Raw genomic sequence first — 55760 nt, forward strand, 5'->3', positions numbered from 1 at the left:
AGAGCCGACCGACACAACCTCGACCGCCAGCAGGACATCCTCGGGATTCCAGCGCGGAAGATTCTCATCGATCCCAGCAGCGGACACTGCGATGACGTCCGGCACCCGAACTGTGCTCGGTGGGCCCGGCTCGATTACCACCTCGGTCTCCGTCAACACGCCGTAACCGATTGGTATTTGAGGCTCCAGCTGTGCGGCGAGCCGCCAGATCGCACGCTGATGCTTCGACATCGGCCTCGGTGACCCGACGAGTACCCCCTCGACAAGCTCAAAGCTATGGCTGTTGTCCTCGGGCAGCGCGATCCAATCATCCAGCGTCAGAAGATGATCCGGAAAGTGCACAGTAGTCACCCTTACCTCCTCCCACCCGGATAGAGACCGGCCTCCAGTCTCCCATAGGTCAGTGCCCGCCTGCTGGAGCCTACGCCGATGGGGAGCCACACGAACATACTTTCGATAGTTCGCTTGCAGTCGTCGACTAACGTCCGGCGAGTTCGGCGACGACCGGAGCGAACCTGTCGGTGAAGTCGGCGCCGAAGACGAAGTAGGAGAAGCCGATCTCCTCCCGTCGCCGCTGGATTTCCTCGGTGGCGGCCGCCAACGCTCGGGCCTTCGGACCGAGTACGGCCATCGCCACGGGCGTGTGACGATCCGGGGCCGTCGAAATCCCGCAGCGCCGCGACGGTCTCACGTACCTGTGCCAGCCGCTTGCACGGCGGCGGTACGACGGGCACTCCCTTGTCACGGAACTCGTCCTCGATTCCCGGTCTGCCGGTGCCGATGCCCATCTCGAAACGCCCCTCGGTCAGTAGCGACAGCGCGTGCGCTTCCCACGCCGTCAGCCAGGCCGGGCATAGCGGAGAGGCGTACACCCAGGTGCCCACGTGCAGGTCGGTCAAGGCCGGTGGCCAGCATGGGACCGGGCGCCGGTTGCGTGAGCGGGAAGTCGGGCACCAGCAGCGTCGAGTAGCCGCTGTCGGCGATGCGGCGCACGCGATCTCGCCACGTCGTACGGCTGGATCGCCAGGTTGCCGCCTTCTTTCGCGGGTTTTGTCAACGCAGGTGCGCTAAGCCGATGAGGCATCCGGCGGTTGGGCGGCCCATTCGGTCACCGCGGTGGAGAACCGGGTCATCAGTTCGACCGATACTAGTCTCGCTGGGCCAGCTGGAATGTGACCTGAGGCACCCGGAATGCGTTGCGGTAAAGGGCTATTCGTATCGACTGTGGTCGCTTCGGATTCGGCGTTCCTGCGGATGAGCCACTGGTCGAGGCGATCCAAACTCCCGCTGCACACGATCGCGCCGGAACTGTCGAGAAGGTTCCAGCCGAATGGCGGGTTCGGCTCGCGCTCGACGCGATGGCCAGCTCCAGCGGCATTCTCGATGGCGCGCAACCACTCTCGTATCGAGGGCAGTTCATTCGCGTGCCGCTCGTCCGGCGGCATTTCCGGGGTCACTGCGGGTACCGGGCCGTGATCGGGGGCCGACACCTGGGGATCAGCTCCGCCCACAATTCGTGGCGGACGGCATCCCACAGCTGCGCCAGCTTCGGCCACTGGTGCCGCGCTTGGACCAGATCCGGATACGAGCCGGGATTGAATGTGATGATCGGTAGAGCCTCAGAAGTGTTGTGTACGTTCATGATTTCGACCTGTCGTAGATGATTCAGTCGCCAGGTGGCCTGTAAGCCGTCGATCTCGGTCCGATGGATCTCATGCATCTCGCCCTCCCACTTCGGGCCGATCGAGCTATCGGTTGACCCTTGCCTTCGCCGTGCCGTAATCAGATGCCTTCGCCGCCAACGTGTTTCGACCTAGCTGCGTGATCTCGTACCGTCCGCGCCGGGCTCCGGCAACGATCAGGTTCCGGCTGGCGAGGTTCGCCACGGTTTGCCGGGTCGTCCACGCGGTGAGACTCGCGGAAATCTTGATTTGCCGTTCGGTGAGCATCCCGCCGCAGCTCAGCGCCCGTAAGACGCGCGCTTGCGGTACGGAGAGGCTTCCTTCTTGCTGGGCCATGCCGATATGGTGGCGCAGGTCGGGCTGGGTACGGAGTCTCTGAACGAGAGTCTCTGCAAGGGGCGAGAACGCCCAGCATCATTCTTGGAAGTCACCTACGCTGATTCTCAGCTCGAGAATCAGCAGGTGCGCCGGTTGAGAAAGCAGGGGGCACAACTATGCCGAGGCAGGCAGACCTCAGCGGCACAACGCTTCAGCGACGCCAATTGGGTCGAGCACTACGGGACGCACGCCAGGCGCAGGGCTTGACGCTCGACCAGGTGGCTGCCGCAACGAAGATCAGCCGGGCTACGCTGAGCCGGATCGAGCTTGGGCAGTACGAGAAAGTCAGGGACATGGAGGTCGATTACCTGTCCCGGTACTACTGCCTGCCGGACGCCCGAATCGAGTATCTGAAATCTCTTGTCAGCCAAGCCAATGCCAAAGTCTGGTACCAGGACTATCGCCATCTGATCGTGCCAGGATTCGGCACGTACCTCGAGCTGGAATCATTCGCGTCGGACTTCTGGTTCTATCAGCCGATCGTCATACCTGGTCTGCTTCAAACGCCGGACTATGCCAGAACATTGGAACGACTTCACCGCCCGGAAGACTCACTGGACGAGATCAATACCCGAGTAGATCTCCGAATTCAACGGACAAGGATCCTCACGCGGCAGCACATGCCGGTTCGCGCAGAGTTCTTGTTGCAGGAGAACGTTCTTTATGCACTTGTTGGATCGGGCCAGATCATGGGTCCTCAGTTGCGGCACATAGCCGATCTGAGTACCCGCGACAACGTGACGATCCGGGTGTTGCCGTTCACGGCTGGCCTCCCGACCGGGAGCGTAATACCGCCACATATCATTCTCGACTTTCCGGACAATGAGCCGTCTGTCGTCTACACCGAAGCGGCCATTGGTTCAATGACTTTCGATGGCACCGAAGACGTGAAGCGCTTTCGCGCACTCCACAAAATCCTCCAACAAGCCACGCTGGAGGAACAGCCATCTCGAGATCGAATCAGAAAGATAGCAAGGAGATACGGATAGTGACCATCGACCTTTCCGGCGCACAGTGGTTCAAGTCGTCGCGTAGCGGCGGCCAGAACGAATGCGTCGAAATAGCTTGGCTCGCAGGGGGGTACGTCGGCGTCCGTGATTCCAAGAATCCCGACGGCCCGGCACTAGCCTTTACTCCCTGCGAATGGGACGCCTTCATGGCAGGCGTACAAGATGGGGAATTCAACCGGCCCGACGCCTAGACATTGACTGACATCGAGCGGCCCTGTTCCGGGACAGGGCCGCTTGCCGTATCTCTCGGCGTACCGGCGCACGGGGCTTATCCCGTGGTGCTCGATTCCTGGGGATCGGCTCGGTCTGGGTGTGCGAGAACGTCTGGGAAGCCGAACATTGCGACCAGTGCCGGATCGTGGAATGCGACCACCTGTGAGGCACCGGACGCTGTCGGCGCCAGTACGACGATGCCGTTTGCTCGGAAAGCACCGTCGGCGTCCCGGTAGATGACGGCGGCGGGTTGGCCGTTGGCTGTGGTAGCGAGCATCCGCCAGGTGCCGGGTGTGTCGAGCACGTATTCATCGAGCATGTGGATGCAGTTCTTGCGGCCTGCGTACCATTCGCGGAATGGCGTCGACTCGAGTGTGGCGTCGGTGCGCAGCACTTTTTCCAGCAGACCGGCGTCGGAGCGTTCGAAGGCTGCGATGTAGCCATCGAGTAGTGCGCGCGCTCGCGGGTCGGTCGGTTCGAGCAGTTGCTCGGGGTTCGGCTCCAGTTCGTCCAGCCGGGCACGGGCGCGTTGCAGACCGCTCTTGACCGCCGCCGTTGTGGTGTCGAGGATCTGTGCGGTTTCGGCCGCGGAGAATGCCAGCACCTCGCGCAGCATGAGGATCGCGCGCTGGCGGGCGGGCAGGTGTTGCAGGCTGGCGATGAGTGCCAGCCGTAGCGACTCGCGGGCGATCACCGCCGCGGCCGGATCGTCGGCGGACGGGGTGACCCACCCGTCCGGGAGCGGTTCCAGCCACGAAACCTCTTCCGGCGCAACGTGATTCGGCGGGCGATCGGGTCCGTCGTACGGACCTGCCAGGCCCGAGGGCAGCACCCGGATCCGGTGCGACGCCAACGCGGTCAGGCAGACATTGGTGGCGATCTTGTATAGCCAGGCCCGAATCGACGCGCGGCCCTCGAATCCGGCATAGGAACGCCACGCCCGCAGATACGTTTCCTGTACCAGGTCCTCCGCATCGTGGGCTGAGCCGATCATCCGGTAGCAGTGCGCCAGCAACTCCCGGCGGAATCGCTCGGTTTCGGCAGCGAACCGGTCCTGGTTCGCCGCCCGCAGCGCGTCCGCGGTCATGCCGCGAGTTTAGGCCGCGGCCGGGCGGCCGAACGCCCGATGGCACACCGCACCGACAGGCGGTTGTCTCGCGACGCCCACTCGTGGTCTGCCGCCGGAACCGTCAAACACCCCTGGTACGGCTCACCCCGCGCCCTGGATTGCCTGCTTCCCATGCGCTACTCCTTGTCCCTATCGGTCTCGCCGCTCGCAACCGTCGCGCATTACGACCGGGCCGCCATTGCAAAGGAATCGAAACCCAGGTCAGGGCAGCAGTGCCAGTTTGCCGATGGTGGAGCGGGATTCGAGTTCGGCGAGGACCTTCGGTCCGTCGGACAAGTCGTAGGCGGTGGGGCGGGCGGGGGTGACGACACCGTCAGCGATGAGCGTGGACAGCTCACCCATGAGCTCGCCGAAGATCTGCGGCGCGGCCTGGCTCAGCACGCCGATATTGAGGCCGATGATGTGGACCTGGTGCTTGTACACCAACTCCCAGTTGGTGATCGCGGCTTCACCGCCTGCCACGCCGTAGACGACGATCCGGCCGGTGACCCGCTTGGCCGCGGCCAGGCTGGCGTCGAATGTAGCGCCTCCCGCGGACTCGAGCACCAGATCAGCGCCGATGCCATCGGTCAGTTTCAGTACCTCGGCGCCAAGATTCTCTGTGCGCGAGTCCAGGACGTGGTCGGCGCCGAGTGCCCGCACCGTCTCGTGCTTGCCCGACGAGGCAGTGGCGATGACGGTCGCACCGTAGTGCTTGGCCATGGTCACCGCGGCCTGGCCGGTCGCGCCCGCCGCCGCGTGGATCAGCACGGTCTCCCCCGCGGCGATGCGGCCGAGCGGCTTCAGCGCGGCCAGCGCGGTGGGCCAGTTCACGACCAGGCCCAGCGCCTGCTCGGCGCTCCAGCCGACCGGCACCGGCACCGCCGCAGCCGCGGGCAGGACCGTGTACTCGGCGAAAGTCCCGTAGCCGACGCCGATTACGCGGTCCCCCGGCTGCGGGGCGCGCACTGCCTCTCCCACCGCCACGACCTCGCCGACTGCCTCGAAACCCGCCAGATACGGTGGCCGCGGACCACCGAGGAACGAGCCATAGGCCCGCGAGATATCGGCGAAGTTGACACCGGCGGCAGCGACCCGGATCAGGACCTCGCCCGGGCCGGGCACCGGTACCGGCGCATCCATGATCAAACGCATATCCTGCGGACCGTGCAGCGACGTCTGCTGCAGTGCGCGCATCGTGCTGGGAATACTCAACGCCATCAACTCACTTTCTCGGCTTGCCTCGTCGCGGTCGGCCACGTCGACGGGCCGCACCCTCGACATGTAGACCTGGGCGGCAACCGAAAGGAATCGGTAGCCGTCCCCGCGCTGTTCAGTGCATCAGCGACGGATCACACGCGGCAGCCGCTGCGAGCGGAAGGCACGGCGTTCGATCTCGTGAACGAAACGCCGAAAGAAATTCTGCGCCAAGCATTTCGAGCTGCGGACGGTCAGGATCCCGCGGCCTCGTCGGCGGTCCGCCAGTTTCCTGAGGGTCGGTCTGGTAGACGAGATACATCTCGCAGTGCAGGTGGGGACCGATGTGGCACGCTGGCCGTCTTGGCAGCAGCCCGTCACCAGTACGAAGCGCCTCGACTCGGGGCCAATTCAGGCTGGTTCGCAGTTCCGCTGGACCACATGCCACCGCCACCGCCAAAACCCCGCGACCACCCTGACCATCACCTCCACGGTCCAGCAGCTGCAACCCGGCCGGTGCATCCGCTGGCCCCGCAATCGGTGACGGTACGGGCATCGACGGCGGCACCATGTCTGGACCCTCACCCCGACGGACGACGGCGTCCTGGTCTGCACCGAGGAGAACTGGAACGGAGCCCAAGTCGAAGCAGACGTCCCGAACTCCACCCACTTCCTCGGCGCCGGTCTGGAAGCCTGGCTTGCCAACCTGCGTGCCGCCGCCGAAGATTAAGGAAAAACCCTGCCCGCCAACATGTCTCAGCATGAGCGCACAGACAACTACCCGCAGCACGGTCGGTCGGCATCGCAACCCTGCATTGCCGCCTGCGGCGGTGACAACCTAGACCCGCTGCGGCGCAGGACATCCTGCAACTACACTTCCAGCTCTCCTACTCGAGGCAACTGCGGTGTTGTTGCGATGCACCGAGGGCGGAAGGACTGCAGCGGCCGCACCGATTCGGGTACGGTTGCGTCAGATTATCGCTCGTTAGGGGGACCGCGGTTTGGCTGGGGAAGCGTCGGCAATGTCTGTCCTGCCTGATGAGGTCAAGGCGCTGGGGCGCTTGGCCTACCAGGTCGCAGAGCAGTGTCGTAGCGGATACTCAACCCTCGATACCGATGTCCGAGCGATGCTGGACAGCTGGACTGGGAACAACGCTGATGCCTTCGGCACCGGTTGGGAGGAACTTCACCAGGGCGCCGTCCAAGTGTGGGATGCGTTGTTCGCACTCGCGGAATCACTGGGGATAACCGCCGAGACCATCGGACAGACCGATCAATCGTCAGCTGGCGTCATCAGTTCCCTGGACCTGCCCTGAAAGGACGACACATGAGTGCTGAGGTGCGACAGTTCTCAGTCGACCTTGATCAGTTGGATAAGCTGGCCGACCGCATCCGCGGATTGGCCGGATTCATTACGGACCAACTGGTGGCGATCGACCAGAAAGCCAAGGAAGTCGAAGCAGTATGGTCCGGGAGCGCGGCAGCGGCATATAGCGAGGCCCACACCGAGTGGACAGCAGGCGCAACCGCCATTCAGGAAGGTCTTGCCGCACTGCATGAGGCCGCGAAACATGCTCATACAGGCTACATAGGCGCCGTCGCCGAGAATTTGCGAATTCTGGGTATATGACTGTTATTGATGTAGATCCGAAGGCCTACTATCAAGCTGCCACAAATTGCTTCGATGCGGCTGCGGCCATAGCGGACAGTTTCCTTTACGTTTTCAAGGAATTGTCTGATTGTGGTTCGATGGCTGGCGTCGACGAAGACGGCCAGAAGTGGGCGAGTTCTTACAATAGCTCCGCTGACGAAGCGGTCGCATTCTTCCAGGATGTACACAGTACGCTGACGTCCTACGGCAGCGCTCTCAATGACCTCGGTTTCAATCATGCCCAGGCTGATGCTTCATTGAAGGGTACACCGCAATCGGAAAGGCCAACCGACAAAGCCGTCCCAGTTTTTGGTCCATTTCCAATTCCAGCTTCGGCGGGCGGGCCAGGAAAAGGAATCATCGACAGTGGCATAAATATTCTCAGCGAAATCGGCATCCCAGTCCCCGATGGCGACACCGGAAAACTCGCAAAAGCGGCTGACGCCTGGGACCGATTGGCCACAATCTACCAAAACACTAACGCTCGTGACAAGATAACCATCGCCGCCAGCCTATTCGATAGCGCGAATTCTGCCGATGCTGTTCAAGTCCATGCAGACCTCAAATCTGTCGAAACCTCCATGTTTCAACTACTGGACATTTGCAAACAGATTAGCCAGTCCTGCACCGACTACAAGAACGCATTGAAAGAACTCCGAGACGAAATAAAGGGGTTCCTCGAAGATCTCGCCAAAGAACTCGCTATCGATGCCGCCGTCACGATAGGCCTCTCCTTGATCAGCTTCGGCGCTGGAGCGCTAACCGCGGTAAAGGCGCTCGACACAGCCCGTCGTTGGGCAAAGAGAATCAAAGATGGCGTTATCGCCTGGCGGGCCCGCAAAGTTGCACAAATCAAAGGCTTGGCCGATGATGCGATCGCGTCTATGGCCAGGGCTCGCCAAGCGGTGAAAGATCTTCTGGAACGACTACGTAGCAAACTCGGCGGCGGCGTGAAGAGTCCATCGAAACCGGCACTAACCCAGAATGATCTCGATGCACTGTCGGACTATACTGGACCCGGCTACTGGGATCTCAATCAGGCTCTAAGGAGTGGAACGATGGACGCATCGCAGCAGGCCAGAGTCAAGGCAATCGAAGAAGCGCTGTCGAAGCTTCCGAACTACGAGGGTAGGGTATTTCGCGGTACGGATCTTCCGCAGAGCGTCCTGGACAAGTACAAGCCTGGCCAAATTGTGACCGAGGATGCGTTCACAAGCACCTCCTCGGCGTCCTCGACCGCCTTCCCGGGTAATACACAGTTCACCATTATTTCGAAAACCGGGAAAGATGTCTCAGCGTATTCCTCGACGGAGGCAGCTGGCATTGTGGAGAATGAAGTACTATTTCCGCCCGGTGTCAATTTCCAGGTAGTGAGCAAGATTTTCGACACAAATACGGGTAAGACCTTCATACAATTGATAGAAAGGTAGCGTCTCTCGATGAGTGAGAAAATTGCTGGAAAAACTTTCCGGTCACTGGAAGAGGCGGGTCTCGAGCCGCTGAGCAAAGAGGAACTCGAACAGGCGGAGAGAATGTTTGCCGAAGCGCGTGCAGAGGTCGCTGCTGTTCCACCCGAGAAGCGGAGACCGGCATCACCAAAATTCTATGATGATACGAGCGGCACTGAATTCGAAAATCTGTGACCCGATTGTCGATCTCTATGTGAGCGCACCTGCACGAAACTGAACAAAGGCACGGCCGGTGGAGGCCGTGCCTTTGCGCGTTGCACACCCGGCATGGGCGCTCGAGAGCACCCCCGTTTCTTCGTACGGTCAGGCCGCGGCCCAGGCCGGGCGCAGTGTGTTCATCGGCGGGCGGTCGGCGAGCGAGACTTCCGTGCTGTGTGCGGTGAAGGCGTCGCCGATCAGCGGGAACTGGGTCAGGGCCGCACCGGAGTCCTGGACACCGCTGCGGCCGAGGACGGTGCCGAGGATTTGGCGGCTCATTACGCCGAGGTCGGCGAGGGGGCGGTTGCGGTGGGTGCGTACACCCAGGTTCACCTGGCCGATCGCGGATAGGCCGAGGCGGTCGTAGGTGTCGAGGAGCAGGCCGATCTCCACGCCATAGCCGGGGGCGAACGGTACCGAGGCGAGCAGTTCGCGGGTGCCCGCGTATTCGCCGCCGAGCGGCTGCAGCACCTGCGACAGTTCCGGACGCAATGCGGCGAGCAGCGGACGGGCCACCAGTTCGGTGACGCGACCGCCGCCGTGTGCGTCGACGGCACCGGCCTGCCGCAGCGGTCTGCGGTAGTAGGCCTTGACCAGATGCATACCGTCGACGAGCAGCAGCGGGCCGAGCAGCTTCGGCACGAAGGCCGGATCCGGATCGATGAGATCGGAATCGACGAAGGCGATGACATCGCCACTGGTCACCGCCAGCGACCGCCACAGCACCTCGCCCTTGCCGGGCAGCGGATCGAGTTCGGGGACGGCCTGTTCCCGACTGATCACCTCCGCGCCCGCGGCCAGCGCGCGTTCGGCGGTGGCATCGGTCGATCCGGAATCGAGCACGATCAGCTCGTCGACCAGGGTGCCGAGCAGCGGTCGAATGCTGGCCACCACATCGGCGACGGTGTTCTCTTCGTTCAGTGCGGGCAGCACCACCGAAACGGTGCGTCCGCGCTTGGCGGCGATCAGTTCCTCGACCGTCCAGCCCGGGGTGTCCCAGCTATTCGTCGTCGCCCAGAGCGGGCTGTCGTGGTGGTGGAAATTCATACCAGACCTCGCAGGGTTCGTGCGGGGGGCCGGATGCCCTGTATCGCGGCGATCATGTCCACGACGCGCCTGGTTTCGGCGACCTCGTGCACTCGGAAGACTCGGGCGCCGGCGGCCGCCGACCATGCTGTTGCTGCCAATGTGCCCTCCAACCGTTCGGATAGACCGACACCTAAAGTCTCCCCGATAAAATCCTTGTTGCTGAGCGCCATCAAGACTGGCCATCCGGTATTTACAAGAACGTCTATTCCCCGCAACAACTCGAGCCCGTGGTAGGTGTTCTTGCCGAAATCATGGGTCGGATCGATCAGAATCGAATCCTTGCGAACCCCGGCCGCGACCGCATCTTCTGCGGCACGCGACACGGTTTGCGTTACTTCTGCCACCACATCGGCATAGCGCACCCGATGCGGACGGGTGCGCGGGACGGCCCCGCCGGTATGACTGCATACGATGCCGACGCCCCGGTCGGCGGCCACATGCACCAGATCCGGATCGGCACCCGCCCAGGTGTCATTGATCAGGTCCGCGCCCGCGGACACTGCGGCATCGGCGACCTCGGCGCGCCAGGTATCGATGCTGATCAGTAGCTCCGGATACTTCTCCCGGATCGCCGCGACGAACGGGACCACCCGGCGAGCCTCTTCCGCCGCATCGACCACGGTGCCGGGACCGGCCTTCACCCCGCCGATATCGACCAGATCAGTGCCCTCGTCGACCGCGCGCGCGACCGCGTCCATGGCGGCCGCGTCGGTGAAGGTCGCGCCCTTGTCGTAGAAGGAGTCGGGGGTGCGGTTGACGATGGCCATCACCAACGCCCGATCCGTCGCCACCGGCTTGCCGCACAAGGTGGGAAGCGGCGCTGCGGTGGGGCTGAACATGCCCCGACTGTACCTAGTCCTGTAACACGGCCTCAGGGAACGGGCTGTGGACGGTGCATTCTTGGGACGCGCAACAACGGATTTCGCCAGCACCTGGGCAACTGGTCGGGTACGCCCAAAGCGTCGCCGTCCGATCGACGCTAGTTCTTGGGCGCGCGGGCTGCGGCCACGTCGGCGACGTATTCGTCGTAAGCCGGGACATAGCCGTCGGCGCGACCGGCGAGCACATACAGCTGGCTGTCGGCATCGGGTGCGTAGCCCTGCTTGCGGAGTTCGACCTTGCGGCTCTTGAAGGTCGAGGTCTGCTCGAGTTCGGCGACGACCCGGATGAACAGCGGAACCGCATAGCCGGGCAACCGGGAATAGGCCAGTTCGGCGAGCGCGCGGCCGTCGAATTCGGCGTCCGGGTGCAGCGTCACCGCAGCCATACCCGCCTTGCCGTCGGCGCCGGGGATATCCACGCCGAATACGACCGCCTGCGAGATCGCGTCGGATTCGGCGAGCGCACCCTCCACCTCGGTGGTGGCGACATTCTCACCCTTCCATCGGAAGGTATCGCCGAGCCGATCGACGAAGGCGATGTGGTGCCATCCTTGATCACGCACCAGATCGCCGGTGTCGAACCAGACGTCTCCGTCGGTGAAGCCGTCGCGAACCAGCTTCGCCTCGGACGCGGCCTTATCGGTATAGCCGTCGGCGGGCGAACGATCGGTGACCTTGGCCAGCAGCAGGCCGACCCCGCCGCCCCGCACCCGACGCAGCCGACCGTCCTTGTCGCGCTTGGGCTTTCCGGTCGCATCGTCGTATTCGACGATGGCATAGGGCAATGGCCCGAAGCCCGCCGTGCGATCCACCCCGAAGGCATTGATGAAGGCGATATTCACCTCGCTGGCGCCATAGAATTCGACGATCCGGCCGATGCCGAAGCGGCTCTTGAACTCGTCCCACAGCTCCGGCCGCAGCCCATTGCCGACGGCGAGCCGGACCCGGTGCTGCCGATCGGTCGGCTTGACCGGCTGATTGACCAGGTATCGGCAGAGTTCGCCGATGTAGATGAATGCGGTCGCCTGTTCCCTGATGATCTCGTCCCAGAACCGGGAGGCGGAGAACTGCCTGCCGAGTGCGAAGGTGCCACCCGCGGCCAGCACCGACGACAGCGCGACGGTCAGTGCGTTGTTGTGATAGAGCGGCAGGCAGCAGTACAGAGTGTCGTTGCCGTGCAGGCGAATTCCGAGTCCGCCCAGTCCGGACATGCTCTTGGTCCAACGCAGATGTGTCATCACGCTGGCCTTGGGCAGGCCGGTGGTGCCGGAGGTGAAGATCAGGAAGGCGCGTTCCTTCGCGGTGACCTGTGCGCAGCTCGGCGGATCGGCCGGGTCGGCGTCCTCGGCCGACTTGTGCAGATCCTGCGAAAACAGCACATCGGCAAGGGGTTCGGCGAGGGAATCCAGTGCGGCCTGGCATTCTTCGCCGACCACGTTGAGCACGCTGTCGAGCAGTCCGAAGCTGTGCGCGAGCACCTGATCGCGCTGGTGGTGGTTCAGCAGGCCGACCGTCGCGCCGAGTTTCACGGTGGCCAGCACCACGAAGAGGGTTTCCGGACGGTTGGTCATCAGCACGCCGACCACGTCACCGCGGCGCACGCCGCGATCGGCCAGCACCCGCGCGTACCGGTTCACCTGTGCGTTGGCCGCACCGTAGCTGAAGGTTTCGCCCTCGAATTTCAGGAACGGCCGGTCCGGATGCCGATGCGCGTTGCGTTGGAAGTACAGACCGACCGAGGATTTGTCATCCGGCCGCACCAGCATGCCGAGCGCGCCGCGCAGCATGGACGGTGCGTCCAATGCCATGAGCGGCAACCTTTTCGCGATATCGAATAGGCTGACCTTCGGTTGGGCGGCGGTGCTCATGCGTCAGTTCTCCTCGTCGAGAATGGTGCCCGGCTCCTTCGTCACCTCGGATGCCAGCACCGGCTTCAGTGCCGCGAAGGCCGCGGACAGATCGTCGACCACGGTGATCCGGGCGATGGCCGACTGGGACACGAACTTCCGATCGTAGAGTTGGTCCAGCCAGTCGAACAGCCCCTGATAGAAACCATTGTGATCGAGCACAACCACGGGCTTGTCGTGTTGGCCCAGGTAACCGCCGGTCCAGGTTTCGAAGAATTCCTCCAGTGTGCCGATGCCGCCGGGCAGGGTGAGGAAGGCGTCGGCGCGGTCCTCCATGACCTGTTTGCGCTGGCGCATGGTGTCGGTGACGATCAGTTCGTCGGCATCGACATCGGCTACTTCCTGGTGCACCAGGTGTTTCGGGATAACACCGACGGTGTGCGCACCGCCCGCACGAGCCCCGGTGGCGACCGCGCCCATCATCGAGACGTGACCGCCGCCGGAAACCAATTGCCAACCGCGCCTTGCGATCTCGGTCCCGACCCGGGCGGCGAGAGCGAGCATCGCCGGATCGGCGGTGCTGGCCGAGCAGTAGACGCAGACCGCGTATCCGCCTGCACTCACCACTGGTCCTCCGTTCCGAGCGCATCGGTGTCGGTGGCGCCGTCCGCGGTGGCCAGGATGATCTGCACGACCTCCTCGACGCTGTCGGTCACATGCAGCAGGCCCAGGTCGCCGGGTGAGATCTTGCCGGAGCCGCCTAGTGAATCGCGCAGCCAGTCGACGAGTCCGGCCCAGTACTTGCTGCCGAACAGGATGATCGGGAAGCGGGTGATCTTGTGAGTCTGCACCAGGGTGAGCGCCTCGAAAAGCTCGTCCAGGGTGCCGAATCCGCCCGGCAGGCAGATGAATGCCTGCGAGTACTTCACGAACATGGTCTTGCGCGCGAAGAAGTAGCGGAAGTTGATGCCCAGGTCGACCCATTCATTGAGGCTCTGCTCGAACGGCAACTCGATGCCGAGCCCGATCGAGTACCCGCCCGCCTCCGACGTACCCCGGTTCGCGGCCTCCATCACGCCGGGGCCGCCGCCGGTGATCACCGCGAATCCGGCCTGTGCCAGCGCGCCGCCGATGGCCATGGCGGCGTGATACTCCGGATGCCCCGCCGGGGTGCGGGCCGAGCCGAAGACGGTGACCGCGCGCGGCAATTCGGCGAGCGCGCCGAAGCCCTCGACGAATTCGGCTTGGATGCGCAGCACCCGCCACGGATCGGTATGCACCCAATCGCTTGGTCCGTGCTGGTCCAATAGGTTCTGGTCGGCGGTGCCGCCCGGTTTGCGATCGCGGCGGAACATGATCGGTCCGCGGAATTTGGGTGTCGACTTCGGCGTGCTTGCGATCTCGTTATCGGCGGCTTCGGTGGACATGGCGCCCACGCTACCGGGATGCGCCGGTGAGGTAGCCGCGCAGCACCTCGGCGACCGAGCTGATCTGGGCGACCGGGACGTGTTCATCGCGCTTATGGGCGAGATTGGGGTCTCCGGGACCGAAATTCACCGCCGGAATGCCGCGGGCGGCGAAGCGCGCGACATCGGTCCAGCCGTATTTGGCGCGCACACTGTCGGCGCCGACCACGGTGATCAGATCCTTGGCGGCGGGGGCGGACAAGCCGGGCAATGCGCCCGCGGCGGCGTCGGTGAGCTCGAAATCGAGTTCGAGTCCGTCGAATACCTCGCGCACATGTTCGGTGGCCTGCGCGACAGAGCGATCGGGGGCGAAGCGGAAGTTCACGTCGACGTCGGCCTCGTCCGGAATCACATTGCCCGCAACGCCACCCCCGATGCGGACTGCGGACAGGCCCTCCCGATAGACGCAACCATCGATTTCGACATCGCGGGCTTTGTAGTCGGCGAGGCGCTGCAGCACCGGCGCCAATCGATGAATCGCATTGTCGCCCTTCCATGATCGCGCCGAGTGGGCCCGCACGCCCTTGGTGGTGAGCCGGGCGCGCATGGTGCCCTGGCAACCCGCCTCGATGACACCGCCGGACGGTTCGCCGAGGATAGCCAGATCACCGACGAGCCAATCCGGGAGCTCGCGCTCGATGTGGTTGAGGCCGTTGTACTTCGCGGAGATCTCCTCGCAGTCGTAGAACATCAGCGTCAGATCGTGCACCGGTTCGGCGACGGTCGCGGCCAGATGCAGGAAGACCGCGTCACCGGATTTCATATCGACGGTGCCGCAGCCGTAGAGCTGGCGCTCCCCATCCTCCTCCACAAAGGTGCTCGGCACATTGTCGGCGATGGGCACGGTATCCAAATGACCGGCCAGGATGACCCGAGTCGGCCGCCCGAGATCGGTGCGCGCGAGCACTACGTTCCCGTGCCGCAGCACCTCGAATCCGGTGGTCTGCTCACGCAGTGCCCGCTCGACCAGGTCGGCGATGACCGCCTCGTCGCGGGAGACGCTGGGGATGTCGACGAGGGCTGCGGTCAGCGTGATGGGGTCGGCGCGCAAGTCGAGGGTCACGGCTGCCAGCCTACGACCGCGATATTCCGCCCCGATCGGGTCCGTCGGCATTTGCCGCGACGCGGTGGTCGATATGTACCGGCTTCCGCTGCGCCTCGACGTGCGTGCGGACATGACACTCGGACGGCCGACCGGCAACCTCGCCGAGCAGGCGAACCGGGCAGCACCACTCGACTGGGAGCGTTTGCCGGTCAAGTCTGCGGCGTCCACCACCCCAGCCGCTGACAGGGTCCGGCACCATGCCCCTCGCGAGTCCGCACCACCACCCGAGCCATTGGGAGCATTTGCCAAGCGAGTCGCGGAACAGCCACCCGAGCCGTGGAAGGCAATCGCCAGGCGGGTCTGCGGCGCCGCGTCGACGTGGCTCACCACGCGAGCGCATGGGTGGGTAACCTCTGATGACGTGAGCATTCAGGGAGCAGCAGCAGTCGGTATCGCCAATGTGACCGCGGACGGGACCGTATTGGATACCTGGTACCCGAATCCGGAATTGGGCGCGTTCGGTGACACCGGCACCAAGCGCCTGGACGAGGCGCCCGCGGCATACGCGGCGCTGCTCGGATTCGACGAGGCGCGCGGGGTCGATGTGATCGCGGTGCAGACCACGATCGCCGATCTGTCCGCCGCTCCGGTGGACGCGCACGATGTGTACCTGCGGCTGCACCTGCTCTCGCACCGGCTGGTCAAGCCGCACGAGGTGAGCCTGGAAGGACAGTTCGGGCTGCTCAGCAATGTGGTGTGGACCAACCACGGTCCGGCCGCGGTGGAGGGTTTCGAGGCGACGCGAGCCAAGCTGCGTGCGCGCGGACCGGTCACCGTGTACAGCATCGACAAGTTCCCGCGGATGGTCGATTACGTCGTGCCGTCGGGTGTGCGCATCGGTGACGCCGATCGGGTCCGCCTCGGCGCGCATCTGGCCTCCGGCACCACCGTCATGCACGAAGGCTTCGTGAACTTCAACGCGGGCACCCTCGGCGCCTCCATGGTCGAGGGCCGCATCTCCGCGGGCGTCGTGGTCGGCGACGGCTCCGATATCGGCGGCGGCGCCTCCACCATGGGCACCCTGTCCGGCGGCGGCACGACCATCATCTCCATCGGTGAGCGCTCCCTGCTCGGCGCCAACTCCGGACTCGGCATCCCGTTCGGCGACGACTGCGTCCTGGAGGCCGGGCTGTACCTCACCGCGGGCACCAAGGTCACCACCCCCGACGGCACCGTGGTCAAGGCCGCCGAGCTCAGCGGCCAGAACAACCTGCTGTTCCGCCGCAACTCCACCACCGGCGCCGTCGAGGTCGTGCACCGCAAGGGCACCGGCATCGAACTCAACGCCGACCTGCACGCCAACGACTGAGCCAGCGCCGCACCGCTGCCCGGGCTTCCGTCGAACGTAGTCGAATGGTGGCCGCCCACACCAAATTCGACCGCCATTTCACTACGCTCGGCGCGCTGCCGGAGGCAGCGAGCGGCTGGATGCGATGACTTCCGCGTAGGCCGACCGCGAGCCCGTCGACGACCAGAACGCGGACCTGGCTCGGTGGGCGCGGCCGGACTTGATTCCCATGATGGGTGATGCCGTTCGTTCTGCGACAGGCCCTACCCGTGGGTAACGCCTGCCTCCAGGCCGAAGGCGATCACCCGGGTGGGGTGGATCCGGATCATCTCTCGGGAAACACCGGAGATGTAGGGCTCCACATCGGTCAATTGTTCTGCGGTGCCGCGGATTTCGAGGCAGCGAACGCGCCAGGGCTGGACCGAGGCGACATCGTCGACGACGAAGGCGATGCGGTTGTTGCTGGCGATATTGCGGAATTTCCAGGACTTGCCCATATTCCAGCCCGCGATATCGATCGTGCCGAGTTCGGCGTTGTAGCGGAAGCCGACCGGGCTGTTCTGGGGTGAGCCGTCGGGGCGTACGGTCGCCAGTCGGCCCAGGCGCTGGGTGGCCAGGTAGTCGATCTGTTCAGGTGTCAGTACTGCGCTCATACCGGCGACCGTAGAACCTGAACTGAAGTAGAGGTCAAGTTTTTCAGCCGAGCAGCTTCTTCTGCACCTTCCCCATCGCATTGCGCGGCAGCGAATCCACCACCCGAACCTCGCGTGGGCGCTTGTGCACCGAAAGCTGTTCGGCCACATGCTCGATGAGCACCTTCTCGATGGAGTCCGACGCGGCACCCCGCAATACGACGTACGCGACGATCCGCTGCCCGAGATCGGCGTCGGGCAGACCGACTACCGCGACCTCGGCCACATCCGGATGTCCGAGCAGCACTGTCTCGACTTCCCCCGCACCGATGCGATAACCACCGGACTTGATCAGATCGACCGACTCCCGCCCCACGATGCGGTGGAAGCCGTCGGCATCGATCGCCGCGACATCGCCGGTCTTGAACCAGCCGTCCTCGGTCCAGCATTCGGCGGTCGCCTCGGCCCGGTTGCGATAACCGTCGAACAGCATCGGGCCGCGAACCTGCAGGCCACCGATGCTCTCCCCATCATGCGCGACGTCCGCGCCCGCCTCGTCCCGCAGTCTGGTCTCGACACCCGCGACGGGCGTGCCGACACATCCGGGACGGCGTTCCCCATCGAAGCGGGTGGACAGCGTGATCATCGTTTCGCTCATCCCGTACCGCTCGATCGGCGCGTGCCCGGTGAGTTCGCGCAGCCGCTCGAACACCGGCACCGGCAGCGGCGCACTACCCGAGACCAGCAGCCGGGCATTCGCCAATTTCCTTGCCGCATCAGGATCTTCGACCACGCGCGACCACACGGTCGGCACGCCGAAATACAGTGTGCCGGGCGCGTCCGCATAGGCCCGCGGTGTCGGCTTACCGGTGTGGATCAGCGGGCTGCCCACCCGCAACGGCCCGAGCACGCCGAGGATCAGCCCGTGCACGTGAAACAGCGGAAGACCGTGCACCAGAACGTCATTCGACGTCCATGCCCAAGCGTCGGCGAGTGCGTCGAGTCCGGCGGCGATGGCACCGCGATTGAGCACGACACCCTTGGGCAGACCGGTGGTCCCGGAGGTATACAGCACGAATGCCGGTGTGGCAGCGTCGGGTTCGGGATAGGTATGCCATGAGCGCGCGTGCACACGGACCGGAACCACCGGCAGATCCGACCCCTGCGGCGCCGCACCCAACCACGCCTGCGCACCCGAGTCGGCGAGGATATGCGCCAGCTCGGCGGTCCCCGAATCCGGCGGCACCGGCACCACCGTGACACCGGCGATCAGACAACCGACCACCGCGAGCACCGTCGTCACGGTGGGTCGCGCCAGTACCGCCACCCGATCGGCGCGCGCGATGCGCTCGGCCACCGACGTAGCCGCGCCGAGCAAATCACTGCGCGACAATGTCACCCCGTCGATGGTGACGGCATCCGGTATGTCCGCTCCCCCGGCAACAGCGAGCGGATTCAGCGAACGAAGCAGCAGCGGCGCACCGATTGACATTCGCTCACGCTACTTCGGCAGCACACCGCGCCAGCACGGTCCCCCTCGACGACAACGCGACGGTTGACACACCCATGAGACGGTGAGAACGTCTAAGCAATTCCTTCTCAACGATGAGAACGGGGTCGCCGATGACCAGCCCGTTTCGCAAACCCGCGTCCACACCCGCCGAGGCCACCTTCGATGTCGAGCGGTACCTCGACGGTATCGCCGCATTCTTCGGCGGTACGGCGAATGTCATCATGCAGCTCAGCACGCTGCCGGTCGGCTACGGCGTGCTGGAGAGCACCGTCGACAGCGGCAAGGTCATGGTGCATCCGATCAAGCGGCTGCGCACCACCATGACTTATCTCTCGGTCGCCCTGCTCGGCACCGACGATGAGCGCGACGCTTATCGCGATGCCGTCAACGTGTCGCATCGCCCGGTCAAATCGACCGCGACGAGTCCGGTGAAGTACAACGCCTTCGATCCCGAACTGCAGCTCTGGGTGGCCGCCTGTCTCTATTGGGGCGCTCGCGATCTCTACGAGCGCATGCACGGCCCGATGAACGACGCCGACGCGGAAGCCTTCTACCGCTACGGGTCTCGACTCGGCACCACACTGCAAATGCATCCGAAAATGTGGCCCGCCGACCGCGTCGCGTTCGATGAGTACTGGACCGAACACCTCGCGAAGACCAGCATCGATCCGCCGATCCGCGACTACTTCAACGATCTGATCGATCTGAAGATGCTTCCGCGCCCCGCGCGCTTACCGTTCGCCCGCTTCCACCGCTTCGTGGTCACCGGCCTGCTGCCCGAACATCTGCGCGACCAGATGGGCATGACGTGGAGCGAAAAAGACGAGCGGAGACTCGCCAGAATCCTGCATACCGCTGGCACGATCACCGCCCGAATACCGAAGCAGGCCAGGCTGTTTCCGATCAACGCCTACCTGTTGGATATGCGCATCCGCAGGCGGTTCGGTCTGCGGCTGGTCTGATCGGCTACAGCCGGAATGAGACGACCACATGCTCGCGCGCGAACTTGCGGATGGCGGCGTCGTCGTCGAGCGGAAGGACCGTCTGCGGAGTCAGCGCCAAGGACAGCGCCGTGCGCGCGATCATCTCGGCGACCGGTTCCGGATCGTATTCGGGCAACTTGCCCTCCCCCTGCAACCGGGTAATGAATTCGGCCAGATAGTCGCGCCCGAGTTCGAGCACCGGCGCACCCTTGACCGTGAGATATGGCAGCACGATCTCCGGCTCGGTTTTCAACAATCGCTCGAGCAGCTTATTGCCGCGCAGTCCGTTCAGGAACGCGACGAACAGCTCCACGATCTGTTCCTCGGCACCGGCATCGCGATCGACCTCCCGCTGCTGCGCCGCATCCACCTCCTCGACGAATTGCCGCGCCTGCCGCATGGCTACGGCCTGGATCAGATCGGATTTGCTCGCGAAGCGCCGATAGAGCGTGGCCAGCGACAGCCCACCCCGCCGCGCGACCTCCACCATGCTGGTTCGCTTGATACCGAAGTCCAGGAACGCCAGCAGTGCGGCGTCCAATACGCGCGTCTGGTTGCGGTCTTCCGGACCGGTGCTGCGCACCAGTGCCAGCAGTCTGGTCAGCGTCGCCATAACATCCACCCCTATTCCGCTCCGATGACACGATGACACCGCTAGCATCGCATGCCATCAGCGCGCACCGCCCACGAACGTCCCGAAAGCGCGATTGACAGCACTGCGAGGCAATGAGAAGGTTTATATAGAACCTTCTCACCAGCCGTTCGCGTCCAGAACGGCCACAGAAAGGCGAGGTCAACGATGACCGAACCACTCCGCAGTGCCGATTACCTTCCCGATCACGTCGGCCCCACCGCCGTCGACTCCATCACCCCGGAGACCGTCGAGGAGTACATCGATGGAATCGCGGCCTTCCTCGGCGGCACCGCCAATGTGATCATGCAGCTGAGCCTGCGTCCCGTTGGGCGCGGCGTGCTGGAGAGCACCGTGGACAGCGGCAAGGTCACGCTGCACCCGATCAAACGACTGCGCACCACCCTGAGCTATCTCGCGGTCGCGCTGATGGGCTCCGATGAAGAGCGCGCGCTGTATCGGGACGCGGTGAACAAGTCACATCGACCGGTCCGCTCGACCGCGGCGAGCCCGGTGAAATACAACGCCTTCGATCCCACACTGCAACTCTGGGTGGCCGCCTGCCTCTACTGGGGCATCGACGACCTGTACACCCGCATGCACGGCCCGATGAATCCCGATATGGCCGAGGACTTTTACCGCTATTGCGCTCGACTCGGCACCACCTTGCAGATGCGGCCGGAGATGTGGCCCGCCAATCGTGCCGAGTTCCAACGGTATTGGGACGAGAATCTGCCGAAGCGCGGTATCGAACCCGCCCTTCGCGACTACTTCGACGGCCTCATCGATCTGAAGATGATGCCGCGTCCCATTCGATTCGTCTTCGCCCGGCTCCAGCGCTTCGTGGTAACCGGCCTGCTGCCGGAGCATTTGCGCAATGAGATGCGAATGACCTGGTCCCAGCGCGATCAGCAACGCTTCGATCGGCTGCTGCGAATGATTTCGGCGGTGCACACCCGATTGCCGAAGCCGCTGCGAATGTTCCCGTTGAACGCCTTTATGTTCGACGTTCGCCGACGCATCCGACAGGGTAAACCGCTCGTATAAGGGGACCGTTTGACACGCTTCAGAGGTGATGAGAAGGTAAATACCAATTCTTCTCATCGCCTTTCGATTGCCAACCCCTGAAAGACGAGGCCAACGATGACCTTGCCGCTACCTGTTGAGCCGCCCGATCCCGGACCGACCTGCCGCTACGGCACCGTCGACAACTTCGCGATGGACGAATTCTGGAGCGGTGTCGCGGCCTTCCTCGGCGGGACGGCCAATGTCATCATGCAACTCAGCCTGCGGCCGGTCGCCTACGGCGTCATGGAGAGCACGGTCGAATCCGGCCGCATCGACGTGCACCCGTGGAAGCGCACGCGCACCACACTGACCTATCTCGCGGTGGCGCTGATGGGCACCGAAGAGGATCGGGCCAACTATCGCGAGGCCGTCAACGGCTCACATCAGGCGGTGCATTCCAAGCCGGGCGCCGCGGTCAAATACAACGCCTTCGACCCGAAGCTGCAACTGTGGGTCGCCGCCTGTTTGTATTGGGGCCTGGTCGATCTGGAGGAGCGGCTGCACGGGCCGATGGACGAGGACACCGCGGATGTGCTCTACCAGTACGCCGCTCGGCTCGGCACCACCTTGCAGATGCGACCGGAAATGTGGCCCCGCGACCGTAAGGCCTTCCAGGAGTACTGGAATACCACTCTCGCCACCAAGACCGTCGATGCCCGCACCCGCGCGTACTTCAACGATCTCATCGATCTGAAGATGGTCGCCTGGCCGCTGCGCATACTCGGTCCGCTGCAGCGGTTCCTGGTGACCAGTCTGCTGCCGCCGCACCTGCGCGCGGAAATGCATATGGATTGGAGCGAACGTGAGGAGCGCGTGGCGAACCGATTGCTGCGTGCGATCGGCGCGGTACACCGCATACTTCCCAAGCCCGCCAGGCTCTTTCCGATGAACCTGTGCCTGTGGGATATGCGCAGGCGGCATCGTCTCGGCAAGCCGCTCGTCTAGGACTTGCTGACCAGCGCCCTCGTCTAAGACTTGCTCACTAGCGCGCGTAGGAAGAACGTCAGGTTGGCCGGACGTTCGGCGAGGCGACGGGTCAGGTAGCCGTACCACTGGCTGCCATACGGCACATAGACCCGCATCGCATTGCCCGCGGCGGCCAGCCGCAATTGCTCGGGATCACGGATGCCGTAGAGCATCTGATGCTCGAATCGTTCTGGGCCACGGCCGGTTTCGACGGCCAGCTGTTCGGCGGCGCGGATGAGCGCCGGGTCGTGGGTCGCCACCATCGGGTAGCCGTCACCGCGCATCAGGATCTCCAGACAGCGCAGGTAGGAATCGGTTACCTCGGCGGAGCGCTGATAGGCGACGGTATGCGGTTCCCGATATGCGCCCTTGCACAAGCGGATTCGGGATCCGGGACCGGACAGCGCGCGACAGTCCGCCTCGGTGCGATGCAGATAGGCCTGCAATACCGCGCCGAGCCAAGGGAATTCGGCGCGCAACGCACGGACCGTGGCCAGCGTGGCCTCGGTGGTGGTGTGCCCCTCCGCGTCGACGGTGACCCACACACCGGCCTCGACCGCCTTGGTGCACAGAATGCGCAGGTTCTCGGTGGCGATGGCCGGGCCGTCCGCGGGCAGGGCCTGCCCGAGAGCGGACAGTTTCACCGACACCTCGGTGCGCGCCGCGGCATCTCGGAAGCCGTTCAATGCCGCCAGATCGTTGATCAGCGAGAGGTATTCGGCGACCGTGGCATCGGCCTGGGCCCGGTCGGTGGTGTTCTCCCCGAGGAAGTCGACACTGATCAGCCGACGACTCGCGAGCAGCTCCCGCACCGCCGGAACCAACTCGTCGCGGCCCTCACCGGCCACGAAGCGCCGCACGATCTCCGCGGTGACCGGCGTCCCGGTGAGGATGCGCTTCATCCGCGGTGAGGCGGAGGCCGCGAGGATGACCGGCCGCAGTGGATTCATTCCGGCCCCATGTGCGGATACCGGTGATCATCCGGCGGCACGAAGGTCTCCTTGATCGTGCGCGGCGCGACCCAGCGCAGCAGATTCAGCGGCGAGCCCGCCTTGTCATCGGTGCCCGAGGCGCGCGCACCGCCGAAGGGCTGCTGACCGACGACAGCGCCGGTCGGCTTGTCATTGATATAGAAATTGCCCGCGGCGAACCGCAGTGCCGCCGAGGCCTGCTCGACGGCCTTTCGGTCCTGGGCGAAGATCGCACCGGTCAATGCGTAGGGTGCCGCCGACTCCACCTCGGCCAATATCGCCGCGTAGGAGCCGGGTTCGGCATCGTCATAGACGTGCACCGCGAGAATCGGACCGAAATACTCGGTGGTGAAGGCATCGTCGCGCGGATCGTCCACCACCAGCACCGTGGGCCGGACGAACCAGCCCTCGCTGTCGTCGTATCGCCCGCCCGCCGGAATGGCGATGCCCGCCGACCTGGCGCGTTCGATGGCGGCCACATTCTTGTCGTAGGCGCGCCGATCGATCAGTGCCCCACCGAAATTCGTCAGATCGGCGACATCGCCGTAGCTGAGTTCGCGGGTCAGCTGTAGGAAGTCGTCACCGATCGTGCGCCAAACCGAGCGTGCGATATAGGCGCGCGAAGCCGCCGAACATTTCTGGCCCTGATATTCGTAGGCACCACGAATCAGCGCGGTACGCAACGCATCCGGATCGGCGGACGGGTGCGCGACGATGAAGTCCTTACCGCCGGTCTCGCCGACCAAGCGTGGATAGCCTCGGTAGCGGCCGATATTCGCGCCGACCTGAGACCACAGGGACTGAAATGTCTTGGTGGAACCGGTGAAATGAATACCGGCCAGCCGTGGATCGACGAGTGCGACCTCCGATAGTTCGACACCGTCGCCGGTCACCATATTGATCACGCCCGGCGGCAATCCGGCCGCCTCCAGCAGCCGCATCGTGTAGAAGGCGGCGAGCGTCTGCGTCGGTGCGGGCTTCCACACCACGGTGTTGCCCATCAACGCGGGCGCGGTCGGCAGATTGCCCGCGATGGCGGTGAAGTTGAACGGTGTGATCGCGTAGACGAACCCCTCCAGCGGGCGGTAGTCCATCTGGTTCCACACTCCGGCGCTGGACTGCGGCTGCTGCTGCAGAATCTGGTGCGCGAAGGCCACATTGAACCGCCAGAAGTCGACCAATTCGCACGGCGCATCGATTTCGGCCTGCTGGACCGTCTTGGATTGACCGAGCATGGTCGCGGCGGCGACCGTTTCCCGCCACCGCCCGGCCAACAGATCCGCCGCGCGCAGGAAGACGGCGGCCCGCTCGTCGAAGGACGTGTTGCGCCAGCCGGGCGCCGCCGCGATCGCGGCCTCGATGGCGCCATGGGCTTCCGAATGCGTGGTGTCGGTGTAGGTGCCGAGCACATGCCGATGTCGGTGCGGGGCGACGATATCGTGCCGAGCCCCGATGCCCGGCCGGTGTTTGCCACCGATGACCAGCGGAACGTCGACGGATTCGGCGGCGATCTCGGCGAGCTCGGTGATCAGCAGTTCCCGCTCAGGGCTGCCCGGCGCGTAGGAATGCACCGGCTCGTTGCTGGGGATAGGGACTACCGTGACAGCGTCCATACCCCCAAGGCTAACGCCGTTACCGGGTGATCGGGCACGACCTCGGGACGTGTCAGCTCAGGCGTTTCGCCGCGGCCTCGATGCGTTCGTCGGAGGCGGTCAGCGCGATGCGCACGTACTGCCCCGCGCCCGGTCCGTAGAAGTCGCCCGGCGCGGCGAGGATGCCGCGCTCGGCCAGCCAGTCCAGGGTGGTGCGGCACGGCTCGCCCCTGGTGGACCACAGATACAGGCCCGCCTCGGAGTGATCGATGCGGAAACCGGCGTCCTGCAAGGCCTTTCGCAGCACCTCGCGACGCGCACGGTAGCGCTCACGTTGCACTTGCTCGTGCGCGTCGTCACCGAGAGCGGCGGTCATGGCCGCCTGGATCGGGAACGGCACCATCATGCCGGAGTGCTTGCGCACCTCGAGCAGTTCGGCGACGAGTTCGGCATCGCCCGCCACGAAACCGGCGCGGTAGCTGGCCAGATTGGAGGTCTTCGACAGCGAATGCACGGCGAGCAGGCCGGTGTGGTCGCCGTCGCATACCTCGGGATCGAGGATGGAGACGGCTCGCCCCTCCCAGGCCAGACCGAGGTAGCACTCGTCGGAGGCCACGATCGCGCCGCGCTCACGCGCGAACTGCACCACCTTGCGCAGGTGCTCGACACCGAGCACCTTCCCCGTCGGGTTCGACGGGGAGTTCACATAGATAAGGGCAGGCGATTGCGGACCCAACTGAGTCAGCCCGTCCGCTCGCGCCACCTTGCTACCGGCCAGCAGCGCACCCACCTCATAGGTCGGGTAGGCGACCTCCGGGATGACGACCAGATCATCCGCACCGAGGCCGAGCAGCCGCGGCAGCCCGGCGATGAGTTCCTTGGTGCCGATCACCGGCAACACCGCGGCCGGGTCGAGTCCGGTGATCCCGTAGCGCCGCTCGAGTGCGTCGACCGCCGCGACTCGCAGTTCGGGCGTGCCGTGCGTGGTCGGATAACCCGGCACCTCGGCGACCGAACTCAATGCCGCCCGGATCAGCGGGTCCACCGGATCGACCGGGGTGCCGACCGAAAGGTCGACGATCCCGTCCGGATGCGCGGCGGCCGTGGCCTTCACCGCCGCAATGGTGTCCCAGGGAAAATCGGGCAGCAGAGCGCTGACCCGGCGACGCGGTGACACAGAACTCACTCAGTACCTATTACTTATTCGGTCGCCATCGGCGGCAGCTCTTTGATGAACGGCGGGTCGTAGTCCACCTTGCCGACCTTCGTCGCACCGCCGGGCGAGCCCAGCTCGTCGAAGAAGTCGACATTGGCGTTCACGTATCCACTCCACTGGTCCGGGGTGTCGTCTTCGTAGAAGATCGCCTCCACCGGGCACACCGGCTCACATGCACCACAGTCCACGCACTCGTCGGGATGGATGTACAGCATGCGACCACCCTCGTAGATGCAGTCCACGGGGCACTCTTCGATGCATGCCTTGTCCTTCACGTCAACGCACGGTTCAGCGATGATGTACGGCACTGCCGCTCTCCTAGTCTGTCCTCACGGGGATACTCCGCCCGGCGTCACACTATCCCGGCAACCCAGGTTACTCCCGGTCAGCCTGCCCTAACTAACTTCGTCCGATATCGACTAACTCACCGTCAGTGGCAGCGCCGCGGAGATCTTCCGTGGTGGCACCCCGTAGGTGGTGGTGCGTTCGCGCACCGGACGGCCGATGCCCTCGGCGATCTCGGCGAGTTCCGCGACGGTCTTGGCGGAACCGTGTTGCGATCCGGCCATGCGGGAGATGGTCTCCTCCATCAAGGTACCTCCCAGATCGTTGGCGCCGCCGTTGAGCATCATGCGGGTGCCCGCTGTGCCGAGTTTCACCCAGCTGGTTTGGATGTTATCGATGCGGCCGTGCAACATGATCCGCGCGAGAGCGTGCGCCGCGCGGTTGTCCCGGATCGTCGGGCCCGGTCGCGCGGCACCGGCCAGGTACAGCGGTGCGCTCTGGTGCACGAACGGCAACAGCACGAATTCGGTGAAACCGCCTGTCTCGTCCTGGATTCCGCGCAGCACCCGCAGATGTCCGACCCAGTGCTTCGGATTGTCGACGTGGCCGTACATCATCGTGGAACTGGAACGCACGCCAACCTGATGTGCGGTGGTGATCACCTCGACCCAGGCGGAGGTGGGCAGTTTGCCCTTGGTGAGCACCCAGCGCACCTCGTCGTCGAGGATTTCCGCGGCCGTACCGGGGATCGTGTCCAGCCCGGCTTCCTGCAGCGCGACCAGCCAGTCGCGGATGCTCTGGCCGCCACGCGAAGCGCCGTTGACGATCTCCATCGGGCTGAACGCGTGCACATGCATCGACGGCACCCGCTGTTTGATCGCGCGCACCAGATCGGCGTAGCCGGTGACCGGGAGATCCGGATCGATACCGCCCTGCATGCAGATTTCGGTCGCGCCGTCGACGTGCGCCTCCCAGGCGCGGCCGGCGACCTCGTCCATGCTCAGGGTGAAGGCATCGGCATCGCCCTTGCGCTGGGCGAATGCGCAGAAGCGGCAGCCGGTGTAGCAGATATTGGTGAAGTTGATATTCCGGTTCACCACATAGGTGACATCGTCGCCGTTGACGTCGCGGCGCAGTTGGTCGGCGAGTGCGGCCACCGCATCCAGTGCCGGACCGTCGGCCGTTGCCAGCGCGAGGTATTCGGCGTCGGTGAGCCCGGCAGGATCGTTTTCAGCGGCACGCAACGCGGCGAGCACATCGGAATCGAGGCGCTCGGGCGCCGCGACGGCGAGGTCACGGGCCTGTTCGCGAATGGTGTCCCAGTCGCCGAAGGCACCAACGACATCCTGTCCGAGCGCGGAATCGCTGCGGCTCTCGGTGTTTCGGCCCTCGGTGTCGATCGAGGTATTGAGGTCGATGCGGCCCGCGGACTCCCACGACTCGTCCGGTTCCTGCCAGGGCAGGCCGACCGGAATCGCATCCGGATTCGCCAGACCGGTTTTCGGATCGGTGAGCGCGGCGACGTGTGCGCCGATGCGCGGATCGACCCATGGGTTGCCCGCACGCACATATTTCGGGTGCGCCGAGGTGCGTTCGACGAGTTGGTACCCCGCGGCCTCGGTGATTTCGCGCAGCGTATCGAGGTTCGGCCAGGGCCGCTCCGGATTCACGTGGTCGGGCGTGACCGGCGAGACGCCGCCCCAGTCATCGATACCCGCATCGATCAGTGCCTGGCACTCCTCGTGCGACACCAGATTCGGCGGCGCCTGCACCGGAACGTCGGGGCCGAGCAGCAGTCGAGTGACCGCGATGGTGGCCCGGAACTCCTCTATACCGGCGTCGGGAACATCGCGCATGGCGGTGTCGTCCTTGGCGCGGAAGTTCTGGATGATCACTTCTTGGATATGGCCGAATGCCTTGTGCTGCTTGCGAATCGCCATGATCGACTCGGCGCGCTCGGTCAGCGTTTCGCCGATGCCGACCAGAATGCCGGTGGTGTAGGGCACCGAAAGCCGACCGGCGTCGGTAATGGCGCGCAGCCGCACCGCCGGATCCTTATCCGGACTTCCGTAGTGGCAGTTGCCCTTTTCGGTGAACAGCCGGGTGGCGGTGGTCTCGAGCATCATGCCCATGGACTGCGCCACCGGCTTGAGCCGCGAGATCTCCGCCCAGCTCATGACACCCGGATTCAGATGCGGTAGCAGACCGGTCTCCTCGAGCACCATGATCGAGACGGCGCGCAGGTAGTCCAGCGTGGAATCGTAACCGCGTTCGTCGAGCCACTGCGCGGCCTCCGGCCAACGGTCCTCGGGCCGGTCACCGAGGGTGAACAGGGCCTCCTTGCAACCGAGTTCGGCGCCGCGACGCGCGATCTCCAGCACCTCGTCGGGCTCGAGGAACATGCCCTTGCCCTCGGCGCGCAACTTGCCCGGCACCGTGACGAAGGTGCAGTAGTGGCATTTGTCCCGGCAGAGTTTGGTCAGCGGGATGAAGACATTGCGCGAATAGCTGATGGTCTTCGGCCGACCCGCCGATTCCAGTCCGGCATCGCGCACCCGGGCGGCGCTGCGACACAGGTCGACGAGGTCGTCACCGCGTGCGTGCAGCAGTACTGCCGCCTCATCCACATTGAGTGTCACACCGTCGCGGGCCCGCCGCAGCGCGCGGCGCATTGCCGACGGCGTTGGCGGTGCGGGCGGGACGCTCGGGGTCGCTAGCTCGGTCACGCCCTCGATCATGCGCTACACATCCTGGGCTGTCTCCCTCCAGTGCCTGTGAGGGGTGATAACTGTGGCGTTTCACGCAGTATTCCGCAGGGCCGTGGCGAATTATTCCCGCGCAGGTAGGCGGGTTGGGGCGGAGGACAGAGACGGCCACGCCGGGACGTGCAACCATGGCAGGCATGTCGCAGCCGCGCACGATCATGGCCGATCCGGCCTGGCGCCCGAGCACCAAGGCCAAGCTGTTGTGGACGATTCAGGCCGCGATGGGGTGGCTGATTCCGGTCGTGGCGCTGATCGTCTGGACGCTGGTCGACGCAAAGCATCGTGGTGCCCAACTGCTGGTGTTCGCGGTAGCCATCTCGCTCGCGGCGGTGAGCATCGGGGTGATGCCGCTGTGGCGGTATGCGGTGCATCGGTGGGAGGTCACCGATGACGCGGTATACACCCGGGTCGGCTGGTTGACGGTGGAGAGCCGGGTGGCGCCCATCTCCCGCGTGCAGACCGTCGATACCGAGCGCGGACCACTGGAGCGATTGCTCGGACTGGCGACGGTGACCGTCACGACGGCGTCCTCGGCCGGTGCGGTGCGGATCTCCGAACTCGATCTGCCGGTCGCCGAACAGACCGTCACGCGGTTGACCGAGATCGCCGCACTGCACCGCGGGGATGCGACGTGAGTTCGTATCCAACCGAGACCGAGACCGAGATCGAGCCGCCGTGGTTGCGACTGGATAAGCGAATGTTGTTGGTACACCCAGTCAACGAGGTCGTGAAGTTCATCCCGGTGCTGATCGGGTCGGTGATCCTCGGCACCAATACCGGCAACCCGCTCTGGGGGCTCATCGCATTGGCGGCGATCGTCGGCTTCGCGGTGACCCGCTGGTTCACCACCACCTATCGGGTCGGGTCGACTCATGTCGAGTTGCGGACCGGGCTGATTCAGCGCAAGAAACTGTCGGTACCGCGGTCACGGATCCGGTCGGTCGATATCGAGGCCGACCTGCTGCATCGGATACTCGGGCTCGCGGTGTTGGCGATAGGGACCGGGCAGCACGCGGATTCGGGTGAGAAGTTCAAGCTCGACGCGTTGGATGCGGTTGTGGTGCCGCAGTTGCGGTCGGCGTTGCTCGCGCATACCGCTGCTTCACCGGAATCTCCTGCCGGACAACAGGTTCCGACCCTGCGGAAAGACCTGCCGGTGTCCGGAAACACCCGGGAGATCGGTCATTGGCAGGCGAGTTGGGTGCGTTACGCGCCGTTGTCGCTGACCGGTTTCGCGATCATCGCGCCCATTGTCGGTTTGGCATTTCAGTACGGGTTCGACCAGATCGTGTTCAGTTCGGACGCGGTGCACAATATCGAGGACGGTAGCGCGGTCCGCATCGCTGTCGCCATCGCACTGCTGGTCGTCGCGATCGTGGTGATTGTCAGCCTGGCGGCCTGTGCGCGTTATCTGACAACGTATTTCGGGCTACGGGTGCTCCATAACGACCGCACGCTGCACCTGCGCCACGGACTGTTCACGACCAGACAGATCACCCTCGATCTGGCTCGCTTCCGCGGCGCGACCGTCAACGAGCCGCTGCTGCTGCGCATGGCCGGTGCCGCTGAACTCGAAGCCATCATGACCGGTCAGAGCCCGCGTCAGAAGATCCTGCCCCAGGCGCCGCGCGCCGCGATCGAACGCACCCTCGCGGAATTGCTCGCACCGCCGGGCGCCAGGCATCCCGATGAGGCGAGGGTGAGCACGGCACCGCTGGTCCAGCACGGCCCGATCGCGCGCCGCCGTCGGTACACCCGAGCGCTCGGTCCGATCGCAATCCTGGCGCTCCTGATGCTGATGAATTCCCTTGCCGGAGCGGAGTTTTCACCCTGGTGGTGGCTGCTGCCCACACTCACGGCCCTGATCGCCGCCGCACTGGCCGCCGACCGGTACCGCGGACTGGGCCACGCCGTCCTGCCCGCCACCGACAGCAGCCCGGCCTGGCTCATCACCCGCTCCGGCTCGCTCGACCGCGACCGCGACTGTCTCGAGGCCCCCGGCATTATCGGTTGGACTGTCCGCCAATCCTTTTGGCAGCGCCGCTCCAACATCGCCACCGTCGTCGCCGCAACCGCAGCCGGTAAGAAGCGCTACCTCGTCGTGGACATACCACTCGACCAGGCCTGGACCCTCATCGAAGCAGCCACCCCCGGCCGAACCGGCCGCCGCTGACAGCCCCCAGGAGCGCGCGCCAGTCCCCGGCCGGACCCCGATCGAGTTCACGCACACCCAATGAGTACCTCGCAAAGGCTATTGCTTGTGCGAGGTACCCATTAGATATGCGGCGCGCGGCCTGCGTTGCTTTGGATGTAGATATAGAGCAGCGGCGGGACCAATCCGCAGAAAAGAAGCAGCAGGGTGCGCCAGTCGCTGCTCAGCATGATGTCGCCACCGGGGCCGGTTACCGAGCAGGTCAGGAATCCGAGGGTCCAGGCGGCGATAGGAAGCATCATCGCGCTGACGCGGTGGGTTATCGAGCGAACTCCCATCACCAGGAGCACATTGATTACACCAGCCAGCACCGCGGACACGGGGAAGGCCACAGTGTTGATGTAGGTGGGAAGGTAGAGGACCTCCAGGGCGAGGGTGATCAGGCCGTCCAGAATCAGGACGGCGATGATCACCGGGCCCAGCGGCAGGGTCTCATGGGCGCCGGAGGTGCGGTTCGGTGCCTTGTCGAAAGTGACCCTCACGCGACCGGTGGGAAACCGAGGAGGGTGAGCAGATGGCTCTGCATATCGACGAACGCGTACAGCACCGACATGTAGAGGTCGTGCTGTTGCTGCGCCCCAGGGCGCAGGCTGTCCACGAAGGCAGCGATGGCGTTCTGCAGATCCCAGTTGTACATGCTCGGAGTCTAAGCCGAAATCAGTCACCTTCAATGGGGATGTTTGCGACGACCGGGAATTCTCCGGTGTAGCCCTGACGCATCCTGGCGATCGCGAGGACCCGCCTGCGAGCGGCGAACCAGCCGATGATCAGCGCCGGAATGAGCACCACGAGCGAGGCGACGGTCCAGGTGCCGACCGGATAGTCGACGCCGGTGAGCACCACCACGAAAAACAGGAATACCAATGTGAGCAGGCCGGTCCACGGCGCACCCCACATCCGGAACTGCGGCCGCTGGAGTTTGCCCTGTTTCCACCAGCGCCACAGCTGCAGTTGGCACAGGACGATGGTGGCCCAGGACGCGATGATGCCGAGCGAGGCCATATTCAGCACGATCTCGAAGGCGCGCTCGGGCACAATGCCATTGAGCGCGATACCGCAGAGCGCGATCAGGCTGGTCAGCATGATGCCGCCGTAGGGCACACCGTTGCTGCCCATTACCCCGGTGAACTCGGGCGCGCTGCCGTTCATCGACATCGAACGCAGAATTCGGCCGGTGGAGTACAGGCCCGCGTTCAGACTGGAGAATGCGGCCGTCAGCACGACGACGTTCATGATGCTGCCGATGCCGGGTACCCCGAGCATGGTGAAGAAGGTGACGAACGGGCTCTCGCCGGACTTGTAGCTGGTGTAGGGCAGCAGCAGTCCCAGCAGCACGAGCGAACCGACGTAGAAAACCGCGATCCGCAAGATCACCGAATTGATCGCGCGCGGCATGATCTTCGCCGGATTCTCCGTCTCCCCCGCCGCGGTGCCGACCAATTCGACGGCGGCATAAGCGAATACGACACCCGAAGTGACCACGACCAGCGGCAGTATCCCGGTCGGGAACAGCCCGCCGTGGTCGGTGACGATGCTCGGTCCGGTCGCCGCACCCTTGACGGTGAATCGGCCGATCAGGAATACCGTGCCGATGATCAGGAACGCACTCAGCGCGGCAACCTTGACCAGCGCGGCCCAGAATTCCATCTCCCCGAACCACTTGACCGAGACCAGATTGACCCCGAGCACGAGCACCAGTGCGATAAGCGCGAGCACCCACTGCGGAATATGCGTGAATCCGGCCCAGTAGTGAAAATATTGGGCAATCGCGGTGGTGTCGGCGATTCCGGTCATCGACCAGTTCAGGAAGTACATCCATCCGGCAATGAACGCGGCCTTCTCACCGAAGAATTCGCGGGCATAGGAGACGAACGAACCGGATGACGGCCGGTGCAGCACCAGCTCACCGAGCGCGCGCAGAATGAAGAATACGAATACACCGCAGACCGCGTAGACCAGAAACAGCCCTGGTCCGGCACTCGCGAGCCGACCACCCGCACCGAGGAACAGGCCGGTGCCGATCGCGCCGCCCATCGCGATCATCTGCAGCTGACGTGGTTTGAGGCTCTTGTGGTATCCGTGATCCTCGATGCTGAGGTGAGCTTTGTCGCCAACCGCTGTCATGAACCGCTATGCCCTCCACATCGATGTCCGAAATCACAAAGACCGTACTAGCCGTCGAAAACAACCGCGACAGCAACCCTCAGGCAAAGCATGGAAACTAAAGCCCCGCGAACAAATCGTGTTCACGCCCGTCCGCCCCCACCGGACCACGGGTACCACGAACCAACACGAAGTGCTCCTCCGGAAGCACCGGCTGCGCAACATTATTGGACAGCGCGAACTCACGCCCCGACGGCGCGACCGTCACCTGGGTGGCATGTGCCCGCAGCGCCGCTCGCTTCGCGGCCAGCGAATCGGACACATCGATGGTGGTCGTCACCGTATGACTCGGCACGCTCGCGAGTTCCCCCGCGGCGGGCAAACGCCAACCACGCGGCAATGCGCCGGGCAACCCCTGCACGGTCCGCCGGGCCAGCGCCTCGGTGTGCAGGCGCAACATGTCCGCGTCGGTGACCGTCCAATAGAACTTCGGCGTGTCCCAGCCCTGTTCGGCCGCGGCGGTCACCGCCGCCGAGGTGACCCAGTGCGCCCGGATGTGGTCCGGATGCCCGTAGCCGCCGCGTGGGTCGTAGCCGATCACCACCTCGGGCCGCAGTTCGAGCACGATCTCGGTCAGTGCCTCCACCGCGGCGGCACCGGAATGCACGAAGGCCCGCGGATGCTCCGCGGCAGGAGTGCCCGCCATACCGGAGTCGCGCCAGCGCCCCGCGCCGCCGAGGAAACGCGGCGGTCCGGCCCGCAGCGCCGCCAGCGCCGTGGTCAGCTCCGCGATCCGGTAGCCGCCCAACTGATCGGCATGCTCGGCGGTCAGCAGCGCCCATTCGTCTCCGATGACCTCACCCTCTTCACCGAGGGTGCAGGTCACCACCGTCACCGGTACGCCGCGGCGGCGGTAGTGCGCGATGGTGCCCCCGGTGGTGATGGACTCGTCATCCGGGTGGGCGTGCACCAGCAGCAGACCACCGGTCATGGGATCCTGCGCCACATCGCCGCATCACCGAAAATGCCGACCTGGATGGCACCGCTCAACGACGCACCGTCGACCCGCGGTCCGGATGCGGCGACCACATTGTCCTGCACGATCGGCAGCACCGTCGCCAATGCCCACAGTCGCGGCTCGGCATCGGCCAGCGCCCGGCCGACCTCGACACCGCGCAATGATTCGTCGATCGAGGGCTGCAGCCCGGGATCACAGATGCCGGACAGATTGCTCGGCGCCTTCTTGGCCGCCTCGACCGCGGTCTGCGCATCCCCGTTGCTGGCACCGGTATCCACCGGCGGGCAGCCGTAGCGCGATGCGAGCACGGTGGCCGGATCCGAACCGGCGACCTCCCAGCCGACAATGGCGTCGACGCCGCCCTCGGTGAGTTCCTTGCCGTAGAGGATATCGGCCGCGAGACTGCGCACGCTGGCATCGATTCCGGCACTGCGCAATTGGTCCGCCGCGGTATTGGCGACGGCGAGCGCGGTGGCGTCACCGGTCACCGCGCCGATCCGAATGGCCAGTGCCTTACCGTTTTTCGCGAGCGAACGCGGCTGCGGCGCGGGTGAGGTCGGCGACTGCACCGGCGGCGTCTCCGGAGCCCGACCGTAACCCGCCTCACCCAGCAGCGCGAACGCCTCCTCCGCGGACGGCCGCGGCGGCGCGGTCGGTGCGTACCCCGGGACCGACGGTGTCAGGATCTGCGCGCGCACCGGCTCGACCCAGCCGCCGGTCTGCCCGGCGACGGTGGCCAGCAGCGTCGGATCGATCAGCGCGGTCACCCCGCGCCGCACCCGCGGATCGCTGAGATCGCCACTGCGCCCATTGATTACGAATTGCAGCTCACGCGACTGCGGCATGATCGCGGTGCGCACCGACGGGATCGCCGCCAACTGCGCCTGGGTCGCGACACCGCCATGCACCAGCGCCATCTGCGCATCTCCGGTACGCAGCGAATCGGCAAGCTGCGCGGGAGTTCCGCCGCGGCGCAACAGAATCTGATCCGGCGCGGCCGGAGTACCCCAGTACCGATCGTTGCGTTCGAGCAGGATCTCGTCGCGTCCGCGGTCGGTCGATTTGATGCGGAAGTTGCCGCCCGAGACCTGAACTCCCTCGACCAGACCGGTGGCGAAACCGCCGGGCTGGTCCTTGATCAGATGTGAGGGAAGCAGATTCGTGAACAGCTCACGCCAGGCCGGATACGCCTCGGTCATCGTGACGGTGACGGTCTTACCGCCGCCGGATGAGCTGATATCCGCGATGTGCCGATAACCCGCCGGATCGACGACACCCGGCTGGGTGATCATCTGCTGCCACAGGAACCGGAAGTCCTCCGCCGCGATCGGCGCACCATCGGACCAGTTCGCCTGGTTGCGCAGGGTATAGGTGATGGTGAACGGTTCCTGCGCGGTCACCTCGGCCGAGACGACCAGCGCGGTATCGGGTACCCATTCGGTGGCGCCGGGCACCGCCGGATTCGGTACCGGCCGGAACGGGCTCGGCAACACCATCGAACTCACCGCGGCGGTGGCCGGTGACTGATCGGAACGCAGATGCGGATTGAACCCGATGCCGATGTCATCGATGGCCACCACGACGGTGTTCTTACCCGGCTTGGCCGGTGTCGTCTTCGGACTGTCGGTGCTCTCGATCGGCGGTGGCGGATTCGCGGTGCAGCTGGCGAGCACCACGGAACAGGCCGCCATCATGATCAGCATCGCGCGTCGTATAGCCCCCGAGCTCACGTGCCGCACTCTACTTGGCCGCGCTGTCGCTCGGCCAAGTAGATCGCGGATGGCGCTGTACCGAAAAGGCCCCATGCCTTACAGCGCAGCCCGGTCCCGCGCCTTCCGTCGTGACAGTTCGCGACCGCGTTCGGTGGCACCCAGGATCACCTTGCGCACCCGCACGATCTCCGGCGTGACCTCGACACATTCATCGGCGGCACAGAACTCCATCGCCGCCTCCAGGTCGAGTTGTAGCGGCTTGGCGAGTGTCTCCATCACATCCGCGGTCGAGCTGCGCATATTGGTCAGCTTCTTCTCGCGGGTGACATTGATATCGAGATCTTCGGCGCGCGGGTTGATGCCGACGACATGCCCCTCATAGGTGTCCGCACCCGGCTCCACGAAGAACTGACCGCGATCGGCCAGCTGGATCATGGCGAACGGGGTCACCGAGCCAGCGCGGTCGGAGACCAGCGACCCGGTGTGGCGGGCCCGGATCTCACCGGCCCACGGGGCATAGCCGTGCGAGACCGCGTTGGCGATGCCGGTGCCGCGGGTTTCGGTGAGGAAGTCGGTGCGGAAGCCGATCAGGCCGCGCGAGGGAACGATGAACTCCATCCGCACCCAACCGGCGGCGTGGTTGTTCATCTGGACCATCTTGCCCTTGCGAGCGGCCAGCAGCTGGGTGATCGCGCCGAGGTACTCGTCGGGGCAGTCGATGGTCAGCTCTTCGTAGGGCTCGTGCACCTTGCCGTCGACCTGCTTGGTGACCACCTGCGGCTTGCCGACGGTCAACTCGAAGCCCTCGCGACGCATCTGCTCGACCAGGATGGCCAGCGCCAGCTCACCGCGGCCCTGCACCTCCCAGGCATCGGGGCGGCCGATATCGAGTACGCGCAGCGAGACATTGCCGACCAGTTCGGAGTCCAGCCGCGACTTCACCATGCGGGCGGTCAGCTTGTGGCCCTGTACCCGGCCCACCAGCGGCGAGGTATTGGTGCCGATGGTGACCGAGATGGCGGGCTCGTCGACCGTAATGCGCGGCAGCGCAACGGGATTGTCGATATCGGCGAGGGTGTCGCCGATCATGATGTCCGGGATGCCCGCGATGGCGACGATGTCACCGGCCACCGCGACCTCACCGGGTTGGCGCTCGACGCCGATGGTCTGCAGCAGCTCGGTGATCTTGACCTGCTTGACCCCGTCGGCGTGCATCCACGCGACATTCTGGCCCTTGCGCAGCTCACCGCTGTAGATGCGGACCAGCGCGAGCCGACCGAGGAAGGCCGAGGCGTCGAGGTTGGTGACGTGCGCCTGCAGCGGCGCGCTCGGATCACCCTTGGGCGCGGGGATGTTCTCCAGCAGCACGTCGAACAGCGCGTCCAGGTTCTCCGCGGCCGGGGCGCTGCCGTTCTCGGGACGCTCCTTGGAGGCCTTGCCCTCGCGGCCGGAGGCGTAGAGGACCGGCAGATCCAGCGCGAGTTCGGCGGCCTCGGCGGCCTCGTCGTCCAGATCGGAGGCGAGGTCGAGCAGCAGATCGTGGCTCTCCTCGACGACCTCTTCGATGCGGGCGTCGGGACGGTCGGTCTTGTTCACCACCAGGATGACCGGCAGCTTCGCGGCCAGCGCCTTGCGCAGCACGAAGCGGGTCTGCGGCAGCGGGCCCTCGGACGCGTCGACCAGCAGCACGACACCGTCGACCATGGACAGACCGCGCTCGACCTCACCACCGAAGTCGGCGTGGCCGGGGGTATCGATGACGTTGATCACGGTGACCGAACCGTCCGGGTGGTGCCGGTGCACCGCGGTGTTCTTGGCGAGAATGGTGATGCCCTTCTCGCGCTCCAGGTCACCGGAGTCCATCACACGATCGACGAGCTCGGCGCGTTCGGCGAAGGCGCCGGACTGGCGCAGCATGGCGTCGACCAGCGTCGTCTTACCGTGGTCGACGTGGGCCACGATGGCGACGTTGCGAAAATCGCGTGCAGACGACACGCCTCAATCCTCCTGCTGTCGGGTGTTGATGTCGGCTGCAACTGAGGTTGGCGTGTTCGGGACCCTACGTGGTTACGCAGGCTTCCTCCTCCGGGTCCTGACGCTCACGCCGGGGTCCTTGCAAACAGGTGGAGAATCGAAACTCACCGGGCATTGCGGCCAGTTACACAGTACCGGCATCCGAGTGGCTCGCAGACCACGCACTCCGATAAGGGTATGCTAACCAATCATGGGCAAGGTCAAGGCGAAGAAGGTTTCCAGCCTCAAGCCGAAGAAGAAGTGCTGTCGCAAGAAGACGCGCTGCTTGAAGTGCCCCGTTGTCATCATGCGGATGAAACGCCTGGAAGCGGCCGGTTGCTGCGGTAAGGAACTGAAGAAGGGCCTCAAGAAGGCCCGCGCCGCCTGATCGACGAACTCGGATTCGCTGATGACTTTCCGGCACTCGGGGTACAACTCGGATATGAGCGAACCGAAACTAACTGAGGCAGAACTCACCGACGCTTTGACCGAACTGTCGGACTGGACCAGGTCCGGCGACGCCATCACCCGCACGATCGAGGCGAAGACCTTTCCGGCGGGCATCGAACTCGTGCGCCAGGTCGCCGAGGTCGCCGAGAGCAGGAACCATCATCCGGATATCGATATCCGCTGGCGTCGGGTGAGCTTCACCCTCTCGACCCACGACTCGGGCGGACTCACCGCGCTGGACGTGGCGCTGGCTCGCGAGATAGATCGGCTTGCGGCGCAATCCGATTGACCATGTGCCCGGACCAGATCACCCACCAGTAGAGCGCCAGCACGCCGAGCACGTCGACGGCGCCGAGCCAGGACAGCACACCCGGCCGCGAGATCGTCCAGATCGACGGCTGGGCGAACGAGAGCACCCACGGCACGCCGACGAGAGTGGTGACCAACCAATATCCGGCGAGTATCCGCGCGCCGGGCGCCTGCCGCAGCGGCCCGTACACCAACCACATCACGGTGGGCAGCAGCCACACGAAGTGATGCGACCACGAGATGGGCGAAACCATCAGCCCGAACAGTTGCACGATGATCAGGGTGCCCAACCGATCGTCGGGACCCAGTGCGCGCCAAGCGAAGAACGCCAGCGCGGCGACCACCACGACGGCCGCCAGCCACCACGGCCCGGATTGGACGTCATGGCCGAGCAGCCGACTCAGCGCACCGCGTAGCGACTGATTCCAGACCGAGCCGACCGGACCGATCCGATCCGCGTCACCGAGCAGCGTGCCGAAGTACCGCTTGGCCTCCTTGTGGTTGATCAGGAAGCTGACCCCGACCGTCGCACCGAAGACCACCGCAGACCACACCACGGTCCCCCATCGCCGTCGCGCGACGAAGTACAGCCCCGAAATGGCCGGTGTCAGTTTGATTCCCGCGATTACACCGATCAGTCCGCCGGATAGCCACCAGCGCGAACTGCGCACCGCGAGCATGGCCCCGAGCACCAGGAACACATTGACCTGGCCGTAGTCGATCGTGGTCCGCACCGGCTCCATCCAGATGCCGATCACGGTCCACCACACCGCGGCGGTGCGCCACCGCGGCTCGCGCATCCGCTCCGCGCCCAGGATCAATTCGAAGGCGATCCACACCACCACATACAGCGCGACGACGATCGCCAGCAGCCACAGCACCGCGATCGCGGTGAACGGAAAGTAGTGCAGCGGAAAGAAGACCAGCGCCGCGAACGGCGGATAGGTGAACGGCAGCGGGAAGTCCGGCGTCTTCTCGGCATAGGTGAAGTCGTAGAGACGATCGGTGAGCAGGGCCGCCGAACCATCGACATAGACGTGCAGATCGACGAGATTCATCCCGTTCTTCGTCAGCAGCATCCACAGCAGCCTGGCCAACACGGACAGACCGAGCACCGGGACAGCCAATCGGAGGCTTCGGTTCAATTCGCAGGCTTTCGAGTCGGTTCCGGGAAGGCTGCGACTAGCCTAACCGCCGTCGCGAGAGATCCCATCAATCCCCTGGACCGGTCCGATACGACCAGTCGAGCGCGCAGGAGGTAGCTTGCGGTGTCTTATCGGCACAGTGTGCGGGGTCGAGCCGAAGCAGGTAGCTTGCGTACCGCACAACCGGCCCGACGGCCAATAAACACTGATAACATTTGCATCACCTTTCACTCTGGTAACACCAGATGAGCGCTAGCGTCTGATAACACTGATCGTCCACAACAGAACTAGGGGCACGTCGGCTGTACAACATGGCGCTCTTGTCCCTAGAGTGACCCCGAAACGATGGCTTTTTGCATCGCTCCTGTGATGTACCCGAGGTTAAGGACGGCTAGACCAGTGCTTCGCACCCGAGGATCGCGGATCATGTTGTCCGCGCTCGCCATCGCAGCGAGCGCTTCGCTCGCCGCGCCGTCGACGGCAGTCGCGGCACCGGCCCCCGCACCCGTGGCACCGAGGAACACCATTCCGATGGTTCCCGAGGGCGTCCCGATCGATACGCTCGCCTCGCTGGCCCCGGCCATCGTCGGCGCTATCGCCGGACCCGCCGATGCCAAGCCGATCGCCGATACCCCGAAGAACGCCATCCTCGACCAGGTCCGGGCATTACTCAACGCGCTGAACCTGCCGCCGCAGATCAAATCCACGCTGGAACGGATCATCACCTTCCTGGACGGCAGCGGTGGCGGCGGTCCTGATGTCCCGCAGGGCGGACCGGTCATCGCGCAGTTCCTCTACCCGACCATCGGTAAGGGTTGCATCGGCCCCGGCGCCGATTCGATCGGCACCGCGCTCGCCGTCCCCGGCCCGGCCGAACTGCCGCCGCCGGGACCGCAGGCCGGTCAGACCGGATTCGTATTCACCGCACTCGGCACCAAGTCGCCGACCCCGGAGCAGAATCCGCCGATGACGGTCCAGTGGCTCAACCTCGACACCCGCCAGTCCGGCGTCCAGCCGCTGACCGACGAGGCGCATATCAACCCGGATGGTCCGGCAACGCTTTCGGCGATCGTCAACACCGGCTCGGGCCGGGTCGTCGCGGTCGTCGGCGGTTCGCTGACCACCAAGGCCGAGGACGCCGACCCGCGGACCTGCTCGTTCCTGCCGACGCTCGGTTTCTTCACCGTCGCCTAGTCGATTCTCTCGAAGCCCGGTGGCCGCAATGGTCACCGGGCTTCGCGCTTGTTGACACACCTAAGCGAATCGCGGCGATAGTGCACCGTCATGAAAGGACTGTGGTAGACCAAAGCCATGGCGACTGTCGATAATTCGCTTCGGTCCCGTCCCACAATCCGCCCGGGTCACTCGATCCGGAGCAGACGATCGCGTCGATCGATCCTGTCCATCCGATCGGAAGGCTCGATCCTGTCCATCGGCTCGGCCTACTCGATCCTATCGATCGGCAGCGTGGGCTCGGTGCTGTCGATCGGGGCCGTCGGCTCGTTCGGCTCGGTGATCTCGTCCTTCTCCATCGGCAGCCTCGGCTCCGCGTTCTCCGGCATCTCCCGCTGGTCCCTGTTCTCCTGGCGCGGGGACCACGAGGCCCCCGAAAATCGCCCCACCCTCCGCGTCGTCCCCGACGACGAACCCGAACTGCGGCTGGCCCCCACCTGCCACTGCCAAACCTGACCGCTCGAGATCAGGTGGAGTCCACGGCGGCATCGTTCGAGAAGCCGCCGGTTCCCACCTGATCGCGAGCCGCTAGTTCACCACTGGCCGTATTCGGCGGCGAGGATGTTGTTGACATCGACGCCGATGCCGTCGATGGCGCGTTTGTCGATTTCGATCTGGTGCAGGTGCGCGGCGGGGTGTACGAAACCCTTGGGTGTGCCCCAATTGTGCTGCCAATACCAGGAACCCAGGCCCGCGGCCCGTGCCAGTTCGATGGTCGGCGCATTGGCGTAGATGCCGACGTTCTCTTTGCCGAGCACCGACTCCCAGCCGAGCAGGTACGGCGCGATCATGGTGCCGAAATCGGCGGGGCTCGGATTGTCGTCGATGGAGGCGTAGATCGGGCGGTTCTCCGGACCGCCCGCGGCCAGATGCAGTTCCAGACCGCGCTCGGCATGCTTCTTGCCCGCCTCCAGGCCACCGCGCCAGTCGGCGGTCGGGCCCTTGCCGAACTGATAGTTCGACACGATCGTCAGACCGGCGGCGTGCAGCTGGTCGACCTCCTTGGCGCGCAATGGCTTCCCCTCCATCCATTCGGCGCCCGGACGGCGATCCGAGACGTAGCGGATGACGCCGAGGTGACCGTCATCCAGGATCGCGCCCGCGGACGGAACGCCGCCCGCGTAGTCGACCAGGGTGCCGAGCACACCGGCCGCCGAAGCGCGGGGCGCGGCGATTCCGACGGCGGCGGCGGCAGCGGTGTAGGCGAACAACTGGCGGCGAGACACAGAAATGGAACGCATCGCAGGACTCCTTCGCGCAACCTCGACCATGGACAGGTAGCGTGCCCGGCGCACCTTCCCCAAGGTTCACTCGAGCGCCGGGAGCCTCGAACGTGCACTAATTTCACCATATTCACATTGGAACCGCTAGACCCACCTGAAACAGGACTTCACATTTGCCACACAGGTCAAGGCCTGGTTCTAGGCGATCCCGTCGATTCTCGCCGCGACATCGATCGTGCGGCCCGAACTGTCGCTGAGTTCCGCGCGCACCACCTCGGCCACCTGCGCGACGACCTGCTTCTTTATACCGGCGAGCGCACCGAGGGTGGCCGCCCGCATGCCGTGCGCCTTGAACTCCAGCCGCAGGTCATCGGGTGCTGGCGGCGGCACATCGACGACGATCAGCAGCGGATCGGCCGCCCGCGCGGTCAACACCAGTGGTATCTCGACATCGGCGCGATAGTGGTTGGCCTTGAGCACATCGACGGTTATGTCGAGGCTCACCGGCAGTGTCAGATCGAAGGAGACCGGCTCGTCCGAGCGATCCGTCAGCTGCGGCGTTCGAACATTGCCCTGCACCCTGACGGTGGCGGAGTCGCGTGGTCCGGTGCGCAGCGGGCCGACCTCGATGGAACGGCCCGCCATTTGCTCGACAAATTCGAAGACCCGATCGCGGGTCACGATGCGCGAGAAGAATTGATGTCCGAATTCGTCGTAGCCGATCCAGTCGAAGGCAGCTCGGTCGACGTGCTCGGAACGGACGCCGTTGATGATCGCCTCGACGTCGAAGACCCGGCCGCGGCGCGCCTGCGGTTCGGCCAGCATCGCATTCACCCGATTGGCGACCTCGCGCTGCACCACCCCGGCGATCGGATCGAGCAACCATTCCCAGGCCGAGTCGATGGCTTGCGCGCGCAGCACGAAGCTCACATCACGCGAGGTGATCGGCGGGATATCGATGACGATGAGCAGTGGGTGGGCGGTGCGCGCATGCAGGGTGAGATCGATTTCGGCGACCGCCTCCAGCCGCATTTTCCGCCCACCGAGCAGCACCTTCACCGACATCGTCAGCGGAACAGTCACCTCGAAGGTGACATGCGGGCCGTTGCGCAGAATGACCGGCCTGCCCACCTTGCCCTCGGCCATGAATCCGGCCAAACCCACTGGTCCGAGGGAAAACGGGCCGATTGTGACGCCGTGATCGGTCATCGCGGCGACCGCGGCCTCGATCCGTTCGGCTGTCACCGCGTGCGTGACGAACCGCTCCCCGAAGTCGGCGTAGTCGATCCACACCGGATCATCGGTCTGTTCCTCGATTGGCAGCATCAGAGTTTCCGAAACCCTCACCTCTCAACGGACAACCGACACGGTACGCGACGCAGATTTCGGCGAGGTCGGGCCGACATGCCCCCACCCAGAGGTCCCTGTCCTGCTGATGAGGGGGTAGCAGGACAGGGACCCGAAAGACGGCGCTGCCGGGCGCCGCCTAGTCAATGGTAAGTGCTAGCGGAGGACCCGCCGACAATGCACAGCCACTAGGAAGAACGGCTTGGTTCCCACACTATTCACAAACGACCGAATCCCACCACCCCCGGCACCTCCGCCAGTGCGAAACGGTGGATCGCGACCTCACCGAATTCATTGCCGCCCATGGTCGTCACGGTCCCGTTCGCCGCCGTGAGCACGAAATTCGTGTGCTGGCTGAAGGGGCTCCCCTCGGCGTAGAGCAGTACGTCACCGGTGCGCGGCTGATATCCCGAACCGATCGGCGCGAAGCGGTTCGCGCCCTGGTAGTACTCCTGCAGCGTGTACACGCCCGGAATCCGCCACGATCCGGAATTCGGATTGGCCAGCGGCGCACCCGCCTCCCGCAGCACCCAGCTGACGAAGTCGGCGCACCACGGTTCGTCGGCCCCCTCGGCGTACTTGGGGCCGTCGCCCGGTGCCGCGAATTCGCGTTCGAGGACCGCGACGATTCGGCCCTGCGTGAGGTCGAGCCCGGACCTATCGATCGTGGGAAATGCGGTCAAGCGGTCTCCGGCGATCGCGGGTTGTGCGCGATCCTGCCACCAATGCACCCCGACGACCCCCGCCACGACCAGCGCGACCAGCACCAGGCCCAGCACCGGCCACCAGTACCGTCGCCCCTCGGCCACCTCGTGTTCGGACATATTCCCCCTCCAGGCTTTCGACTTCTGATCATTAGGACGAACGGATCCGCCTCGAGGTTCCCGCGAATGTGGTTGAGTTTCAAGAGAATGAGTACCGGGCAGTCTCTCGAAGGCATAGCGGCAGTTGACGATTGCCGCACCGCGAATCTCGTTCCGGCCGAGCGGCCGACGCGATAGTCTCCGAGGACACCGGGCGACGGGGAGGTACGGCCCTGGACACACTGTGGACGTTCGTGGTGCATCGGCGCGCGCAGCTGGTCACCGATTCGTATTTGCATGTCTCGGCGGTGGTGCAGTCGATACTGCTCGCGACGATCGTGGCCGTGCTGATCGGCATCCTGGTCTACCGCAGCCCATTCGGATCATCGGTGGCTACGGCGCTGGCCAGCGCGATACTCACCGTTCCATCGTTCGCGCTACTCGGGCTGCTGATCCCGTTCCTCGGGCTCGGTGTCGGACCGACGATCACCGCACTGGTGCTCTATGCCCTGCTGCCGATTCTGCGCAATACCATCATCGGATTGGCCTCGGTGGATCCGGCGATCGTGGATGCCGCGCGCGGGGTCGGGATGAATCGGCTGCGGGTGCTCGCGCGCATCGAATTGCCGCTGGCCTGGCCATCGATTCTGACCGGAATGCGGGTCAGCACCCAGATGATCATGGGCATTCTGGCCATCGCCGCCTACGCCAAGGGACCCGGACTCGGCAATCTGATCTTCTCCGGCCTGGCCCGGCTCGGTAGTCCGAATGCGGTGCCGCAGGCGCTGGTCGGCACGATCCTGATCGTCGTACTCGCGCTGATCCTCGATGGGATCTTCGTCATCGTCGGGCGACTCACCACCTCGAGGGGACTACGTGACTGATACCGAAATCCGCAACGACAGTATGACATCGGCGGTATCCGGGGTGGAGATCGTGCTCGACGAGGTCACCAAACACTATCCCGGACAACGCGATCCGGCGGTGGATCGGGTTTCACTGACCATCCCCGCTGGCGAAATCGTCGTCCTGGTCGGACCGTCCGGCTGCGGTAAGACCACCACCATGCGCATGATCAACCGGCTCATCGAGCCGACCTCGGGCACCATCACGATCGGCGGACGCGATATCACCGGTGTCGATCCGGACCAATTGCGCAGGGGCATCGGCTATTCCATCCAGCAGGCCGGATTGTTCCCGCATCTGACGGTCGCGAAAAACGTTGCGACAGTGCCCGGTCTGATCGGCTGGAACCGCAAGAAGGTCGCCGCGCGGACCGACGAAATGCTCGAGCTGGTCGGCCTCGATCCCGATACCTACCGCCATCGCTACCCCAGGCAGCTCTCGGGCGGCCAGCAGCAGCGCGTCGGGGTGGCCCGCGCATTGGCGGCCGATCCGCCGGTGCTGTTGATGGACGAGCCGTTCGGCGCGGTCGATCCGATCACCCGCGGCCTGCTGCAGGACGAGCTGCTGCGCCTGCAATCCGAACTGGGTAAGACCATCGTGTTCGTCACCCACGATTTCAACGAGGCGGTGAAGCTCGGCGATCGAATCGCGGTGCTGGGCAACCAATCTCGGATTCTGCAATACGACACACCGGCGGCGATACTGGCCGATCCCGCGGATGAGACAGTGGCCGGTTTCGTCGGCGCGGATGCCTCGCTCAAACAGCTCACCCTGACCCGAGTCCGCGATGTCGAACTCGGCAGCTGCCCAACGGCGCCGGAGTCCGACCCTGTCGACAATCTCCGCGCCGCGCTGGTCGGACTGGATTGGCCGTGGGCACTGATTCTGGACGCGCAGCAGCGGCCCTTGCGCTGGGTGTCGAGGCCGCAACTGGCACAGGCGGATTCGTTGCGTGCGGTCGGATCTCCGGTCGGTGAGCAGTTGTCGCTGCAGTCGACACTGCAGGATGCGTTGGAGGCGTTGCTGGCCGAGCAGACCGCGACGGCGGTCGTCACCGGTCGACGCGGCGAATACGCCGGATTGATCACGATCGATACGCTCGTGGGCCACTTATCGGCCATGCGCGCCACCCATGCGGGCGCCGATACGGATGCGACGACATGACCACGGCGACCACGGCACCGGCCACGGCAGCACCGACGACACTTCGGCGGGCAGAACGCATTCGGCTGCTCGTCCAGCCCGCGCTCGTGCTGGTACTCACCGCGGGCGTGCTGGTGTGGGCATTCCGGCGCGATCTCACCGCCACCCAGCAGGCAAGCATCAGCGTATCCAATATCGCGACCGTCACCTGGCAGCATGTGTTGATCACCGCGACCGTCGTGGGGATCGTCATCGCGGTGGCGGTGCCGCTGGGCACACTGCTCACCCGGCCCGGATATCGCCGTCTGGCACCGCTTTTCGTCGGTGTCGCCAATGTCGGTGCCGCCGCTCCCGCGATCGGTCTGATCGTGCTGTTCTATCTCGCCACCCGCACCACCGGGTTCTGGATCGGCGTCGCGCCGATCGCCTTCTATTCGCTACTTCCGGTGCTGCGCAATACGATTCTCGGCTACCAGCAGGTGGATCCAGCGGTCACCGATGCCGGACGCGGACAGGGCATGTCGGCGCTGACGGTATTGCGCCGCATCGAATTTCCGCTCGCCATCCCCTATATCCTCGCCGGGCTGCGCACCTCGCTGGTGTTGGCCGTCGGCACCGCGACGCTGTCGTTCCTGGTGAGCGCGGGCGGTCTCGGCATTCTGATCGATACCGGGTACAAGCTGCGCGATAACGTCACGCTGGTGGTGGGAGCCGTCCTGGCCGTCGCGCTCGCGCTGCTGGTCGATTGGCTGGGCGCGTTGGCCGAACAGTACTTGGGGCCGAGGGGGTTGAAGTGAGGGCGTGGATGCTGGCTCTTGCGGCCGTATTCGCCTTGAGCGCCTGCGGATTACAGTCCGGGAGTGCGGTGCCGCTGCGGGTGGGTCCGGGCAGTATTCGTCCAGTGCCGGAGCTCGACGGGGTGTCGATTACGGTGGGCTCCAAGGATTTCACCGAGCAGAACATTCTCGGATATCTCATCGAATTCGCGCTGTCCGCGGCGGGTGCGCAGGTACGGGATCTGACGAATATACAGGGCTCCAACAGTGTTCGCGACGCCCAGCTGCACGGTCAGATCGATATCTCCTACGAATACACCGGCACCGGGTGGATCAATTATCTCGGTAACGAGACACCGATTCCGGATGAGGTCGGGCAGTTCGAGGCGGTTCGCGACGCGGACCTGGCCGCGCACGGCATCGTGTGGACGGATATGGCCCCGATGAACAACACATACGCGCTGGTGATGAGCGGCAACACCGCGAAGGAAACCGGTGTCGTCACGTTGTCCGATTACGCCCGGTTGATCGCCACCGATCCGGCCGCCGCCGCGACATGCGTCGGCACCGAATTCAATGTGCGCCGAGACGGTTATCCCGGAATGGCGCGCAAGTACGGTATCGACGTCGGCAAGGTACACAAGCAGATCGTGCAGGATGCGGTGGTCTATCAGGCGACCGCCGACGCCGAGCAGTGCCGGTTCGGTTCGGTCGCCGCCACCGACGGCCGAATTCCGGCGCTCGGGCTCGTCCTGCTGAAGGACGATCTGGGCTTCTTCCCGAAATACAATGCGGCACTGGTGATGCGCAAGTCCTTCGCCGACGCACATCCACAGGTCGCCGACATCATGGCGCCGATATCGAAGAAGCTGACCAATGCGGCGATCACCGAATTGAATCGCCAGGTCGACCTGGACGGCCGCGAACCCGCCGAGGTAGCGCGGGATTGGATGGTGGCGGAAGGGTTCGTCACTGCTCGCTGAATGGGTCTGAGCGTGCGGACTGCACGCTCAGACCCGTTCGAATCAGGCCTGCGGATCACGGCCCAGGTAGCGCAGCAACTCGGCGACCGCGGTGTCACCCTCCGCGCCGTCGACGATCGCGGCGTAGGCACCCCACTGACGCAGTGGCTCAACGATTTCCGCCTCCGGCCCACCGCCGGGAGCCGGGTTCATGGTCCGTGCCGCGGTGAGCAGGTAACCGGCGAGTTCGTCGTTCAACGGTGACGGCTGTCCGGTCGCGATCGCGATATCCCAGGCGTGCACGGCCGCGTCGAGGGCGCACATGACCGCGGCGACGGGCGTCGGCAGCGCGCCGTGCGGCAGCGGGGTGGGTACGGTCTCGGTCTCGTCGGTGACGGTGGCCCAGGCGGTCGCGGTCTGCTCGACCGCATCGCGCACCAACTCGGCGGCGGTGCCCTCGATGGCGCCGGACGGTGCGAAGGGGTTGTAGCTGGGGCCGATTCCGATACCGAGCGCCGCGGCAAAGGCGAGCTGATCGCCCGCGGCGTGCTGAATCACCTGCGTGACATCCCATTCCGAGCATGGGGTCGGCAGCTGCCACTGGTCCTCGCCGATGCCCGCGACCACATCGGTCAGCGCGCGGTAGGAGGTGGCGAGGACATCGCGCCAGACCGGGCGCAGGGTCGCGGTGGCGTCGGCGGCAGTGGTGATGTTCATGGCTGGCCTTTCTCGGTCCTTCTTGCTGATGTCACCAAGCCTATGCGGCTATTAGGCTAGATTCGTTCCTAATACATCGGCTTCATCCAAAAAGATTTCCGGAGGCGACGGTGGCGGCCACCACAACACGAGTTCTGCGCCTGCTCTCGCTGCTGCAGGACCGCGCGCATACCGGCCGCGAGCTGGCCGAACGGCTCGACATCACGGACCGGACGCTGCGCAAAGACATCCAGCGACTGCGCGAACTCGGCTATCCGGTGCACGCCGAGCGGGGCGCGATCGGCGGCTACCGGCTCGGTCGCGGCAGCACCATGCCGCCGCTGCTGCTCGACGACGATGAGGCCGTCGCGGTGGCCGTGGCCATCGGCCTGGCCGAGGACGGCTCCACCGGCATCGCCGATATCACCGAGAACGCCGCGCGCGCACTGGCGAAACTCGAACAGATCCTGCCGAAACGCTTGCAGCGCAAGGTGACCGCGCTGCGCAATGCGACCGCCATCGGACCGGCGACCACCGGTTCCCGCGAGCCGGATGCCCCGGTCCCGGCCGCGATACTGACCACCCTCGCGAGCGCCATCCGCGATGGCGCCACCGTTCGGATCGGATCGGATGCCGACGCGGACAACGAAATCGAGCCCTACCGGCTGATCAACTGGCAGCGCCGCTGGTATCTGGTCGCCTACGACCTCGAAACCCATTCCTGGCGTGCGATTCCCGTCGCCCAGGTACAGTGCGCCGTCGCGGGGTCGCGCCGCTTCGCCGCACGGTCACTGCCCGATGACGATCTAGTGGCCTTCGTCATGCGCCATATCGCCAGCACGGGTTGGCAGGTGCATGCCCGGGTGACGGTGCTGGCGCCCGCCGAGACGGTGATCGCCCGCATCAACCCCGCCGTCGGCGTGGTGGAGGCTGTCGACGCCGATACCTGTACCCTGCTGACCGGCGCGGATGCCCTGGAGACCATCGCCATCTATCTGAGCATGCTGATGATGGACTTCCGGGTCGACGGCCCGCCGGAACTGGTCGCGCATCTGCGCACCCTCGCACGGCGTTATGCCGAATCGGTCGAACCGGCACCGTAGCGTTATCCAACGTCGCGGCAATGCTTTTCGGTCGAAGTTAGGTTTGCACGGGGGGATCAGCCCTTGATCCCGAGGGAATCAGGAGGCAAAGCATCATGGCGGATACCCGCCCTTCGATCGCCCGCTATCTGCGTGAACGGCGTGCAGCGGCCGGACTCACCCAGGCCGCGATGGCCGTGGCCACCGGGTTCCCGCAGACGGTGATCGAGGATTTCGAACGGGGCGTGGTCGCGCCGACCACGGCGACGCTGGGCCGGTTGTTCGACGCGCTGGGCGTACCGGTGTTCTACCGCGACCACATCGTGAGCCTCACCCAATTGAGCCAGTTTCCGGATACCTTCGGGCCCGTACCCAGCGCGCCACTGCCCACCGATCTGCGCACTTTGCGCAGCCTGGCCCAGCCCGCCTGGTTCCAGATCGTGCCCACCTTCGATCTCGTCGCCGCGAACTCCGCCTACCTGCGGCTATTTCCCGGGCTGGAGCCCGGCGACAATATCCTCGAGTGGACGATGCTGAATCCGAAGGCCAGGCAGGCCGTGCACGAGTGGCACAAGGAAGCGCATCTGATGGTGTACGCACTGCGGATGATGGCGCCCGGCCTGGTGCCGCAGGAACGGCTGGACAAGATCATCTCCGCCTGCCGGGCGGCGCCGGAGTGGGAGCAACTGTGGCTCACCGATGTGGCACCGGTCGATATCGCCAGACCATGGATCCACGTGCGCGATCCGGCCCGTCGCGAACTGCGCCGAATGGCATTGAACGTCTTCATGTCCGAATTCCCGCGACGGCCTTGGTGGATGTACACGCTGGTGCCGATCGACTGAACCGACCCGGCCATCGAAACGACAACGGGGCCGATCCTCGCCGTTGAGGATCGGCCCCGTGGCCGTCCGGGCTCGTGACCCGACGATTAGGCGTGGCCCGCTTTTTCGGCGGCATCGGCCGCCTTGCGCATCGGAATGACCAGGGTCAGCACGATGGCTACCAGGGCCGCTGCCGTGGCGATCAGGAACGTGGTGTGGAAGCCGTCGCGTGAGGGCAGCACATGCGAGCCGAGCTGGATCGTCATATGAGCGAGTACCACGCTCATCACCGCCGACGAGGTCGAGGTGCCGATCGAGCGCATCAGCGAATTGAGGCCGTTGGCCGCGGCGGTCTCGGTGAGCGGCACCGCACCCATGATCAGCGCGGGCATCGCGGCATAGGCCAGACCGACACCACCCGCGACGATCATCGCCGCGATCATGAGCTCCCACACGCTGTTCATCAACACTACGGCACACAGATAACCGATCGCGATCACCGCCGAACCGAGCGCCAGCGTGACCTTCGGGCCGCGCGCCGCCGACAGCCGCGCCGAAACCGGCGACAGCAGGATCATCACGAATCCCGTTGGAGCCAATGCCAATCCGGCATTGACCATGGACAGCCCGAACCCGTATCCGGTCTGCTCCGGCGCCATCATCAGCTGCGGGAAGGTCAGCGACATGCCGTAGAGCGCGAACCCGACCGCGATGGAAGCGAGGTTGGTGAACAGCACCCGCGGTCGCGCCGAGACCCGCAGGTCGACCAGCGGCGAGCGCTGCTTCAGTTCGAAGAAGCCCCAGATGAGGAAGGCCACCACCGACAGTGCGAAAAGGGCGAGTGTGCTCGCACTGCCCCAGCCCCAGTCCGCACCCTTGGTGATCGGAATCAGCAAGGCCAGCAACGCAATCGACAGTCCGACCGCACCACCGAAATCGAAACGCGCGGGTGTGCGCACCGGCGACTCCGGTACGAAGACGAAAACCAGTGCGGCACAGACGACACCGAGCCCGGCGGCGGTCCAGAACAGCATGTGCCAGTCCGCATTCTGCGCGATCGCCGCCGCCAGCGGCAGGCCGAGCGCACCGCCGACACCGAGCGTGGCACTCATGATCGCCATCGCGGAACCCACCTTCTCGGCGGGCAATTCGTCACGCATGATGCTGATGCCGAGCGGGATCGCGCCGACCGCAGCACCCTGCAGTGAACGCCCGATGATTTCGGGAGCCAGCGAGGAGAACAGCGCGCACACCACCGAACCGGCGACCAGCGATACCAGATTGGCGAACAGCACCCGGCGCTTGCCGAACATATCGCCGAGTCGGCCGCTGATCGGGGTTGCCACAGCACCGGCCAGCAGGGTCGCGGTGATCACCCAGGACGCATTGGACGCCGAGGTGTGCAGCAGCGTCGGCAGTGTGGGAATGATCGGAATGACCAGCGTCTGCATCAGCGATACGACCACACCGACCATGCCGAGAGTCGCGATGAGCAGGCCAGATGCCGGACGGCGCCGGGCGTCGTCCTCGGTGACGGTCGAAGACGCGTCGGCTGCAACAGACATGAATATGTACGGTACATATCATATGTATCGTGCACAATTTGCCATCGACGTGATTCAGCCGACATAGTGTGGGCCATGTCCGAATCAGGTCCCGAGGATGACGATGCGCTCACCCGCCTCGTCTTCGAGCTGACCCTGCTCTCCCGGCACTTTCCGGCCTCACTGCTGCGTCGACCCGGATTCCAGCTCGACCGATCCGCGTACCTGATCCTGACCCGACTGGAAATGGACGCCCCACTCAGCCTGCGCGAGCTGTCGGAGGCCTTTCAGCTCGATATCTCCACCATCAACCGGCAGGTCGCCGCGATGCTGAAGCAGGGGCTGGTCGAGCGCGTCCCGGATCCGGACGGCGGCATTGCCCGCAAGATCAAGGCCAGCGCCAAGGGTCTGGAAGCGGTTGCCGCCGATCGCGAGCAGAGTCAAGAGGGCATCGGCGCCGTCGTCGCCGACTGGACGGCCGCCGATATCGCACAGTTGAGCGGGCTCATCACCCGGTTCAATATGTCGATAGAGCATCTCGAGGAGAATCCGTGGCCGCGCCCGCCCGCAGACCGATAGGCCGCCGAGTGGCGCGGCTCCCGCGACGTCAGGCAATATCGCTGCGGTGAGGTTCCGATTCGGGGTGGTCGCGGCATCGCTGTTCGTGGCGTCGCCGCTCGCCGTCGGCTGCGGACTCGATACCGAGGCCGACGAATGGAACGGCTGGACGGTGACGGTGTATTACACCGCGGTCGAGTCCTATCACTTCGGCCCACTCGAAACCGTGCGCGGCTGTGGTGATCTCGAATGCACCGACGCGAGTGTCGAAATCGGCTCGCTACCAGAGGATTTCGTCGACGCGGTGCGCGATGAGGGCACCGGCCGGATCACCAGCGGCGAGCACGCGGGTCGATATCTGAACTGGTCCTACGATGTCGGCTTCTGGCTCGATACCGAACCGAGGGACACCCGAGGCGAGGCGCTGCGTCCGTTCGAGAGTGCGGCCGCCGATGACATCGAACCGGGAACTCGATTGCGGCTCACCGGTTGTGGGAGTGCCTATCGCATATGCGGCAAATTCAGTTCGACAACCTGGACGATCGGCGACGAATTCACACCGGGGCTCGGCGGCCCACGGCATCTGGACCTCTACATCGGCGAGGAAACTTCCGAAAGTTTCACCGAGGGACCGGATTTCGTGACGTTCACCGGTGCGACACTGGAACCCGTCGAGCCCTGACCCGCTTCGAAATACACGCCGGGTGTAATGCCGTAGCAGCGCCGGAACCAGCGGGTCAGATGGGCTTGATCGGCGAATCCGGCCTCGATCGCCGCCTGGCTGATCGGTCGGCCCGCGGCGATCAATCTGCGCGCCGTGCGCAGCCGGAGCAGCCGTTGATAATCACTCGGCGCCAGACCGTAATTGGTGCGGAAGGCGCGATACAGCGCGAATCGGCTGCATTCGGCGGCCTCGGCCAGATCGTCCATCGAAATGGGGTCGAGATAGCGATCGTGCAGTACCGCACGAACCCGTCGCGCGATATCGGCGGCCGAACCGGCCTGTACCACAGCGGTTCTCGTCCGCGTTCGGGTGCCGCGCTGCACCAGTGCCGCGACCGAGGCGGCCAAAGCCTCGTCGGCGGCCAGTTCGGTGGCGGGGCCGACCAGACTCGCACAGAGCCTGTGCAGGGCCGATGAAAGCACGGGATCACGCAGCACCGGATCGGTGAACAATGGCAGACCGGTCGGGCGGCCCGCACGGTCGGAAAGCAGATCGGTGATCAGCTCGGAGCCGATATGCGCGATCCAATAGGTGAATCCGAGTTCGGTGGTGCTGTGGCCGTCGTGCGGCTCGTCCGGATTGAAGGCCATCACCATGCCCGCCGCGCTGGTGCGGGTGGCGCCGCGACAGTCGAAGGTCTGCGCGCCGAACTCGGTCAGTCCGAACGAGTACGTCTCGTGGCTGTGCAGGTCATAGACGTGCCGTTCGAAATGCGCGTGCATGACCTCGACCGGGCGGTCCGCCATTCGCCGGTAGTCGACCCATTCACGCTCGGTCACCTATCCATTGTCACCGCACCAGCGTTCAATACTCGGGCGCGGCCCCCGCCGATGATCGAGCTGTGCGTATCCGATTGCTATTGGTCCTGGTCATGGCGTTGTGGGGCAGCGCGTTCGCCTCCTCGAAGCTCGCGGTCAACGAGGTGCCGCATGCGGTCGCCGGATTCCTGCGATTTCTGATCGGCACGATTGTGCTGCTCATCGTGCTGCGGGCGCCGCGGCTGCCCGTCGCCGATACCGCTCGCGCGGCCGGGCTCGGGCTGATCGGCGTATTCGGGTACAACTTTCTGTTCTTCCTGGGACTCGCCCTGGCTCCCGCGGCCGACGGCAGCGTGATCGTCCCGATGGCGGCACCGATTTTCACGGTCGTGGTGACCGCGTTACTCGGCCGCACCCGGCTCTCGCGGATCCGACTGGTCGGGCTGACCGTGGCGATCGCCGGTGCGGGCGTGTTCTTTCTCGGCATCCCCGCGACCGGAACCCACCGGCTACTCGGCGATCTCGTTTTCCTCGCGGCGGCCGCCTGCTGGGCGAGCTACACGATGCTCGGAGCGCCACTGTTGTCTCGGCTGCCCGCCCCAACCGTCACCGTGTACGCCACTGCCGCGGGCACGCTCGCGCTAGGGCTCATCGCCGCGCCGGAACTTTCCGACGTCCGGTGGTCCGCACTGGACCTCGGATTCTGGCTCAATCAGGCCTATCTGGGCGTACTGCCCACCGCCCTCGCATATGTCCTCTACTACCGCGCGGTAAGTCAGGTCGGTCCAGCGACCGCGGCCGCGGCGATGTTTCTGGTGCCCGCCTTCGGTCTCAGCTGCGCGTGGATATTGCTCGGAGAATCCATCTCGCTGACACAGACCCTCGGGGCAGCACTGATGTTCACAGGTGCCTGGCTGAACACTCGCGGCGAAGCACCGCGCGCAACGACACCACCCCGACCGGCGCCGGTCGCCGCGCATTCCTGAGGTTTGGATAGCCGCTGGCGAGGCATTAC

58 protein-coding genes are annotated in these 55760 nt (G+C 65.0%); 25 read left to right on the forward strand and 33 right to left on the reverse strand.

Annotated features, from left to right (window positions below; genetic code table 11):
• The 4 genes from NA5_RS40720 to NA5_RS28735 form a co-directional block, all read right to left on the reverse strand.
• The coding region (locus NA5_RS40720; protein ID WP_169811374.1) for a Uma2 family endonuclease at positions 1-351 on the reverse strand (351 nt) is incomplete at its 3' end.
• Between the two features lie 127 nt (positions 352-478).
• Positions 479-631 carry a hypothetical protein gene (locus NA5_RS42465; RefSeq protein WP_245672448.1) on the reverse strand — a complete coding sequence of 51 codons (153 nt, stop codon included), beginning with the start codon at positions 629-631 and terminating at the stop codon, positions 479-481.
• A gap of 822 nt (positions 632-1453) precedes the next feature.
• A complete protein-coding gene (locus NA5_RS28730) occupies positions 1454-1720 on the reverse strand; it encodes a hypothetical protein (RefSeq protein ID WP_062991600.1) in 267 nt (88 codons plus the stop codon).
• Between the two features lie 28 nt (positions 1721-1748).
• The gene (locus NA5_RS28735; protein ID WP_062991602.1) at positions 1749-2018 is read right to left on the reverse strand and encodes a hypothetical protein; all 270 of its coding nucleotides are present in this window, start codon (positions 2016-2018) and stop codon (positions 1749-1751) included.
• Between the two features lie 158 nt (positions 2019-2176).
• Between NA5_RS28735 and NA5_RS28740 the strand changes: the two genes are divergently transcribed.
• Positions 2177-3049 carry a helix-turn-helix domain-containing protein gene (locus tag NA5_RS28740; protein WP_063813647.1) on the forward strand — a complete coding sequence of 291 codons (873 nt, stop codon included), beginning with the start codon at positions 2177-2179 and terminating at the stop codon, positions 3047-3049.
• The gene (locus NA5_RS28745) at positions 3049-3261 is read left to right on the forward strand and encodes a DUF397 domain-containing protein (RefSeq protein ID WP_062991606.1); all 213 of its coding nucleotides are present in this window, start codon (positions 3049-3051) and stop codon (positions 3259-3261) included. Before NA5_RS28740 ends, NA5_RS28745 begins: the two co-directional genes overlap by 1 nt.
• A gap of 77 nt (positions 3262-3338) precedes the next feature.
• Here the strand turns inward: NA5_RS28745 and NA5_RS28750 are convergent, their stop codons facing one another.
• Positions 3339-4370 (reverse strand): RNA polymerase subunit sigma-70, encoded by a 1032-nt coding sequence (locus tag NA5_RS28750; protein ID WP_062991608.1) that lies wholly within the window; start codon positions 4368-4370, stop codon positions 3339-3341.
• Positions 4371-4613: 243 nt separating this feature from the next.
• Positions 4614-5666 (reverse strand): zinc-binding dehydrogenase, encoded by a 1053-nt coding sequence (locus tag NA5_RS28755; RefSeq protein ID WP_245672444.1) that lies wholly within the window; start codon positions 5664-5666, stop codon positions 4614-4616.
• A 944-nt stretch (positions 5667-6610) separates the two neighbouring features.
• On the opposite strand from NA5_RS28755, the gene NA5_RS28760 reads away from it, so the two are divergent.
• Genes NA5_RS28760 through NA5_RS39630 form a run of 4 tightly spaced genes read left to right on the forward strand, consistent with a single transcriptional unit; the run spans position 6611 to position 8882 of the window.
• The gene (locus NA5_RS28760; RefSeq protein ID WP_062991610.1) at positions 6611-6904 is read left to right on the forward strand and encodes a WXG100 family type VII secretion target; all 294 of its coding nucleotides are present in this window, start codon (positions 6611-6613) and stop codon (positions 6902-6904) included.
• Between the two features lie 11 nt (positions 6905-6915).
• A complete protein-coding gene (locus tag NA5_RS28765; RefSeq protein WP_062991612.1) occupies positions 6916-7218 on the forward strand; it encodes a WXG100 family type VII secretion target in 303 nt (100 codons plus the stop codon).
• Entirely contained in the window at positions 7215-8669 is a 1455-nt protein-coding gene (locus tag NA5_RS28770) for an ADP-ribosyltransferase (RefSeq protein WP_084484494.1), read from the forward strand. The genes NA5_RS28765 and NA5_RS28770 overlap by 4 nt, the downstream gene beginning before the upstream one ends.
• A 9-nt stretch (positions 8670-8678) precedes the next feature.
• On the forward strand, positions 8679-8882 hold the full coding sequence (locus NA5_RS39630) for a hypothetical protein (RefSeq protein ID WP_084484495.1): 204 nt from the start codon (positions 8679-8681) through the stop codon (positions 8880-8882).
• A 129-nt stretch (positions 8883-9011) separates the two neighbouring features.
• Here NA5_RS39630 and NA5_RS28775 read toward each other — a convergent pair whose 3' ends face one another.
• The 6 genes from NA5_RS28775 to dapE all read right to left on the reverse strand — a co-directional run bounded on the left by NA5_RS28775 (position 9012) and on the right by dapE (position 15303).
• The gene (locus NA5_RS28775) at positions 9012-9953 is read right to left on the reverse strand and encodes a glucosyl-3-phosphoglycerate synthase (protein WP_062991616.1); all 942 of its coding nucleotides are present in this window, start codon (positions 9951-9953) and stop codon (positions 9012-9014) included.
• A complete protein-coding gene (folP, locus tag NA5_RS28780; RefSeq protein WP_062991618.1) occupies positions 9950-10834 on the reverse strand; it encodes a dihydropteroate synthase in 885 nt (294 codons plus the stop codon). The genes NA5_RS28775 and folP overlap by 4 nt, the downstream gene beginning before the upstream one ends.
• A gap of 140 nt (positions 10835-10974) precedes the next feature.
• The gene (locus NA5_RS28785) at positions 10975-12744 is read right to left on the reverse strand and encodes a long-chain-acyl-CoA synthetase (RefSeq protein ID WP_062991620.1); all 1770 of its coding nucleotides are present in this window, start codon (positions 12742-12744) and stop codon (positions 10975-10977) included.
• 3 nt (positions 12745-12747) lie between these two features.
• The gene (locus NA5_RS28790) at positions 12748-13350 is read right to left on the reverse strand and encodes an LOG family protein (RefSeq protein WP_281201765.1); all 603 of its coding nucleotides are present in this window, start codon (positions 13348-13350) and stop codon (positions 12748-12750) included.
• Positions 13344-14150 carry an LOG family protein gene (locus tag NA5_RS28795; RefSeq protein ID WP_062991747.1) on the reverse strand — a complete coding sequence of 269 codons (807 nt, stop codon included), beginning with the start codon at positions 14148-14150 and terminating at the stop codon, positions 13344-13346. The genes NA5_RS28790 and NA5_RS28795 overlap by 7 nt, the downstream gene beginning before the upstream one ends.
• A gap of 10 nt (positions 14151-14160) precedes the next feature.
• Positions 14161-15303, reverse strand: coding sequence for a succinyl-diaminopimelate desuccinylase (gene dapE, locus NA5_RS28800; RefSeq protein ID WP_062991622.1), 1143 nt, complete (start codon positions 15301-15303; stop codon positions 14161-14163).
• Between the two features lie 352 nt (positions 15304-15655).
• Here dapE and dapD point away from each other — a divergent pair, with 352 nt between their 5' ends.
• Positions 15656-16603, forward strand: a complete 948-nt coding sequence (gene dapD, locus NA5_RS28805; RefSeq protein ID WP_062991751.1) for a 2,3,4,5-tetrahydropyridine-2,6-dicarboxylate N-succinyltransferase — start codon at positions 15656-15658, stop codon at positions 16601-16603.
• A 242-nt stretch (positions 16604-16845) separates the two neighbouring features.
• Here the strand turns inward: dapD and NA5_RS28810 are convergent, their stop codons facing one another.
• Both NA5_RS28810 and NA5_RS28815 read right to left on the reverse strand, forming a co-directional pair.
• Positions 16846-17235 carry a PPOX class F420-dependent oxidoreductase gene (locus NA5_RS28810; RefSeq protein ID WP_062991624.1) on the reverse strand — a complete coding sequence of 130 codons (390 nt, stop codon included), beginning with the start codon at positions 17233-17235 and terminating at the stop codon, positions 16846-16848.
• A 43-nt stretch (positions 17236-17278) separates the two neighbouring features.
• The gene (locus NA5_RS28815) at positions 17279-18706 is read right to left on the reverse strand and encodes an acyl-CoA synthetase (protein WP_084484496.1); all 1428 of its coding nucleotides are present in this window, start codon (positions 18704-18706) and stop codon (positions 17279-17281) included.
• Between the two features lie 131 nt (positions 18707-18837).
• On the opposite strand from NA5_RS28815, the gene NA5_RS28820 reads away from it, so the two are divergent.
• Positions 18838-19689: an oxygenase MpaB family protein gene (locus NA5_RS28820; protein ID WP_062991626.1), complete on the forward strand. Its 852-nt coding sequence runs from the start codon at positions 18838-18840 to the stop codon at positions 19687-19689.
• Between the two features lie 4 nt (positions 19690-19693).
• Here NA5_RS28820 and NA5_RS28825 read toward each other — a convergent pair whose 3' ends face one another.
• On the reverse strand, positions 19694-20323 hold the full coding sequence (locus NA5_RS28825; protein ID WP_062991628.1) for a TetR/AcrR family transcriptional regulator: 630 nt from the start codon (positions 20321-20323) through the stop codon (positions 19694-19696).
• 186 nt (positions 20324-20509) lie between these two features.
• Between NA5_RS28825 and NA5_RS28830 the strand changes: the two genes are divergently transcribed.
• Positions 20510-21388 carry an oxygenase MpaB family protein gene (locus NA5_RS28830; protein ID WP_062991630.1) on the forward strand — a complete coding sequence of 293 codons (879 nt, stop codon included), beginning with the start codon at positions 20510-20512 and terminating at the stop codon, positions 21386-21388.
• A gap of 96 nt (positions 21389-21484) precedes the next feature.
• Entirely contained in the window at positions 21485-22354 is an 870-nt protein-coding gene (locus tag NA5_RS28835) for an oxygenase MpaB family protein (RefSeq protein ID WP_084484497.1), read from the forward strand.
• 23 nt (positions 22355-22377) lie between these two features.
• On the opposite strand, the gene NA5_RS28840 is transcribed toward NA5_RS28835, so the two are convergent.
• The 5 genes from NA5_RS28840 to NA5_RS28860 all read right to left on the reverse strand — a co-directional run bounded on the left by NA5_RS28840 (position 22378) and on the right by NA5_RS28860 (position 29177).
• A complete protein-coding gene (locus tag NA5_RS28840) occupies positions 22378-23325 on the reverse strand; it encodes a proline dehydrogenase family protein (RefSeq protein ID WP_062991632.1) in 948 nt (315 codons plus the stop codon).
• Positions 23322-24959 carry an L-glutamate gamma-semialdehyde dehydrogenase gene (pruA, locus tag NA5_RS28845; RefSeq protein WP_062991635.1) on the reverse strand — a complete coding sequence of 546 codons (1638 nt, stop codon included), beginning with the start codon at positions 24957-24959 and terminating at the stop codon, positions 23322-23324. Before pruA ends, NA5_RS28840 begins: the two co-directional genes overlap by 4 nt.
• Positions 24960-25011: 52 nt before the next feature.
• Positions 25012-26115 carry a succinyldiaminopimelate transaminase gene (gene dapC, locus NA5_RS28850; protein WP_062991637.1) on the reverse strand — a complete coding sequence of 368 codons (1104 nt, stop codon included), beginning with the start codon at positions 26113-26115 and terminating at the stop codon, positions 25012-25014.
• Positions 26116-26138: 23 nt separating this feature from the next.
• Complete coding sequence (gene fdxA / locus NA5_RS28855) at positions 26139-26462, reverse strand: ferredoxin (RefSeq protein ID WP_040695137.1); 324 nt, start codon at positions 26460-26462, stop codon at positions 26139-26141.
• A 111-nt stretch (positions 26463-26573) separates the two neighbouring features.
• Complete coding sequence (locus NA5_RS28860; RefSeq protein ID WP_062991639.1) at positions 26574-29177, reverse strand: bifunctional FO biosynthesis protein CofGH; 2604 nt, start codon at positions 29175-29177, stop codon at positions 26574-26576.
• Between the two features lie 164 nt (positions 29178-29341).
• Here NA5_RS28860 and NA5_RS28865 point away from each other — a divergent pair, with 164 nt between their 5' ends.
• Together NA5_RS28865 and NA5_RS28870 are read left to right on the forward strand one after the other, a co-directional pair.
• The gene (locus NA5_RS28865) at positions 29342-29839 is read left to right on the forward strand and encodes a PH domain-containing protein (protein WP_062991641.1); all 498 of its coding nucleotides are present in this window, start codon (positions 29342-29344) and stop codon (positions 29837-29839) included.
• A 62-nt stretch (positions 29840-29901) separates the two neighbouring features.
• On the forward strand, positions 29902-31377 hold the full coding sequence (locus tag NA5_RS28870; protein WP_084484503.1) for a PH domain-containing protein: 1476 nt from the start codon (positions 29902-29904) through the stop codon (positions 31375-31377).
• A gap of 101 nt (positions 31378-31478) precedes the next feature.
• Here the strand turns inward: NA5_RS28870 and NA5_RS28875 are convergent, their stop codons facing one another.
• The 6 genes from NA5_RS28875 to typA form a co-directional block, all read right to left on the reverse strand.
• Entirely contained in the window at positions 31479-31898 is a 420-nt protein-coding gene (locus tag NA5_RS28875; RefSeq protein WP_245672445.1) for a hypothetical protein, read from the reverse strand.
• A complete protein-coding gene (locus tag NA5_RS41435; RefSeq protein WP_169338103.1) occupies positions 31895-32053 on the reverse strand; it encodes a hypothetical protein in 159 nt (52 codons plus the stop codon). Before NA5_RS41435 ends, NA5_RS28875 begins: the two co-directional genes overlap by 4 nt.
• A 20-nt stretch (positions 32054-32073) precedes the next feature.
• Positions 32074-33540, reverse strand: a complete 1467-nt coding sequence (locus NA5_RS28880) for an amino acid permease (protein WP_062991645.1) — start codon at positions 33538-33540, stop codon at positions 32074-32076.
• Between the two features lie 97 nt (positions 33541-33637).
• On the reverse strand, positions 33638-34510 hold the full coding sequence (gene mshB, locus NA5_RS28885; protein WP_062991759.1) for an N-acetyl-1-D-myo-inositol-2-amino-2-deoxy-alpha-D-glucopyranoside deacetylase: 873 nt from the start codon (positions 34508-34510) through the stop codon (positions 33638-33640).
• Positions 34507-36240: an ABC transporter family substrate-binding protein gene (locus NA5_RS28890; protein WP_062991647.1), complete on the reverse strand. Its 1734-nt coding sequence runs from the start codon at positions 36238-36240 to the stop codon at positions 34507-34509. The genes mshB and NA5_RS28890 overlap by 4 nt, the downstream gene beginning before the upstream one ends.
• A gap of 105 nt (positions 36241-36345) precedes the next feature.
• Positions 36346-38244 carry a translational GTPase TypA gene (gene typA, locus NA5_RS28895; RefSeq protein ID WP_062991649.1) on the reverse strand — a complete coding sequence of 633 codons (1899 nt, stop codon included), beginning with the start codon at positions 38242-38244 and terminating at the stop codon, positions 36346-36348.
• A 229-nt stretch (positions 38245-38473) separates the two neighbouring features.
• Between typA and NA5_RS41440 the strand changes: the two genes are divergently transcribed.
• Entirely contained in the window at positions 38474-38650 is a 177-nt protein-coding gene (locus NA5_RS41440) for a hypothetical protein (protein WP_085998628.1), read from the forward strand.
• 54 nt (positions 38651-38704) lie between these two features.
• Complete coding sequence (locus NA5_RS28905; protein WP_062991652.1) at positions 38705-39001, forward strand: 4a-hydroxytetrahydrobiopterin dehydratase; 297 nt, start codon at positions 38705-38707, stop codon at positions 38999-39001.
• Here NA5_RS28905 and NA5_RS28910 read toward each other — a convergent pair.
• Complete coding sequence (locus NA5_RS28910; protein ID WP_062991654.1) at positions 38940-40166, reverse strand: mannosyltransferase; 1227 nt, start codon at positions 40164-40166, stop codon at positions 38940-38942. The genes NA5_RS28905 and NA5_RS28910 overlap by 62 nt on opposite strands.
• Before the next feature lie 426 nt (positions 40167-40592).
• Between NA5_RS28910 and NA5_RS28915 the strand changes: the two genes are divergently transcribed.
• Together NA5_RS28915 and NA5_RS28920 are read left to right on the forward strand one after the other, a co-directional pair.
• On the forward strand, positions 40593-41360 hold the full coding sequence (locus tag NA5_RS28915; RefSeq protein WP_084484498.1) for an Rv1157c family protein: 768 nt from the start codon (positions 40593-40595) through the stop codon (positions 41358-41360).
• A gap of 117 nt (positions 41361-41477) precedes the next feature.
• Positions 41478-41855, forward strand: a complete 378-nt coding sequence (locus NA5_RS28920) for a hypothetical protein (protein ID WP_062991658.1) — start codon at positions 41478-41480, stop codon at positions 41853-41855.
• Positions 41856-41932: 77 nt separating this feature from the next.
• Here the strand turns inward: NA5_RS28920 and NA5_RS28925 are convergent, their stop codons facing one another.
• The 3 genes from NA5_RS28925 to NA5_RS28935 all read right to left on the reverse strand — a co-directional run bounded on the left by NA5_RS28925 (position 41933) and on the right by NA5_RS28935 (position 44793).
• Positions 41933-42640, reverse strand: coding sequence for a DUF1906 domain-containing protein (locus NA5_RS28925; RefSeq protein WP_062991660.1), 708 nt, complete (start codon positions 42638-42640; stop codon positions 41933-41935).
• Positions 42641-42820: 180 nt separating this feature from the next.
• Complete coding sequence (locus NA5_RS28930) at positions 42821-43948, reverse strand: hypothetical protein (protein WP_062991661.1); 1128 nt, start codon at positions 43946-43948, stop codon at positions 42821-42823.
• Between the two features lie 239 nt (positions 43949-44187).
• The gene (locus tag NA5_RS28935) at positions 44188-44793 is read right to left on the reverse strand and encodes a CHAP domain-containing protein (RefSeq protein WP_062991663.1); all 606 of its coding nucleotides are present in this window, start codon (positions 44791-44793) and stop codon (positions 44188-44190) included.
• A gap of 212 nt (positions 44794-45005) precedes the next feature.
• Here NA5_RS28935 and NA5_RS28940 point away from each other — a divergent pair, with 212 nt between their 5' ends.
• Genes NA5_RS28940 through NA5_RS28955 form a run of 4 tightly spaced genes read left to right on the forward strand, consistent with a single transcriptional unit; the run spans position 45006 to position 48580 of the window.
• The gene (locus tag NA5_RS28940) at positions 45006-45656 is read left to right on the forward strand and encodes an ABC transporter permease (protein ID WP_062991761.1); all 651 of its coding nucleotides are present in this window, start codon (positions 45006-45008) and stop codon (positions 45654-45656) included.
• A gap of 22 nt (positions 45657-45678) precedes the next feature.
• Positions 45679-46842 carry an ABC transporter ATP-binding protein gene (locus NA5_RS28945; RefSeq protein WP_157110691.1) on the forward strand — a complete coding sequence of 388 codons (1164 nt, stop codon included), beginning with the start codon at positions 45679-45681 and terminating at the stop codon, positions 46840-46842.
• Positions 46839-47618, forward strand: coding sequence for an ABC transporter permease (locus NA5_RS28950; protein ID WP_062991667.1), 780 nt, complete (start codon positions 46839-46841; stop codon positions 47616-47618). The genes NA5_RS28945 and NA5_RS28950 overlap by 4 nt, the downstream gene beginning before the upstream one ends.
• A gap of 8 nt (positions 47619-47626) precedes the next feature.
• Positions 47627-48580: a glycine betaine ABC transporter substrate-binding protein gene (locus tag NA5_RS28955; protein ID WP_062991669.1), complete on the forward strand. Its 954-nt coding sequence runs from the start codon at positions 47627-47629 to the stop codon at positions 48578-48580.
• A 42-nt stretch (positions 48581-48622) separates the two neighbouring features.
• Here NA5_RS28955 and NA5_RS28960 read toward each other — a convergent pair whose 3' ends face one another.
• Positions 48623-49276, reverse strand: a complete 654-nt coding sequence (locus NA5_RS28960) for a TIGR03086 family metal-binding protein (RefSeq protein ID WP_062991671.1) — start codon at positions 49274-49276, stop codon at positions 48623-48625.
• Between the two features lie 110 nt (positions 49277-49386).
• Here NA5_RS28960 and NA5_RS28965 point away from each other — a divergent pair, with 110 nt between their 5' ends.
• Both NA5_RS28965 and NA5_RS28970 read left to right on the forward strand, forming a co-directional pair.
• On the forward strand, positions 49387-50358 hold the full coding sequence (locus tag NA5_RS28965) for a helix-turn-helix transcriptional regulator (protein ID WP_062991674.1): 972 nt from the start codon (positions 49387-49389) through the stop codon (positions 50356-50358).
• 95 nt (positions 50359-50453) lie between these two features.
• Positions 50454-51182: a helix-turn-helix domain-containing protein gene (locus tag NA5_RS28970; RefSeq protein WP_062991676.1), complete on the forward strand. Its 729-nt coding sequence runs from the start codon at positions 50454-50456 to the stop codon at positions 51180-51182.
• Positions 51183-51268: 86 nt separating this feature from the next.
• Here NA5_RS28970 and NA5_RS28975 read toward each other — a convergent pair whose 3' ends face one another.
• Positions 51269-52726, reverse strand: a complete 1458-nt coding sequence (locus tag NA5_RS28975) for an MFS transporter (protein ID WP_062991678.1) — start codon at positions 52724-52726, stop codon at positions 51269-51271.
• A 75-nt stretch (positions 52727-52801) separates the two neighbouring features.
• Here NA5_RS28975 and NA5_RS28980 point away from each other — a divergent pair, with 75 nt between their 5' ends.
• Both NA5_RS28980 and NA5_RS28985 read left to right on the forward strand, forming a co-directional pair.
• Positions 52802-53284 carry a MarR family winged helix-turn-helix transcriptional regulator gene (locus NA5_RS28980; RefSeq protein ID WP_062991680.1) on the forward strand — a complete coding sequence of 161 codons (483 nt, stop codon included), beginning with the start codon at positions 52802-52804 and terminating at the stop codon, positions 53282-53284.
• A gap of 46 nt (positions 53285-53330) precedes the next feature.
• Positions 53331-53945, forward strand: a complete 615-nt coding sequence (locus NA5_RS28985; RefSeq protein ID WP_063813649.1) for a hypothetical protein — start codon at positions 53331-53333, stop codon at positions 53943-53945.
• Here the strand turns inward: NA5_RS28985 and NA5_RS28990 are convergent.
• Positions 53855-54766, reverse strand: coding sequence for an AraC family transcriptional regulator (locus NA5_RS28990; RefSeq protein WP_218020178.1), 912 nt, complete (start codon positions 54764-54766; stop codon positions 53855-53857). The two genes, NA5_RS28985 and NA5_RS28990, sit on opposite strands and share 91 nt — an antisense overlap.
• Positions 54767-54828: 62 nt before the next feature.
• On the opposite strand from NA5_RS28990, the gene NA5_RS28995 reads away from it, so the two are divergent.
• A complete protein-coding gene (locus tag NA5_RS28995; RefSeq protein ID WP_062991682.1) occupies positions 54829-55731 on the forward strand; it encodes a DMT family transporter in 903 nt (300 codons plus the stop codon).
• Positions 55732-55760 lie beyond the last annotated feature (29 nt).

The sequence above is a fragment of the Nocardia anaemiae NBRC 100462 genome, assembly GCF_001612725.1.
Lineage (GTDB): Bacteria > Actinomycetota > Actinomycetes > Mycobacteriales > Mycobacteriaceae > Nocardia > Nocardia anaemiae.

What these genes read in the sequence shown, in the direction of transcription:
- NA5_RS42465 (WP_245672448.1), bottom strand. Translation starts at nt 631, where the DNA reads ATGGCCGTACTCGGTCCGAAGGCCCGAGCGTTGGCGGCCGCCACCGAG.
- NA5_RS28730 (WP_062991600.1), bottom strand. Translation starts at nt 1,720, where the DNA reads ATGCATGAGATCCATCGGACCGAGATCGACGGCTTACAGGCCACCTGG.
- NA5_RS28735 (WP_062991602.1), bottom strand. Translation starts at nt 2,018, where the DNA reads ATGGCCCAGCAAGAAGGAAGCCTCTCCGTACCGCAAGCGCGCGTCTTA.
- NA5_RS28740 (WP_063813647.1), top strand. Translation starts at nt 2,177, where the DNA reads ATGCCGAGGCAGGCAGACCTCAGCGGCACAACGCTTCAGCGACGCCAA.
- NA5_RS28750 (WP_062991608.1), bottom strand. Translation starts at nt 4,370, where the DNA reads ATGACCGCGGACGCGCTGCGGGCGGCGAACCAGGACCGGTTCGCTGCC.
- NA5_RS28760 (WP_062991610.1), top strand. Translation starts at nt 6,611, where the DNA reads ATGTCTGTCCTGCCTGATGAGGTCAAGGCGCTGGGGCGCTTGGCCTAC.
- NA5_RS28765 (WP_062991612.1), top strand. Translation starts at nt 6,916, where the DNA reads ATGAGTGCTGAGGTGCGACAGTTCTCAGTCGACCTTGATCAGTTGGAT.
- NA5_RS28770 (WP_084484494.1), top strand. Translation starts at nt 7,215, where the DNA reads ATGACTGTTATTGATGTAGATCCGAAGGCCTACTATCAAGCTGCCACA.
- NA5_RS39630 (WP_084484495.1), top strand. Translation starts at nt 8,679, where the DNA reads ATGAGTGAGAAAATTGCTGGAAAAACTTTCCGGTCACTGGAAGAGGCG.
- NA5_RS28775 (WP_062991616.1), bottom strand. Translation starts at nt 9,953, where the DNA reads ATGAATTTCCACCACCACGACAGCCCGCTCTGGGCGACGACGAATAGC.
- folP (WP_062991618.1), bottom strand. Translation starts at nt 10,834, where the DNA reads ATGTTCAGCCCCACCGCAGCGCCGCTTCCCACCTTGTGCGGCAAGCCG.
- NA5_RS28785 (WP_062991620.1), bottom strand. Translation starts at nt 12,744, where the DNA reads ATGAGCACCGCCGCCCAACCGAAGGTCAGCCTATTCGATATCGCGAAA.
- NA5_RS28795 (WP_062991747.1), bottom strand. Translation starts at nt 14,150, where the DNA reads ATGTCCACCGAAGCCGCCGATAACGAGATCGCAAGCACGCCGAAGTCG.
- dapE (WP_062991622.1), bottom strand. Translation starts at nt 15,303, where the DNA reads ATGCCGACGGACCCGATCGGGGCGGAATATCGCGGTCGTAGGCTGGCA.
- NA5_RS28810 (WP_062991624.1), bottom strand. Translation starts at nt 17,235, where the DNA reads ATGAGCGCAGTACTGACACCTGAACAGATCGACTACCTGGCCACCCAG.
- NA5_RS28815 (WP_084484496.1), bottom strand. Translation starts at nt 18,706, where the DNA reads ATGTCAATCGGTGCGCCGCTGCTGCTTCGTTCGCTGAATCCGCTCGCT.
- NA5_RS28820 (WP_062991626.1), top strand. Translation starts at nt 18,838, where the DNA reads ATGACCAGCCCGTTTCGCAAACCCGCGTCCACACCCGCCGAGGCCACC.
- NA5_RS28825 (WP_062991628.1), bottom strand. Translation starts at nt 20,323, where the DNA reads ATGGCGACGCTGACCAGACTGCTGGCACTGGTGCGCAGCACCGGTCCG.
- NA5_RS28830 (WP_062991630.1), top strand. Translation starts at nt 20,510, where the DNA reads ATGACCGAACCACTCCGCAGTGCCGATTACCTTCCCGATCACGTCGGC.
- NA5_RS28835 (WP_084484497.1), top strand. Translation starts at nt 21,485, where the DNA reads ATGACCTTGCCGCTACCTGTTGAGCCGCCCGATCCCGGACCGACCTGC.
- NA5_RS28840 (WP_062991632.1), bottom strand. Translation starts at nt 23,325, where the DNA reads ATGAATCCACTGCGGCCGGTCATCCTCGCGGCCTCCGCCTCACCGCGG.
- pruA (WP_062991635.1), bottom strand. Translation starts at nt 24,959, where the DNA reads ATGGACGCTGTCACGGTAGTCCCTATCCCCAGCAACGAGCCGGTGCAT.
- NA5_RS28860 (WP_062991639.1), bottom strand. Translation starts at nt 29,177, where the DNA reads ATGATCGAGGGCGTGACCGAGCTAGCGACCCCGAGCGTCCCGCCCGCA.
- NA5_RS28865 (WP_062991641.1), top strand. Translation starts at nt 29,342, where the DNA reads ATGTCGCAGCCGCGCACGATCATGGCCGATCCGGCCTGGCGCCCGAGC.
- NA5_RS28870 (WP_084484503.1), top strand. Translation starts at nt 29,902, where the DNA reads ATGTTGTTGGTACACCCAGTCAACGAGGTCGTGAAGTTCATCCCGGTG.
- NA5_RS41435 (WP_169338103.1), bottom strand. Translation starts at nt 32,053, where the DNA reads ATGTACAACTGGGATCTGCAGAACGCCATCGCTGCCTTCGTGGACAGC.
- NA5_RS28880 (WP_062991645.1), bottom strand. Translation starts at nt 33,540, where the DNA reads ATGACAGCGGTTGGCGACAAAGCTCACCTCAGCATCGAGGATCACGGA.
- mshB (WP_062991759.1), bottom strand. Translation starts at nt 34,510, where the DNA reads ATGACCGGTGGTCTGCTGCTGGTGCACGCCCACCCGGATGACGAGTCC.
- NA5_RS28890 (WP_062991647.1), bottom strand. Translation starts at nt 36,240, where the DNA reads ATGCTGATCATGATGGCGGCCTGTTCCGTGGTGCTCGCCAGCTGCACC.
- NA5_RS41440 (WP_085998628.1), top strand. Translation starts at nt 38,474, where the DNA reads ATGGGCAAGGTCAAGGCGAAGAAGGTTTCCAGCCTCAAGCCGAAGAAG.
- NA5_RS28905 (WP_062991652.1), top strand. Translation starts at nt 38,705, where the DNA reads ATGAGCGAACCGAAACTAACTGAGGCAGAACTCACCGACGCTTTGACC.
- NA5_RS28915 (WP_084484498.1), top strand. Translation starts at nt 40,593, where the DNA reads ATGTTGTCCGCGCTCGCCATCGCAGCGAGCGCTTCGCTCGCCGCGCCG.
- NA5_RS28920 (WP_062991658.1), top strand. Translation starts at nt 41,478, where the DNA reads ATGGCGACTGTCGATAATTCGCTTCGGTCCCGTCCCACAATCCGCCCG.
- NA5_RS28925 (WP_062991660.1), bottom strand. Translation starts at nt 42,640, where the DNA reads ATGCGTTCCATTTCTGTGTCTCGCCGCCAGTTGTTCGCCTACACCGCT.
- NA5_RS28930 (WP_062991661.1), bottom strand. Translation starts at nt 43,948, where the DNA reads ATGCTGCCAATCGAGGAACAGACCGATGATCCGGTGTGGATCGACTAC.
- NA5_RS28935 (WP_062991663.1), bottom strand. Translation starts at nt 44,793, where the DNA reads ATGTCCGAACACGAGGTGGCCGAGGGGCGACGGTACTGGTGGCCGGTG.
- NA5_RS28945 (WP_157110691.1), top strand. Translation starts at nt 45,679, where the DNA reads ATGACATCGGCGGTATCCGGGGTGGAGATCGTGCTCGACGAGGTCACC.
- NA5_RS28950 (WP_062991667.1), top strand. Translation starts at nt 46,839, where the DNA reads ATGACCACGGCGACCACGGCACCGGCCACGGCAGCACCGACGACACTT.
- NA5_RS28955 (WP_062991669.1), top strand. Translation starts at nt 47,627, where the DNA reads ATGCTGGCTCTTGCGGCCGTATTCGCCTTGAGCGCCTGCGGATTACAG.
- NA5_RS28960 (WP_062991671.1), bottom strand. Translation starts at nt 49,276, where the DNA reads ATGAACATCACCACTGCCGCCGACGCCACCGCGACCCTGCGCCCGGTC.
- NA5_RS28970 (WP_062991676.1), top strand. Translation starts at nt 50,454, where the DNA reads ATGGCGGATACCCGCCCTTCGATCGCCCGCTATCTGCGTGAACGGCGT.
- NA5_RS28975 (WP_062991678.1), bottom strand. Translation starts at nt 52,726, where the DNA reads ATGTCTGTTGCAGCCGACGCGTCTTCGACCGTCACCGAGGACGACGCC.
- NA5_RS28980 (WP_062991680.1), top strand. Translation starts at nt 52,802, where the DNA reads ATGTCCGAATCAGGTCCCGAGGATGACGATGCGCTCACCCGCCTCGTC.